Origin of the sequence: Sulfurospirillum arsenophilum NBRC 109478 (genome assembly GCF_000813345.1) — a bacterium.
Classification (GTDB): Bacteria; Campylobacterota; Campylobacteria; order Campylobacterales; family Sulfurospirillaceae; genus Sulfurospirillum; species Sulfurospirillum arsenophilum.
Genome location: NZ_BBQF01000001.1, coordinates 1 through 57,671 on the forward strand (window position 1 = coordinate 1; position 57,671 = coordinate 57,671).

Here is a 57,671-nt window from a genome sequence, read left to right on the forward strand (position 1 = left end):
GATGTGGGCGACTTGAATACTTTTTTTCTCCCTCTTAATTCGATTAATTTTTCGTTTACTCTCTTTCCATATAATAGGGAACTCAAAAATTGCATTCCAGCTTTTGAATTTGATAGAATGCATTTTGATTTTACGTATTTAAAAGGAGAAAATCACATGGGACTGTATGACAGAAACTACATACAACAAAATGCAAATGAGAATACCTATGAGCATACAAGGGTTAACGAGAGTTCATTGGGAGCGTTCATTAAACAAACTTACCAGCTATTTGCAGCTTCACTTCTTGCAGCAAGTGCTGGTGCTTATGTTGGAATTGGTATGGCAAGTGCCATTGCTTCTTGGTATTGGGGACTCGTTATTTTAGAGTTTGTCTGTTTATTTGGTCTTTTTGCAGCTAAAAAGAAAGCTGGACTCAATATGGTTCTTCTTTTTGGTTTTACTTTTTTAACAGGTTTAACACTCACTCCTCTTCTTTCAAGTATTCTTGGAATGAAAGGTGGGGCAAGTATTGTAGCAAATGCGTTTATTTTGACGACGGTTGCTTTTGGCGGACTTTCTGTATTTGCGATGAATACAAAAAGAGATTTTTCTGGTATGGGTAAAATGTTGTTTATTACACTCATTGTTATCGTGGTTGCAGGAATCATCAATATCTTTTTCCATAGCCCGATTTTACAATTAGCCATTGCGAGTATTAGCTCCATTTTGTTTAGTGCATTTATTCTTTATGATACACAAAACATTATCAAAGGTGCTTACGAGACTCCTATTGAAGCAGCTATTGCATTGTATTTAGATTTTTTAAATCTCTTTATTTCATTGCTTCAAATTCTTGGAATTTTTGGATCACGTGACGAATAAGCTCTAAATTAGGCATAAAAAAAAGGGGCGCAAGGAGATTTCTCCTTGCGCCCCTTTTTTCGTTTACATGTAAAGTTATTAACCTAAAGGCTCATTGACTTTAATGTCACACTTACCAGTCTTCTCACATTTGATATTTGCATCAAAATAGAGAATTTTACTCACGTCAATTTTTGCATCTTTGAGTTTCAAAAAGGCTTCCATAGAACGTCCACCTGCAGAGCAGTTAAAAATAACAACCTTCCCTTTAGGTAATTTTGCCGCTAAGTCTTTTGCATTCAATTTGCCAGCTTCAATATTAACAGCCCCTTTAATGTGACCATTTGCAAATTCCCCTGCCGTTCGAACATCTATAACTGCTACATTTACAGGGATTTTATCGCTAAGTATCAATGCTTTATACCACTCACCATCAACACTTCCTTCATCTTCGCCTAGTTTAACACCCTCTACAAAAGCATCTTTTTTAGGACTTGAAGCTACTTCTGATTTCTTTACACCACCCGCAGTTGTTTGAAGACCTGCTTCTTTCCACTCTGGGTATCCACCTGCGTAGACACTCATTTTCTGGTAACCAAACTCTTGCAATTTTTTTGCTAAATTATGCGATTTAGCACAACTATACCCCTCACAAAATGCCACAATAGGAGTCATTTTATCAGCAGGCAAACGACCTTTAAGTTTATCGACTTCTTCATCACTCATGTAGAGCGCACCCGGAATAGTTCCAGCCATATACTTAGCATACGGTCTTGCATCCATCAACACAGCACTATTGTTTTTGAAAATATTTTGTACAACAGGAAGACCAATTTCTGGATAGTTTTTGCTGATCCACTCTGGTTCACCCGCCTGGTAAAGTTTTACGTTCGTAAAGCCTTTACTTTTAAGATGGTCTGCAACAATAGGGCTTTTTTCACAGTCCCAACCACCGCAGAAAACGATAATCTCTTTATCTTTTGCCACCTTATCAAGCTGACCGATAAATTTATCAATTTGTGTATCAGGAATATTGATACTCGAAGGAATCGTACTGGCTAAATATTTTGGATTAGGGCGAGCATCAATTAAGAGTGCTTTTGCCCCCTCTCTCGTTCCATTGCCGATCGCCGCTTTAACATAGGCATAATCCACATTCTCTAATTTAAACTTTTCCATCAAGCTCTTAACATGCGCTGTTGGCTCTGTTAACACTTTAGCACTTGGTGTTGCACTTGCTTCTGGTTGTGTGGTACAACCACTCAGTAACAATCCAGCAACAACGATACTACTTGCAAAAACTTTTAATTTCATCTTTTCTCCTTTAGGGATTTTGATACTTTAATGATTACTTGATTCATCCAAATTAAAAACTTTATCCGCAATATAATACAAAAAGAGAGCAAGTCCGATGCCACCAAATCCTATTGCAAACTCAGCTGCGGAGGGGAAATACTCCACAAATGTTGGAGCTACTTGATATTCTGCACGTTTGAGCGTTGTCATAGGATAAAGCAATGTGTCATGCACTAAGTCATAACGCATAAAGAAAATACCCACCATACCTGTAATAGAGGCATAAACGGTTGCTTTAATCGCCTTTGCATTGCTCGCTAAAATAATGACAAACGGTATTAACATACCTAAAATCAACTCACCAAACCAAAAATTAGGGTGTTTGATTGCGTGTAAAATTGTTGCAGCACGCTCTGGCATATCACCATACAATGCTGTTAAAATTTTCCACGCTTCAAAGAAAATAAGAACGGCTAAAAGCATCCCCAAAACCTTCGAAAGCTTGACAAGCATTATAACAATTTTTTCAGGGAAGTTCATTTTGTACCTAAAGCCATACATTAAGAAAACCAAGTAACATCCTGTAATCATCGCGGAGAGGATAAAATAAACAGGATAAAAAACACCGTTTGCTGAAGGACGTGAGACCAAAAAGCCAAAAACGGCTCCAAGGTTAGAGTGTGCTGCAAGACCAACCAACAATCCACAAATACCAAAGATCTTTGAGAATGTATGATTAACCTTAATGGCTAGAAAGAAAAATTCCAAACAAATAAAGGTGAGATAAAGACCATACAACGTTCCCATCCACCAAATAGCAGAGCTAAGTCCTGGCGTTAAGACGTTGTAAATGAGCATAGTCATTGGATGGCCTATCTCTAAACCAATAACCGCGAAACCTGAACTGATCGTAATAATTGCGCCGGCAATGGCACGTTTACCGATTTGTTGAAACTCTGGGATTCCAAAAACATGACCGATAGAAGAGATAATACAAAGACCTGTGCTGGATACAACAAAGAAGACATACATCGCAATGAGTAAACCCCATGGATGTTGTCGTGTTACATTGTAAACATGGTGCCCGTGTAAGATATATGCAACCGCACCTGCCATAAAAGCTGCAAGAAGTGCAACGGTTGTAAATGCCATCACTACATTAAGGGGTGTTTTTTCAAAATTAAAGAGTTTTTTCAAAGAAAGTGTTTGCATTATAAACTCCTACAATATATAAAATAGTTTTGGTTTAGTACCCAAGTGTTCTTTCACTTGACGGTACTCTTTGTTAGCAAGCAATACAGAAATCTCGCTGTTTGGATCGTCCAAATCACCAAACACCCTCACTTTTGTTGGGCAGGTTGCTTGACATGCTGTGGTTGTTTCACCATTAGCCAGTCTTGTATCTGAACAGAAGGTACATTTATCGACCGTATTAGTTCGAGTATCCACATAACGTGCATCATACGGACAGGCGTTGATACAATAAGTACACAAGATACATTTCGTAGGATCAACCATCACCATACCGCCTTCACCATAATACGTTGCATTGGTAGGGCATACTTGCTGGCATGGGGCATTGTCACAATGTTGACATTGGCTAGGATGATAGGTTTGGGAAGCAATAGAGATGTTTGGGAACTGACCCTCCGCCTCTTTAACTCCCACCCAAATTCGGTAATGATCTTGAAGGAGCAAAACGCCATTTTCTTCTTTACATGCACTTTCACATGCTCTACAATTAATACAATTTTTGTAGTTTAGTGCCATTCCATAACGTGCCATGATTAAACCTTTCTAATTTCTACAATTGTGTCGTGAAGACAGGTTGATCCGTGCATCGGTTCAATGCCATCTTCAATAATAGCAGCGTCATTACCGCCATTGTTGTATCCAAGGCTCAGAGCTTTTGAGTAAACGCCAAAACCATGGACAAAGAAGAGTGTATCTGGTCCAATTTTCTCTGTTGGATACGCTTTAATCGTTGTTTTGCCTACCTTGCTAGAAACTTCGAGTTTATCGCCAAACTTAATGCCTAGTTTTTCGGCTACGCGTCTGTTGATCCATGCGTAGTTTTGAGGTACGAGGTTAAGGAGCATTCGGTTATTTGCTGTTCCTGATTGGGTAAATTGTGCATGACGCCCTGTGATAAATCTAAATTTACCTGCTGGAATTGCCATTTCATATTCACTTTTCCATACAGGCATAGCATCAATCCCTTTTTTAGCAAGCGCTGGAACGGAACACTCTATTTTGCCTGATGGCGTTGAGAACTTGTTATTTTTCACCGAATAAGCACGTTTCGTTTCAGGATAGTACTCATAGTCATTCACACCCATTTTTTTGAAATACTCATTCATATTGGGGTAAAAAACGCCTTTTTCTTTGAGAATTTCTGATGCACCTTCATACTTAGCAACTGCTTGAGTATTGAGCTCTTCTTGATCGTGTGCAAATGGTTTAGTAAGATCAAAATCTGCATAGACTTTTTCTTCACCATCCTCTTCGATTGTGCTCTGAACATCTTCATCGTATTTTTTAGTGATTTCAAAAAGTGGTTTGGTGAGCTTAGCGCTGAGTCCACGCATAATTTCCATAATAGGCTTACTCTCAAACATAGGGTCAATCACTTTATTACGTTGTGCGATAGAAGGCTCAATACCACCAAAAGAGACTACTGGATCGGTTCGCTCCAAGTAAGTACACTCTGGCAAAATAACATCACTGAGCATTACGGTATCACTTGGCATCGTATCAATGGTGACGACAAGATCCAATTTTTTCAAAAATGCCGCCGTTTTTGCATTATTTGGCATATTTTGCATAGGATTATGTTTGTAGTTAAATAGGGCGCGAATCGGATAGGGACTTCTGTTTTCTAAAACCATATTTCGAAATGCAACCCATGAGCCAGAACCACCCACAACCGCTGCTTCATCTTTTTCAATACGAGGTTTTGCTTGCGCGTACATCGGTGCAACAGCATCATGTTCAACAAGTGGCAAGCTTTTACCAAAGCAGATACCACCTTTAACATCAACACCCCCGCCAAGTGCTGAAAAAAGCGCTTGAGCACGGCGTAATTGGAAGTCATTTTTAGACCACGTGGTACGTCTTCCTTGGTAATAGATCGCTTGAGGAGCATTTGCCATAAAATCACGAGATACTTGATAAATATCGGCTGCTTTAATGCCGGTGATTTTCTCTGCCCATTCAGGAGTATAGTTACTATTTAAAATGTGGTTTTTGTAATCCTCAAAACCATTAAAGTAATTTGTAACAAAGGCTTTATTGTAGCGCTCTTCTTTGATCGCAACATAGGTGAGTGCTAAAACAAAGGCTAAGTCTGTTCCTACATTGATCGCAAGCCATTTATCACTTTTGGCAGCCGTATTGGTAAAACGAGGATCAACAGTAATCAGCTTTGCACCTCTTCCATTGGTGCGCTTAAACATATCCATGGTATCGGGGGTGACAATTGCTTCAGCACGGTTTGCTCCTGCCATAATGACGTATTTGGCATTGTCCAAATCCGCTTGACCGTAACCACCAATCGTAAGTGTATACCCTGAAACGGTTGTTGCTAAACAGAGACTTGCATGGTTTAAGAAGTGGGAAGAGCCAAACATGGTGAAAAAACTTTTAAAGGTATGTTCTGCCATGCCCTCCCCCGCACAAAACGCTACAGTTGAGCGATTGTCTTTCTCTTCTTCCAAGATTTTGGTGAGTTTTTCATTAATATACGCATAAGCTTCGTCCCAACTGACACGCTTAAACTTACCACTACCTTTTTCGCCATCACGAATCAACGGATATTTAAGACGATCGGGATCATAGACCGCTTGTATACCAGAATTACCACGAGGACAGAGCATATTGCGTGATTTTGGAAAAAGTGGATTTGGATCAAGTTTTTCAATAACACCATTGCGTACATGCGCAATCGCTGCGCATTTATTAACACACATCTCACAGAGTGTTGCTATTTTCTTATTATCTTCATTGCCAACTTTTTTGGCTGGTGTTGTAACGCTCGCTATAACGGAAGAGGAACTAAGGCTCACTCCGCCTGCTATTGACATCGCTACACTCCCTTGAAGAAATCTCCTTCTTGAGATCTCTACTTTCATCGCGTCTCCTTGTAATCTTTTGCCTTTAAGGTTCGTACGTTCAAACGAGGTTTAAAAGTACGTCTTGTTCTATCCATTGTAAAGGTTAAATCTTAGAAAAAACTTACAAAAGGTAAAAAAAAATATACAAATATGAGAGGCCATGAATTAAATCCCTAGAAATAGGCGATTTATCAATACAAAAAAGATGTTGTTTTTGTAAAAAAAGTGATAAAAAAGGTAAATTATAATGAACTTTTTTGAGGGAATTTATAAATTTTGACTCAAAATAGTTCTAAAAACAGATCATTTATTTTAAGTTTTAAAGCCTATTTTGAGAGAATTTATAAATTTTAGTTATATTTTATTAACCTTTTGAAACATCTTTGACACTCCCCACACAAAAAGGACTTCAAATTCAAGGTAATCGTGCGGATAATTTTGGATGATCGCCTTCGTTTGTGCGATACTCAAACGTTTTTCTCCACCACTGACGCCACTTTTTTTAATATAACGAAATTTAGAGAGATTGTCTTCAAAAAAGAGACGAAATATTTTGGTTTCATGTTTACATGTAAAATAGTTTTCAAACAGTTTTATTAATGCTGTAGCATTCGGTAAAAAGGTAGATTGTCCACTCATAGCATAGATCGTTTCAAATGTTTTGTCGGTAAAAATAGCAAAGGCGCCCTCTTTACATGTAAGCGCCAGCTGAGAAATTAATGCTTCAATGTCCCGTGCCCATTGCAAAGCGGAAGAGGAGATGAGAAGGTCGTACGGTGGGTTTAATGTTTCAAACAATGTAGGCTCTTCAAAATCCTCGCAGATAATTTCCACATCTTTACATGTAGGATGTAATTCACACATTTTAAGAGCATTATCAACCCCTGTAAAATGTTCTATCTCCCATGTAATATTTTTAAAAACAGCTCCACTTCCACACCCTAAATCTAAGATTTTTTTAGGCTGTGAGTCAATTCGAGAAATCAAATAATGTGCAACTTCACGTTGCAAGGAAGTATAGTCATCGTAACTATGTGCATTTTTGGAAAATTCATTAATATGTTTTGCGATCATGTGTATTAGGATGTCCACTTTTTTTCCAAAAAGTATACTCTGCTCTGACTAAAAAATCACTGTTTAACCTTTGCCTATGATGTTTAATCAGAAAAGACAATCATAATTTAAGAGTTTTTTTCATAAAATATCTAATAATACTCATAATAAGGGGTCAAAAATGTCTAAATGGGGGCGTTTAGGAATTTTGATGTGTCTTATTTTAAGCACACAACTATGGGCATCCATCGGAAAAGTCTCGCTTTTAAAAGGCGAAGCCATCGCAAATCGTGATAATCAAACCATTGCGCTTGCCAATGGCACAACGCTTGAAGAACATGATCTTATTTCAACACGAGCTAACAGCCAAATTCAACTTACGTTTGAAGATAAAACAGTCATCACGCTAGGCAGTGAGAGTATTTTAGACATCAATCAATATCTCAATGATGCTCAAGAACCTAAGGCAAAATTTAAATTTAACCAAGGGACATTCAAAAGCATTACAGGCAATATTGGTAAAAAAGCACCTGAAAACTTTAACTTAGAAACTAAAACGGCTACGATTGGTATTCGAGGAACAACCGTTTTAGGGCAGACAAATATGCCACCTCAAAATGGACGTGAACAACCCGATATCATAGGATGCTCCTCTGGTAAAATTGTCGTTGTAACCCCTATGGGCTCAGTTGAAATAGGCGCTGGATTCGCGACAACAGTCACACCAAATCAAGCACCTACCGCACCTCAACCTCTTAGCACAACACCATTAACAACTACAAGTTCTACACAATCTTCGCAAAATGGCAACGTTATACTCGCCTCTTCCGTAACATCAACAAACAATAACGTTAATGAAGTTGCAAATAATACCTTGCAAGAGTCAACACAAAATAGTGTCACAAACACGGCAAATACCGCAAAAAATCAATCTATTTTTTATCCTAGCATTGGATTAACAGGTGGCATTTTGGATTATGAACCATTTAAAAGTTCTATTAGTTATTACATACAAGGTATAGATTCTACTTTAACGTTTGGTTTAAATTATCGACCGTACAACATTGATCCAGACACAGGAGAATATGCACATGCACATTCCTATACAACATTACTTCTTGAAAATATTCCACTCATGGATACAAATGGTTGGGCTGATTTAAATACTATCAATAACACTGTAACAGGCTTTAAATATCTGACAAAAACATTAAATAGCTCAAATAATCCCGTAACACTCTCACTCAATAACAGTGATATAACATTATCAAGTTATAGTTTGTTACAAGATGCAAATGAAGAACTCTTTATTGCTTCTTTGAATAATAATGACATTGGATATACCCAAAAATTCATTATTGGGCAACAGTCTTCGTCTATCCCAGATTCAACCATTCTTTATTACGCAGATCCATTTGATTCTATTTCACCAACCATTTATCCTGAATTAACAGGATCTAACAATGCTTTAGCAATTAACACAACCAACCGTAATGCACTTGGTTTTTCAGTAGATGGAAGCACTAATAAAATTATTATTACCATTGGAAGTCTTGATAGCCATAACAGCCTATCACTCAAAGATTATTCACTTACAACTTCAAACGACGCAGATTATATTCGTAACTGGAGTTATACGAGTTTATCGGGAGCTGTTTATGGTAGCACCAATCAAGCAATTGGCGTCAATGGCATAAAAACTACCTATAATTTTGATGGTGACTATATCTCTAGTTATGGAACGACAACAGGTATAGCCGTACAAACGACATCTTCTACACCCACAGCATCGCAAAGATATAATGCTGTACAAACGTTAGATGGATTGATTACAAATGCCTTAGGCAATAGTGATTTAACCATTCAGTTAAATAAAAACACAGGTGTGGTGAGTGTTGCATCCTCTTTATTATCGATTGATGGGACGGGCGCATCTAGTAAATCAGCATACATTCATGATGACTACTTTGCTGCTATAACCCTAGATACCTATGATCATACAACACCCGCACTCACAAGCTATCTTATTGCGATTCCAATGGAAACACAAGATGATTATGTTTCATGGGGATATTGGGGTAAAAGCACTCTTAATAATACTAATCAAATAGAAACAGACACTTCACCTTTTAGCACATGGGTTGCCGGCGTCAAAACAGATACTAGTGTCATACAAAATCTTGTAACAAACTCTGCATCGTATACTTACAATGGTGCTGTTATTGGTGCAGCTCGTGAAGGTGGCACGTGGGGATCTATCAAAAATGATGGTAGCAATCTGATTAATCTTTCAATCAACTTTGCCAACGTAAATCCTATAACAGGCACTATCGCCTTTAATACCAGTAACAATGGTTCATGGAGCAGTACTGTTACTACCAGTGCTTTAACAGCTAGTACATCTAGCTTTGCAGCGAATCTTTCAAGTGCAAACTCTTACGGAAGCTTAAAGGGTAATTTCTACGGACCAACAGCGAACGCCGTTGCAGGTAGTTTTAGCCTGTCAAAAATTTCTGATGATATAGCTTCCGGCTCATTTAAAGCAATCAAATAAGGGTTGGTAGAATGAAAAAAATTTTAATCATCTGTTGTATTATCTCTTCACTCTTAGCCAGTTCTTTAGAGACCTTTAAAAGTGACTACGATCAAGCACTCAAACTCTATAATAGTGGTGATTTTCAAAATGCTTCTATTCAATTTTATGCGCTAAGCGAAGTTGCTCCCGAAAATGTCGAAGTCAATTTTTATCTTGGACGCTCTTCCCTAGAGCTTAAACACTATGACGATGCTGTGAGTGCCTTTGATCGTGTGCTTATTCTCAATCCATCGCATGTCCGAACCAAATTAGAATTGGCACGTCTCTATTTTGAAATTCAACAATACGATACTGCACAATCGCTTCTTGATGGTGTTTTACAAGAGCAATTGCCATTGACAGTTCAAGAAAATGTCGTCGCTCTTAAAAGTGCTATCGATCAGCAAAGAGCAAAACACACCTTTGGTGGTGCACTCATTTTAGCATGGGATTACGATACCAATATTGGCAATGATGTGGGCAGAGGTGTGACTCAAAACGTGCTCAGCATCATTGATCTTCCTGGCAATAACCAACGTAAAAGTGCTGGACTTGCTCAAACATTGGTTTTAAACCACAGTTACGATATGGGAGAAAAGGGAGGTTTTGCTTGGGATACTGCTTTTATCGCCTACAATAAAAATCTTACCCAATACTCCGATAAAGATTTGATGTTCTTTTCTCTTTCGACGGGTCCAAGCTATACGTATGATATCTATAAACTTTCGCTTCAAGCAGGTTATGACAAAGTACGTTTAGAATCCGATGACTACATGAATATAACCCACTTTTCACTCAATCTCAAGGCTATTTTAACCCCTGAGTTAATGCTAGAAACTGACATCACTCAAAAGCGTAACCTTCATACGCAAAGTAGCAATACGACCGATTCCGATGCAACACTTTATACGATGGGTGTACGTTATGCACTCAACCCTCAAGATCCTTGGATTATTGCTGCATATATCTCGTACAAAGATGAAAACGAACGTGATAAAGCCGCTGCACAATATGGCGTCTCACTGGATGAGTGGAGTTACCGTTTAGAGCTTTCAAAAGAGATTTTTAAAGATTTTAGAGCTACTATTGGCTACACCTATAAAGACACTAATTACAAAGAGTTTGATGCACTTTTCAATCTCAAACGAAGCGATACAGAGGATTACTATTCAACTTCACTTTCGTACATGCTTACGAAACAATCTTCCGTTATGTTAAGCTACGCCTACAGCGATCATGCTTCGAACAATGCACTTTATACCTATAAAAAAAATGTTACGGCACTTTCGTACATTTACTCCTTTTAACCTATGCGAAAAAGCTTAACACAGCTCCTTTTTTCTCTGATTATCATGGGAAGCTCTATCGTGGGTTATCTCTATTACAGCTCTTTTTGGCAACCTTTTGAGTACAAGATCAAAGATATCATGCTCCAAAGCAGAGGCGAGATTAAAGGTGATGAAAATATTGTCATCATCGATATTGATGAGAAGAGCCTCAAAGCACTGGGGCAATGGCCATGGAGCAGAGATAAAATCGCTAAATTATTGCAAAATCTCTCGGATCTTGGTGTTGCGATTATAGGGCTTGATGTCGTTTTTGCCGAAGCTGATAGTAGCTCTCCGCAAAAAGTTTTAAAGCAACTAGGACTCCCCCACCAAGGAGTACCTGATTTTGATGCTATTTTTGCACAAACCATCAGTGAGACGCCAACGATTGTCGGCTATGTTTTTGCGCTTACGCCTGATGCCATAGAGCCTGAAGGAAATCCTAAATCTGCTGCCATCATCGTAGAGCAAAACCGCCCTCCTCACTCCTCATTGATCAAACCGTATCGTGCTATTCTCAACATTCCACAAATTCAAAAGCAAGCGTATTCGAGCGGTTATTTCAATACTATTCCCGATAGCGATGGTATTGTACGCAGTATTCCTCTGATTATGGAGTATGATGGTATTCTTTATCCTTCTTTGAGCCTTGAGATGGTGCGCATCGCACTGAATGAAAAAAAGATCAACATTGTTTACGATGAGAATGGGCTAAGACAGATCGAAATTGGAGAACATATCATCCCCACCGACTTTTTTGGTCGCTTGATGGTCAATTACCGTGGACGTCAACATAGCTATGACTATATCTCAGCCATTGATGTTTACACTAATCGCGTCAATCCTTTACATGTAAAAGATAAAATCGCTCTTGTAGGCACCTCTGCCGCGGGTTTGCTTGATCTTAGAAGTACCCCTTTTGAGAGTGTCTATGCCGGTGTGGAAGTGCATGCCAATGCTATTGATAACATCTTGCACCAAGAGTACCTTGCGAAACCCATTTGGACACGCGGTGTTGATCTTCTTAGCATCGTAGCCCTCTGTGCCATTACCCTTGTTATCTTACTCCTTCCAAGTGCCTTTTTTAGTTTTAGTGCCCTTGTAACACTCAACCTTATGGTGATTCTTGCACACTATTACAGCATGATTTACCAAGGAACTTTATTTAACACCATTTTGCCACTTGTCGCAATCAATCTTCTCTTTATCGTAGGACAAGCTATCAACTATTTTCTTGAAATTAGGCAAAAAGAGCTCATCAAACACAAATTTGCGAGCAAAGTAAGCCCCGCGGTTATGAACAATATTCTTGCAAGTGAAGATGATGTTTTGCAAGGAATAGAGAAAGAGATTACCATCTTTTTTTCCGATGTACGAAATTTTACCGCCATCTCCGAAGCTGCAGGTGATGCAAAATCGCTGATTCATCTTATGAACGCCTATATGGATCCGATGAGTCAAATCATTATTCGCTCAGGCGGTACAGTCGATAAATTTATCGGCGATGCCATTATGGCATATTGGAATGCCCCTATTAGCATGGAAGATCATGCGGATAAAGCTGTTTCTGCCGCCCTTGAACAACTACACCACCTCAAATCGTTAAATGCCGAACTCAAAGCCAACCCTGAATTTTCCAAAGTCGTTGCTATGGCAGAGGCAAAAGGCATGCCTATCATTGACATTGGCATTGGTATTAACACCGGTGTTGCCATTGTAGGTGAGATGGGAACCAGTAGCCGTAGTGACTATACCGTCATTGGCGATCCTATCAATCTTGGATCGCGCCTTGAATCATTGTGCAAATACTACAACTCACACCTTACCATCTCTAACTTTACCAAAGCCAAACTAGAAGGTGCTTATATCTTTCGCTTTTTGGATTTAGTGACGGTTAAGGGTAAAAGTGAGCCTATTGAAGTCTGGCAAATCCATGATTTTGATGCCCCTCAAAAAGAGCCACTCTATTCAGTGAGTTATGAAATGCTTCAAGAAGAACTGAGACTCCATCATGAGGCTATTACACTCTATAAAGAGGCACGTTTTGAAGAAGCACTTGCTTGTTTTGAAGCGTTGCAACAAAGAGAGACAAAAACCAATCACGCAATTTATACTATTTATTGTGAGCGTTGTTCACACTATATCACGTTTCCACCGAGTGCATTTAAGGGTGTTTTTGTGCACACTACCAAAGGATAAGCATGAGTTATATTCGTATTTTAGGCGCCCAAGGAAGCAGAGCTAAAGAGTCCTTTACCACCTGTATTCAAGTCACCAAAAACACGCTCATAGATGCGGGTAATATTATGCATGCCCTTGGCGATGAAGCTTTACATGTAAACCGTATTTTTTTCTCTCATGCACACCTAGATCATATCATCGATACTGCGTTTATGATTGACAATTTTTTTGCCAAACGTACAACATCACTCACACTTTACGGACTTCCAGCGACAATTGAAGCCTTACAAAAACATCTTTTCAATGATGTGGTATGGCCCAATTTTAGTAAACTCTTCCTTATCAATAGTACAACACCCGCCATCACCTATGTTACCCTTGAGCCCAATCAAAGTTATGCGATTGAAGAAGGCATAACACTTACCCCTTTCTTAGCCAATCATACCGTGCCCTGCTGTGGTTACATCATTGAGCAAAATAAAAGTGCCCTCCTCTTCTCGGCAGATACCTTTCGCAATGAAGCGCTTTGGAATCTACTGAATGAAAAACCTGAAATCAAAGCACTGATCATCGATGTCTCGTTTCCTAATCATTTTAAGAAAATTGCAACGGAGAGTAAGCATCTAACACCGCATTTTCTAGCAGAAGAGATGCAACAACTCAAGCGAAATGATCTGCATATTTATATCAACCATCTTAAACCTTTTTATGCGGAGCAGATTAAGAATGAACTTCATGCTATTGGTATTACGAAAGAAGCTATTTTGCACGATGGCGAAAGTATAAACCTTGCGACGGGGTATTTAGAGCCAAGCATCCCTCGCAGCATCGATGAGCGCGTTCAAAAGCTCACCGAGATTGGAACAGCCCTCTCTGCAAATGAAAACCTTGATGCTCTTTTGGAGATGATCGTTACCGAAGCTAAAAATCTCACGGGTGCGGATGGTGGAACACTCTATCTGCTTGAAAAAGATGAACTTCGTTTTCAGGTCATTCAAACCGACTCATTAAGCATCAAAATGGGAGGAACCAGTGGCAAAATCACATGGCCACCACTTCCACTTTACCTCGAAGATGACACTCCCAATAAAAAGATGGTAGCCGCAACGTGTGCGTTAGAAGATCGCTTAGTGAATATTCCCGATGTCTATGAAGCTGTAGGATTTTCATTTGAGGGAACGAAGAAATTCGATCAAGGCACAGGTTATCGCTCAAAATCCATGCTGGTTATTCCTATGAAAAATCATGAACATGAGATTATTGGTGTGTTGCAACTTCTCAACAAAATAGATGAACATACCCATGAAGTGAGTGCTTTTAATGATGAAGATGAAAAGATCACACTCTCGCTTGCATCACAAGCAGCGATTGCTATTACCAATACGTCACTTATTCAAGGACTTGAAAATCTTTTAGAATCTTTCCTCAAAAGTATTATTTTTGCTATCAGTAAAAAATCACCTTATACGGCTGGGCATATTGAGCGCATGGTCAAACTAAGCGTCATGATCGCTGAAGCAATCAATCAAGACACCTCTTTATATGCCGATAAACACTTTAGTGCTGAAGAGATCAAACAGATCAACTTTGCTGCACTCATGCATGACATTGGTAAACTTGCAACGCCTGAACAAGTCGTCGATAAAGCCACTAAATTAGAAGCCATATTTGATCGTATTCATATGATTGAATGCCGCATCAAAACAGTTGAAAAAGCTTTACATGTAAAACTGTTGGAAGATAAAATAGCTCTTTTAGAAGGCAAGCAACAAGGTGACATTCACGCTTTAGAAGCAAGCTACCATCAACAGATAGAAACTCTACGTGAAGCGTTTGTATTGATTCAATCCAGCAATAAAGGCGACTCCTTTCTAAACGATGATAATGCTTCCAAAATCCAAGCGCTTGCAAAACAGTCATGGCTCATTGGAGATGAAACGTATAGGATTCTCACAGAAAATGAAGCGTATCATCTGAGCACCCAAAAAGGAACTCTCACTCAAGAAGAGCGTACCATTATCAACGATCATGCAAAACTTAGTGTCGACATTTTAAACCGCCTTCCCTTCCCTAAAAAATACCAACAAATTCCTCAAATTTCAGGCAATCACCATGAAAAAATCAATGGAAAAGGTTATCCGCAAGGACTGAAGGGCGATGAAATCAGCTTTGAAGCACGTATCTTAGCTATTGCTGACATCTTTGAAGCCTTGACAGCCAGCGATAGGCCATATAAAGCAGGCATGCCTCTTTCGACAGCCATGAAAATACTTTACTTTATGGCAAAAGATGATGAGTTAGATTCTAAGCTTGTGAAATTCTTTTATGATTCTGGGCTGTATTTACAGTATGCCAAAGAGGCACTCCCCGAACAGAGTATAGACACTGTCACGGTGGATTTTAGTACACTCTAGGTTGTGCTGTTTTTTACCTCATTTTAAAGTAATTTTTTCATGTTTAACGATTCTTTAACACGTTTTGGATATAATCCTTAGTTCTACATTATTTTGAAAACAAAGGACATCCCTTATGACCACCGTTTTATTGGTTTTACAATTTGTATTAACCGCTATTTTAACTGTTTCTGTACTTCTACAAAAAAGCTCATCTATCGGCCTTGGTGCTTACAGTGGAAGCAATGAATCCCTTTTTGGTGCAAAAGGACCAGCGGGTTTTATGGCAAAATTTACTTTTATCATTGCAACACTTTTCATTGTAAATACACTCGCTTTGGGTTATTTTTACAACCAAACTAAAAAAGTATCGATTGCTGAAGATATCAAAATCGAAAAAAGCGTTGTACCAAGTGTTCCAGCTCCACTGACAACTGCTCCAGCAGCTCCTGAAGCTCCAGCATCTAAATAATCCGTTATGAAATCTTTTTGGCTTGTGTTGTGTTTGAGTGTGATGGTATGGGCAGACGCCCATATCTTCATCTACCATCGTTTTAACGATTCCAGATATCCCACTACCAACACAACGCTCGAAGAGCTTCGAAAAGAGTTTGACTACTTTAAGAAAAATGGCTACGAAGTCATTCCTCTTGAAAAACTTGTCACTGCCCTTCACAACAAAGAAACCATCCCCGATAATTGGATTGTACTCACCATTGATGATAATTACAAAAGTTTTTATGAACATGGTTTAGCACTTTTTAAAGAGTACAACTATCCATTCACAATGTTTGTCTATGTTGGAGCAACGGAGCAAAAGTATGGCGATTTTATGAGTTGGGAACAGCTTAAAGAGATAGCCAAATATGGCTCTTTAGAGTTTCATTCACTGAATCATCCGCATATGACTGAACTGAGTGATGAAGCACTTAAAAAAGATTTTGATGAAGGCTTGAGCTTATTTGAAAAGCGTCTTGGTATCAAACCTCGTTATTTTTCATACCCTTTTGGTGAATTTAGTCCTCGTGTCAAAGCAATGGCAACTCGCTATGGTTTTGAAGCCATTTTAAACCAAACAATGGGCGCAGTAGCCAGCTTTAGTGATCCTATGGACCTAGACCGTTCAGCCCTTGTCGGTAAAAGTGACTTAGGTGGATTTTTAAAGTATAAAGCCCTTGAAGCTACGTGGATAGAACCTACTGTTTTACTGAATGATGGCAAACTGACCTCTTTACATGTAAAAGTGCAAACAAGTGCTTCCAAAGGTGGTATTTACATCAGCGAACATGGTTATTCCGAGGTGAGCTTAAGTGATGGCGTTTTTGAAGCTCAAATCAATAAAATATTGACCAAAGATCGCACACGGATTATCGTCTCCGTGGGCAACAAAATTTCAACGAAACTACTTGTAAAGGATAAATATGGAACTCAGTAAAATCTATGCTGAACAAAAAGAGCATATGGAAAAATGTATTGCGGCACTTAAACGTGACTTTATGACCATTCGTAGTGGTAAAGTCTCAACTACCATTTTAGACAACATTCATGTTGATTACTACGGAACACCAACAGGACTTAGCCAAGTAGCGACTGTTTTAGCAACCGATGCAACAACGATTACGATTTCTCCGTGGGAGAAAAAGATGCTCAGAGAAATCGAAAAAGCGATTATGCAAGCAAACATCGGTGTCAATCCAAATAACGATGGTGAAACCATTAAGCTTTTCTTCCCTCCAATGACAACTGACCAACGCAAAGAGGGTGCAAAACAGGCTAAAACAATGGGTGATAAAGCCAAAATTGCAATTCGCAATGTCCGTAAAGACTCGAATGACCAAGTAAAAAAACTCGAAAAAGATAAACTTATCACGGAAGATGGTTCTAAAAAAGGACAAGATGAAGTGCAAAAAATCACCGATGCAACGGTTTCTAAAGTCGATGAGCTCGTGAGAGAAAAAGAATCCGAACTCCTAAAAATTTAAGGACACCTATGCAAGTTGAAAAAATTTATAAAGACGCCAACGCCCTTTTAGAGGGACACTTTTTACTCAGCAGTGGAAAACACTCACGTTACTATCTTCAAAGTGCAAAAGTCTTGGAAGATCCAAAAGTTGCGGAGCAATTAGCGGTTGAGTTGGCAAAAATGATTAATGCTTCACATCTTGAGATTGATACCATCTGCTCACCAGCACTTGGTGGCGTTTTAGCGGGTTATGAGCTTGCACGCGCCCTTGGAAAACGTTTTATCTTTGCAGAGCGAGTGAATGGTGAAATGACCATTCGTAGAGGCTTTGAAGTGAAAAAAGGTGAGAAAATCCTTGTTTGTGAAGACATCATCACCACCGGTGGATCTGCCCTAGAAGCTGCAAGAATTGCAGAAACTATGGGCGGTGTCATTGTTGGATTTGCAGCACTTGCGAACCGCGGTTTTTGCAAGCGTGTGGGAAGCGATCTTGTGGGTAAGCCTACCTGTAAACTTCCAAACGATGCGCCCTTTTTCGCTCTGGCTGATTTTGAATTTGACATTTACGAACCAAGTGAGTGTCCTTTGTGTAAAGAGGGAAGCGTGGCAATTAAACCAGGCAGCAGAGGAAACTAAGCGTTTATGCGATGGCGAACTGCTAAAAAAGCACTTCATCCAAAGGAGAGCAAAGCCTCTTTGCTTCCTTACACCATCGCACCTTTTTCCAGACGTCTAAAAGCCTTTGTGATTGACTCTTTTATGCTTCTAATGCCTATTCTCTATATTGTCTTTTACCTCATTTATGGCTCACGCGAAGGATTTGCAGACCATATGTTTCAAGGCTGGCTCCTTATTCTTATTCCTTATGGCATTATCACCCTTGTTTTTCTCAAACGAAATGGGCAAACCCCTGGCTATAAAGCGTATGATCTGACACTCATTGATCTTAAAACAGAGCAAAGTGCTTCTTTGTCACAACTTCTTGTACGCTATGTTTTAATGCTTTTGACCGCCATCACACTTATAGGACTTTTTGCGCCACTGATGCGTAAAGATAAGCTTTCGCTTTATGATCTTGGAAGTCGCAGTGCTCCTATTTGCAAGTGAGCATCCATGATCTTTTTTAAAATCTCAGGTTTTTTCTTTTTTTACTTTGTCGTCACAGGTGTTTATGTTATCTTTATGCCTAAAATTTTACAGATGTTAGGCTACAGCGCACCTCAAATTGGTGCCATCTTTGCACTAGCTCCTTTGATGCGCTTTTTTGTACCCTTTTTCTTTCTTAAACATTTTGAGCTGACACAAAAGGTCTTTTATACAGCCCTAGGTGGCGCACTGATCGCCATTATGCTCTTTTACCCGACCATTCATCATTTTTATCTTTTTATGTTGCCAAATATGCTTTTGGGCGCATGCCTTGGAATGATATTGCCCTATATTGAAACCTTTGCGATGGAACATCTGCAAAAAGAGCGTTTTGGACGATCACGTCTGTTTGGCTCTATTGGTTTTATGCTGATAGGCATTGTTTTAGCACGCCACCTAGAAGACTACACCAATGGCTTGCATTATCTGCTCTTAGCGATTAGTTTAACCGCTTTTTTTGCCTACTGGCTCACACAAAATAATGCGCACTTCACAACCGCAACTGTCAATACTACAGAGCCTTTTAACTTTTTACATGTAAAGTATTTGTGGCTTAGTCTTTTTCTCATGCAAGTAAGCTTCGGAGGATTTTATAACTTTTTTACCATTTATGAGACAGCGCATGGTATTAGTCTTGAAGTCACAAGTTATTTATGGGCTTTCGGTGTTATTTGTGAGATTGTTTTATTCTATTTTCAAGCGCCATTGTTGAAACGCTTTAGCCTTTTATCACTCGTGAAATTGGGTGTTTTTGCAACCGCTGTTCGCTGGTTTTTGCTCTTTTTATTCCCATCATCACTCTTTATTTCTTATGCTTCGCAGTCTTTACATGCTTTTAGTTTTGCACTGCATCACACCGCAGCACTTAGCCTTTTGTACACACTTTATGCACATAAAAAACTAGCAGCACAATTTTACTATGGTTTTTCATTTGGACTAGGGGGTTTCGTAGGAGCATTGCTTGCAGGTTATTTTTACGGTGAGTATCTTTACATGTATGCGAGTTTCATTGCATTGCTCTCGCTTGGAAGCTTAATGCTTTTCAAGGTGAAAGAATAAAATTTTTAATATAAATCGTCTCCACCTGATACCCAAATGTGCTTTCTATCATATCGCTTAGCTCTTCTTTGAGGCGATCTTTTCCACTAACGGTTTCTAGCCCGTTGGCATCCATCGTGTTAAGGTATTGTAAAACGGCATTTCGAACACTATCCATATTGCCTTGAATCGCCTTTTTGCTTGTTTTACTTTTCATGACTAAGGCAATGTCTGCTTTTAATATCTTGTATTTTTGAGATTTTATATTGATATAAATGGTATCAAGATTTACCTCTTTAGCATCCGTGCTAACATTCGTAGCGCGTTTTACTGTTGTCGTCTCGTATGATGGCTGAGCGTTATCCTCTTTGAGCATATAATTGATCGTAATAAAACCAATGATAATTAACAAGGCAATAAAGCCTAAAGAGATTTTGAGTAGTTTTTCATTAAACATTTAATGTTTGCTCCATAGTTTTTCATTGAGTTTAAATTCATTGACGATGCCAATAATCATCGACAAGCGTTCAAAATAGTCTTTGATAGAGTCAAAATCTAATAGCGAACGTAATAATATCGGCTCAAAGAGCGGTTTGGTGTAATGCAAGGCTAAAAACATACTAGAATCGACAAATGATAGGTAAAGTGGTTTATCTATTTTTGTGCGAAATTGGACAATTTTTTCCATCAATGCGTGTGAGAGAATATAGCGACTCTCGATCTGATCACTTCCATACACTACAAAAAGTTTTTCAAATTCCACGTGATCTAGTTTAATAAGCTCGCCTCGTTGCCTATTCATTCCCTGCATCCATGAGCCCAAAATACCAAAAGAGTGTTCAGCAATATCAGGAAGAACCACGACTTTTGAATGAAATGTTTTATTAAAATCTGCTCTAAAAAAGAGTCCTTGAAAAATGTCTTGCCACACTTCTTTATCATCTTTATCATGCACTTTTTTCTCTACATGTAAATCACAAAAACGTACATTCACGCTATCAATAGAACCACTCACAAGGTCTTGACCAAAGAATCGATCATAAGGTTCAAGAAAAAGCTCACTGTGTTGGTACTCGTGCTCATCAATGGAGCCTGTTTTGGTGTAAATCAAAGAAGGGTCTATGAAATGGATGATCTTTCCTATCACATGATCTTTAAAAAGCGAAGTATAGCCTACCTTCACATAGTGATAGATGACCGCAAAAATAATCAGTCCAGCTATTCCAAGAATGAGAGAGGTATGCAGTGGACTTAAATAAGCATTATGAATGAGTATAAAACTAAGTAACGTGATGCTACAAAAAAGAACAATCACTGTCTTTTTAAGCGTACCAAGAGCCTTTAGGCGCTTCTCTTCCAAAATTTTAAGTGTTGGATACATTGACTCATTGTAATAATCCAGAAAGAATGCAAGAGTTGGTTTCAAGGTTTACCTATTTTTGAAAAAGGTTTTTCACATCAACATTTTGACGCTCACTTGCAGGTACACTGAAGACCTCTTTGCGCCCTAATTTCATCACTTTTGCCATAAAGTTTGTCGGAAACATCTCTATAGCATTATTATAATCTGTCACACTTTGATTGTAAGCCCGACGTGCTGCCGATATTTGCTCTTCTAATTCACCCAATGTACCTTGAAGATGTAAAAAATTTTCATTGGCCTTAAGCGTTGGATAGTTCTCTACCGAAACCATTAAATTGCCGAGCATTGAAGTAATTTGTTTATCAAGTGCTATTGTCTCACGATTATCAAGTGTACTTGTAACCGCTTTGGAACGAAGTTCGGTCATTTTTTCAAGCGTGATCTGCTCATGCACCATATACTCTTGAACACTGGCAATAAGATTTGGAAGAAGATCGTAACGTTTTTTGAGGATAGCATCAAGTCCTGCAAAGATATTTTCGACTTGATTTTTTTTGGAGATAAGTGTGTTATACATAAACACAATGATAAGAAAAATGACACCTGCAACAATTAAAAACGTTTCCATTGTAAACCTCCTTTATTGTTCAGACATTATACGATTTTGCCAACAGAATGTTGGCAAAATCTTTACATGTAAAAACTTCTTAGCGGCTCATACGTTTACGTTGATTTGGATCTAAGTATTTTTTACGAATACGAATTCCGATTGGTGTTACTTCAACCAACTCATCGTTTTCAATCCACTCAAGCGCAAGCTCAAGGTTCATTTTGCGTGGTGGAACGAGTTTAATCGCTTCATCAGCACCACTACTTCTGACGTTACTTTGTGGCTTACCTTTAATCGGGTTAACATCCAAGTCATTTGGACGTGAATGCTCACCAATAATCATACCCGCGTAAACTTTAACTTGTACATCAATGAAAAGTGTACCTCTCTCTTGTAAACTAAAGAGTGAGTAACCCATTGCTGTACCACTTTCCATAGAGATAAGCGCACCATTTTTACGGTGTTCAACTTCGCCACTTAACGGTCTAAAATCTAAGAATGAGTGGTTCATAACACCCTCACCTTTAGTGTCTGTCAAAAATTGTCCACGGAAGCCGATCAAACCACGAGCAGGAATTTCAAACTCAATACGTGTTTGACCATCACCTGTTGGGTTCATCGCTTTCATTTCAGCTTTTTTACGACCTAATTTTTCAATAACCGTTCCGGTAAATTCATCAGGTACATCAACAACTAAGTGCTCATATGGCTCCATTTTGACGCCATTCTCTTCTTTGATAATAACTTCAGGACGCGCAAGTGAAAACTCAAAGCCTTCTCTTCTCATATTTTCAGCCAAAATCGTGATTTGAAGCTCACCACGTCCGCTTACTTTAAATTTACCTTCGCCTGCATTCTCATATCGCATCGCGATATTTGTTTTCATCTCAGACTCTAAACGCTCATTGATTTTGTTTGATGTGACGTATTTGCCGTCAAGTCCTGCAAAAGGAGAATCATTAACACCAAAAACAACAGAAAGAGTTGGCTCTTCGATATGCAATGGATCAAGTGGCATTGGATTATTTGGATCAACAATACTATCACCCACGTCAAGTGTTTCAAAACCAGCAATCGCAACGATGTCGCCACTTTCTGCTTCCGTAATATCAATTCTATCGAGTCCATGGAAACCAATCAATTTGGAAACACGTCCGCGTAATTGCTCACCATCAGCTTTTGCTAGCATTACAGTCTCGTTCTTTTTAATTCTTCCGTTAAAGATACGTGCAATACCAATTTTTCCTACATAGTTGTCATAATCAAGTGTGAAAACTTGGAGTTGTAGTGGATTCTCTGCTGAACCAGTAGGAGCGGGAACATGCTTAATAATAGTCTCAAATAAAGGCTCAAGATTTTTACTTTCATCGCTCATATTGTATTTAGCAAAACCATCACGTGCAGCAGCATAAATGATAGGGAATTCAAGTTGCGCTTCATTAGCACCAAGTGCTACTAAAAGGTCAAATACCTCATCGACAACACGCTCAGCATCAGCTGCTGGTTTGTCGATTTTATTGACAACAACGATTGGGCAAAGACCAAGACTAAGTGCTTTTTTAACAACAAACTTGGTTTGTGGCATAACGCCTTCTTGTGCATCAACAAGAAGTAAAACACCATCAACCATTTTTAAAACACGCTCAACCTCACCACCGAAGTCAGCATGGCCTGGAGTATCGATAATGTTAATTTTTGTGTCTTTGTAACGAATAGCTGTATTTTTAGAAAGAATAGTAATACCACGCTCTTTTTCAAGATCGTTACTATCCATTGCTCTTTCTTCTACTTTTTGGTGTGCTGTATATGTTCCTGATTGTTTCAACAGCTCATCGACTAAGGTTGTTTTCCCATGATCAACGTGCGCGATCACGGCAATATTTCTAAAATCTTGCAAAAAATTCTCCTCGAAAATAACTTTTACATCTCATATAAAACGTACGGGATTGGTGTAGTTTGATGAAGTAATATGCTTCATTATACCACGTTCTTACTAAAATTAAAATATCCTTACATGTAAAACGATTGAGAGCTGCTTAAATCAAAATTGGAATGAGTATTGCTTGTTAAAAGAGTGGAATTATCTCTAAAATTAACACTAAGGCAACGGCAATGCAAGATATTCTCTCTTTTGTTCAGGTTACAAGTCCTAAAACTCTTGCGCCTTCTACACCTAACACGATGAACAACCAGAGTAGTGATGGCTCTTTTTCAGAGAGTTTCTTTTCTATTATTCTTGGACAATTTGCAGAAGAAAGTGTGCAAACACCTCTAATCGAACTTAATCAAGAGCTTCCAACAACACCAAACCTTGAGCTTAATACAGCGGATCAAGAAGCTAAAAGTGTCGATGAGCACCTCTTAGATGATCTTCTTAGTGTGGTAAATGCTCTTCAACAAAATTCACAAACAACCGTTTTTCCTACACTTAACCCTTCTTCTACATTAGAAAAAATTCTTGGAAGCGAAACAGCACGCCAAGATTTTGCAAATGTTAAAAACGTAAGCGATTTGATGGATTTATCGAAAAAATATAATCTTGGATTAGAAAAGCTTTCGATCTCTCAAGAGAGTTTAGAGAGCCTTCAAACAAAATTTCCAAAACTTACCCAAAACAATTTTTTTGATGACCTACAAACAGCACTCAATACGGCACAAAGTACCCAAAATAGTGAAACACCCAAAGCGGAGACCACCAATATTATGAGCCTTTTAGGTAAAGAGCCTCCCAAAACAGAAACAACGCCTGTTTCATCCATATTGAGTACCCTTATAAATAAGCCATCCGAACAGAATATTCCAGTAGATGATACTACACCATTGAATACACCCGTTGTTCAAGAACCTGTTATAGTAAATGAAAAGCAACAAAATGTTTTGGCTCAGGCGCTTCAAACACCTCAAGAAGAGAGTGTTCAAGCGACAACCATACCTGTTGAAACAACCACACAAAAAGTAATTGTTAAAAACAACGAAGTAAAAAAAGCGACACCAACAACACCAACAACAGACGTCATCCCTCAAGAAGAAACTGTACAGATAGCTTCAACACGTACGAATGACATTAAAAAAGAACCTCTAGTAAAAACAGAAGAAAATGATACGCCCGATACACTCTTAAAACCTCTTAAATCAGAGAAAACCATCAGCGATACCGAAGAAGTAGTGCCCGTGCAAAAAATTGTCAAAAACGAAGAAAATGAAACAACACAAAGCTCATCTGAAGAGAGTCAACCTATAACAGATGTTAAAAATGACATCAAAACAACCAAACAAGACACAACGGTTAAAAATACACCCGTAAAAGAGAGTTTAAATCAATTTGCAAGTGATCTTAAAGAAAAGATTGAAACGTATAAACCTCCTATTATGAAAGTAGAGCTCTCATTGAGTCCTAAAAATTTGGGAGAAGTTGATGTTACCTTGTTAACACGAGGCAACAATTTACATGTAAACATCTCATCCAACACCAGTACAATGTCACTCTTTACTCAAAATCAAAATGACGTTAAAAATGCCCTGATTAATATGGGATTTAGCAATTTGGAGATGAATTTTAGCGATCAGAACAATAAAGAACAACCACAACAAAACAATCAAAAACAAAACAATGGTAACTTTGAAGAGTTTAATGAAGAAGAGACCGCTCTTTTAGAGATCGTCATTCCTCAATATGTATAGATTATAAAAAAGGATACATTATGGCAACAGTAAATACAAAAGGTTATGAAAGCCTTATCACCCCAGGTGCAACAAGTTCAACGACAACAACAGCTGCAGCAGCAACAGGAAGTTCAGATACATTAGGAAAAGATGACTTTTTAAAGCTTCTGCTTACAGAGCTCCAGCACCAAGACCCTACTAGTCCTATGGATTCAGATAAAATTTTAACCCAAACCTCTCAGCTTGCTACGTTAGAGTCTGCAACTAAAACAAACACTGCGTTAGACAATTTGTCAACACAACTCAAAGAGAGTGTCAGCTCCAACGCAACAAACTTAATCGGTAAAATGGGAAGTTTAGGCTATAACGCTATTACACTTGCCGATAGTAAATCAACCTATGAAGTTTATTTTCCAACAGAAATTAAAAGCGGAACACTCACCATCACAGATAAAGATAAAAATGTTGTACAAACTATCGATCTTAAAGATGCGGTAGGGAAGAGTGGTGTTATCTCTTTTACTTGGGATGGTAAGGATAAAAATGGTGCACAGCTTAAAGATGGTTACTATAGTGTTACCGCAGCGTATCTAGATAAAAATAATGATCAAAAAACAACACAATTTGGCGTTTACCCTGTCGAATCCATTCGCTATGAAAATGGAGCTTCCTATGTCAAACTTGGCTCCACTTATTATCCAATAAGTGATGTTGTCGAGTATTACCAACCATAAAGGAAACTCCCATGAATAGCTCTTTTTATAATGGTGTTTCTGGTATCAAATCACAACAATTTGCGATGGATGTCCAAGCCAATAATATTGCAAATGCTAATACCAATGGGTACAAATACAGTAGCCCAGAAATTTCATCTCTTTTCTCAACAGCATTAACAGGTGCTTATGCTTCTTATGCTAACGATAGAGGGCTTGGAGCCCAAAGCCAAACTACGGCTCTTAATATGGGACAAGGTGTTCTTGAAAATACTGACAGCCCTTTTGATCTTGCTATTCAAGGCGAGGGTTGGTTTGGTGTCAAAGGGCAAAATGCAGCCAAAACATATTACACACGGGCAGGCTCTTTTTCACTGGATGGGAAAGGCTCTTTAGTCAATGCTGATGGTTATTACCTTATGGCAACATCGGGTAATAATATGACACCTGCATCGCTTGATGCTGCAACGCTTGCTAAATTTGGAACGTATTACAAATCAACTTCCACCAGCCCTGTCACACCTTATGCCATTACACCGATGACCGATATTCCGCTAGGAACTGTTGGAGGGCAAACAAAAGTAACATTGCCTGACATTCTTTATTATCCACCTGTTGCAACATCCAAAGTTTCTTACGGTGCTAATCTTGACCCTAAAATTACTACGGGCGCCGTTGTTGTTCCTCTTAACGCAGCCGATTACACGGCAACCGTAACTCCATCGGTGCTAGCAAGCTTAAGTGGAACCATCAGCAATACAACTGCCCTTCTAAATCCACAAGCTGGAGACGCTGTTACCATTACCCTCACAGACATTGATGGAAAAACACAAAATATTTCAACAACACTGGATGCCTCTCTTAACTGGAGTATTTTAAATACAGACATTAGTGGTTTAAACACCACCTCCAACGTAACCGCAAGCGTGTCAGTTTCCTACCCAACCGTTGTTGCACCGCTTAATGCGGCTGATTATGTCTCAACCGTGACTCCAACGCCGTTAGGAAAAGCAAGTTTAAGTGGAACAGTTAGCAATACACCTGCCCTTCAAAATCCTAAAGCAGGCGACCAAGTTACCATTACCCTCACAGACATTGATGGCAAAACTCAAACTATTTTAACAACACTAGATTCCTCTCTTAACTGGAGTATTACAAATGCAGATGTGAGTAGCTTAAATATCACTTCTAATTTTACCGCAAGTGTATCGGTGACCTCCCCTGCAGCTACTATACCTCTTAATGCGGCTGATTACACCGCAGCAGTAACACCAACTGCTTTAGGGAAAGTGAGCTTAAATGGAACTGTTAGCAATACAACGGCCCTTCAAAATCCCAAAGAAGGTGACACCGTTACGATTACATTTACCGATATCAATGGAAAAAAACAAAATATTTCAACAACGCTTGATGCCTCTCTTAACTGGAGTATCACAAATGCAGATGTCAGTAGCTTAAACACCAATTCTGATTTAACCACAAGTGTTTCGGTTACCTCCACACAAGAAGTTGTCAATACAGAGCATTATACTACGGGTATTATTGCCCCTGATGGAACAAAAGATATCATTGATATGACCTTTACCAAACAAGTACCTCAAGGTTCATCAGGCAGTACATGGAATGCGAATGTTAAGGTGCTAAGTTACCTTGAAGATTATGTTGTCGAAAATTATGATGCTACAAAAACATACGATCCTTTAGTATATAACGTTGATCTCACAAAAGGAACTGTTACAAAAATTTATGATCCTACAAAATATTATGTCGATACATCAGCCAATAAAGTCTATGACATTGTCGATGCCCAAACAGGGGTACTCACCTTTGGTGGAGCAGGACAACTTTTATCAAACTCACTCCCCGCGCTCTCCAACGGAGGAACACCTTTAGAGCTTAACCTTGGAACGGTTGGTGGTTATGATGGACTTATTTCGAGCACCACGATCAAAAAATCCAATGTTGTAACTTCCAATGGTACAGTCGAAGGCTTTTTAACAGGCTACGCAATGGATGGTAACGGTAACATTGTTGCAGGATTTAGTAATGGTAAAAGCTCTGCCATTGCCAAAGTTGCCATTTATCATTTTCAAAATGATCAAGGTCTTATGCAAGACTCTGCAACACTTTTTGAAAAGTCTGACAATAGCGGTGAACCCATTTTTTATACCGATAAAAACGGTAAGAGTTTTCTAGGTTCTACCATTTTTAGCAACAAGCTAGAAGGCAGTAACATTAACATGGCTACGGCGTTAACCGAGCTTATTATTGTTCAAAAAGCGTTCGATGCTAGTTCAAAAAGCATCACGACAAGTGATGAATTACTTCAAAATGCTATTAACATGAAAAGATAAACGAAAATCACATTTTCATGGAATAAAAATTGCTTTCATTTTGATACAAATTTATAAAAATAAAAAGTAACTTTAAAAGGATACGCTATGATGAGATCACTTTGGGCCGGCGTTACCGGATTGCAGGCACACCAGATCGCAATGGACGTTGAAGGTAATAACATCGCAAACGTTAATACCACAGGCTTTAAATACTCTCGTGCAAATTTTTCGGATCTATTAAGTCAAACCGCCAAAATTGCGACAGCGCCCCAAGGTGAACTCGGTGGTAAAAATGCCATGCAAATTGGACTTGGAACACAAATCAGCACAGTTACAAAAATCTTTAAACAAGGCTCCATCGAAACCACTGACAAAACCACCGACCTTGCGATTCAAGGCGATGGATTTTTCGTTGTCTCTCCTGATGGCGGAAGTACCTACAAATACACGAGAAGTGGCGACTTTACCTTTGATGCCGATGGTAACTTTGTTGATACCAATGGATACATTGCTCAAGGATGGGTTAGAGATAAAATAACTAACAATATTGATTCTACTTCACCGATAGGAAATATTACCATTCCTCCAGGACTCACTACACCTGCAAATGATACAAGCTTCATTTCTGTTAAAGCAAACTTAGATTCAGGCATTAGTGTAGGTACAAAAATATCACCTGCCTATCAACTTGATCAATACAGCGGCTGGTACGATAAAAATACCGATGGCGTTAGAGACACCGCGGCTGGAACTGGCGCTTCTGAAGTACACAATGAAAATGATGCATTTGATAACTATTACAACACCAGTGACAAACTTGTTGAACGTGGTTTAGATATGGGTGCTCTCTTTAATTCAACAGGCGATGCCTTTAGCTTGCGTAATGGTCAAGGCGTATGGGTAAGTTATGCCGAAGCAAAATGGACTTCTGCTTCTGTTACAACTTTTGGTCAATTAGATATTACTTTAAATGGTACAACTATTTCTGGACCTGTTACTAGCATTGGCGATATTATTAATGCAATTAGTGATAAATCAAGTGTTACAGGGATTACAGCAAAACTTACTGGTACCGATCAAATAACATTAATTAATACCAATAGAAATGGTACTGAAGAGAGTATGAAGAACATTAAGTTGACCGTTAATGCAGGTAATGCTGTAAATGGTTTGGCTAATACCGTTGTTAATACAGCCTATCAGTATGCTTACAGTAGTTCATTTAGTGCTACTACTCCTAATTATAATGATAATACAGTAAGACAATTTACAACAACTGAAGATTTACGTAATTTTATGCAAACAGATGCACGATTAAACGTCAACTATCAAGCAAGTACAGTTGCTACGATAGGTGCGTGGACTGGAGCAACCGCTTTAGCCAATAAAAATGATGGTGTAGCTGTCATTATGAATAATCAAGGACAATTCCAGATAAACAACCCTGTGGGTGATGCTGTTAATACAGATGATGGTGATATTTTTGCAGGGACAACTTTATCAGCAGCAAGAAGCATCCCTGCAGGTATTGCTTTTGTAGCTGGTGATTTTATCAATAATTCAGGTGCTGCGATTACTATTCTTGCAGCAGATAATAGTACTGGTGCCAATATTACTATCCCTGTTGGTGGCACGTTAGTAACACCTTTTACTTTACTTAATCCAGTTACACTCCCTATTGGAACTACATTTGTCAATAATATTAATATCGATACCGTTGATCAAAAACAAGATATGTATCTCTCTATTACTGGACTTACAAATGCTAGTACAGGAATAGGCGTAAATACAAAATTTAATTCTGCAATGGAAGGTCTTGGAGGAGCAATTACTACAGGTACTTCTTATAGAACTTCTCAAGGTATTTATGCAGCCAGTCATGCTTCAAGTATTGATGTGTATGACTCACTGGGTTCAAAACATACGGTACGCTTTGAGTTTACTAAAACAGGTTTTACAGATAGCGGTGGAACAGAGTGGTCTGTTCAAGTTAGTGTTCCTTCCCCTGGTAAAATCAACTCGGCTGGATCAACAAAACAGCCTGAAAATATTATTACAGGAACCATTAGTTTTAACTCTGATGGTTCATTATCAACATTTTCACCAACAAATATAACATACACTGCAAATAACGGTTCAACACCTAACCAAAATATTGAGCTTAATTTTGGTACGAGTACTCAATTCGATGGTATGACCAGTTTTGATAAAGACTCTAACACTTCAGGTATTAGCCAAGATGGTTATGCAGGTGGTGACCTTAATGGTCTTAGTGTTGATGAAACAGGAACGATCATCGGTAGCTTTACGAATGGGCGAAGTTTTGGGTTAGCTCAAATTGCTATGTCAACGTTTACCAACAACCAAGGTCTAGAGAGTGATGGTGGTAACTGTTTTATTCAAACCTCAAACTCAGGTGATCCTATCGTTGGACAGGCAAGTTCGGGTGGTAAAGGTAGTATTCAGGCAAGCTCCCTTGAGATGAGTAACGTTGACCTTTCACGCTCCTTAACACAGTTGATTGTTATCCAAAGGGGTTATCAAGCGAACTCAAAAACGATCACAACCGCCGATGAAATGTTAAACACTCTTCTACAACTCAAATAACAATTTTTTAGCTTACATGTAATACAATGAGTCCCAAAAAAACTTGGGACTCAACACATGAAAATCACACTCAACCACTACACACCCCTACTCATTTGTGCCGATGCTATTCGTACATGCTGGCAAAGTTTTGACAAAAGTGACGAAGGTGGCGAAAAAGATAAAGAACTCATCGATCGTGTTGGCAATAAATTTAAACATGCATCAACCTTAGAGCATCTTGTCTATAACTTTTACATCGAAGGAGTTTCCCGTGCTCTGCTTCAAGAGCTTGCACGTCACCGTATGGCTTCACTTTCGGTTAAATCAACACGCTACACTCTTAAAGAGTTAAAGAACGAAGAGAGCTTTACATGTAAAGATTTTGAGCGTGCTTCAAAGTACTTGGTTTTAACAGATATTGAGATGGTGGATGAAATGAGCATCAAGGCACTTGAAAACCTTCGTTTAGTGCTTGTGGAAGGCATTAGCAACGATAAGGCGAAATACTGCCTTCCTGAGAGCTACAAGACCGAACTCACATGGACGATCAACGCTAGAAGTCTTCAAAACTTTTTATCTCTGCGCAGTGATAAAAGTGCGCTTTGGGAAATTCAAAATCTAGCCCACACACTTTACGATGCACTACCAGAAGATCATAAATATCTTTTTAATATCAAAGAACCTGTTTAACTTACTTTAACCCTTTGGGCATGCGTGATGGCTATGGCAATAGCGTCGGTAATGTCCAGAGGTTTTATCTCTTGTTTTATGCCCAAAATTTTCTTCACCATAAAGGCTACTTGCTCTTTAGTCGCTTTACCATTACCTGTTACGGCTTTTTTAACTTGAAGAGCGGTATATTCACTAAAATTACCAATCATTTGTAAAATTTTTAAACTGAGCGCACCTCGAAACTGTGCTAGTTTTATCACCGTTTGAGGATTATATGCGTAAAAAATATCTTCGATAGCTACTTCATCAATGGAATGCTGTTTAAAGATGGTATCAAGTCCTTCAACCAACTCCATAATTTGATGTTGAAGTATCTTTTCTTTAATTTTTATAAGCCCTGCTTCAATCAAAATAACACTGTTTTTTTCTTTTTTTAAAATAGAATATCCACAGTTACGCGTTCCTGGATCAATACCTAAAATAACCAATTTTTTGTCCTTTATTCACAGGGTTGTTCACAGGGTGAATAACTTTTTTCACATTATACCTATACACGCTTTAACATATAACTAATAATAGTTTAGATAAAATAAAACAAACTTATTCACATGATATTCACAGGGTGAAGACTTTTTTAAGGAGTGTGTTTGTTAGCAGATAATGTCATAGAACTTTTAAAAGAGGAGATCTCTTCACAAGAATATGATCGCTATATTAAACAACTAAAATTTCACGAAAAAGCCTCTAATTCGGATCAAATGGTCTTTCTTGCCCCTAATATTTTAATCGCTAATTGGGTTAGAACCAAATACGCCGATAAAATTGCCCATCTCTTTGAACTTAAAACGGGTAAAAAACCTGAAGTGAAAATTGTCCTTAAAGAGCATCTTAAAACCACAAAAGCGAAATCAACACCTGTTGAGATGATCGATGCTATTAAAAGCACTAAAAACACTATTTTAAACCCATCGTATACGTTTAACAGCTTTGTTGTAGGAAGCTCAAATCAATACGCTTACACGGCTGCTAAATCCATTGCAGAAAAACCAGGTGTTATGTACAATCCTGTCTTTATTTATGGTCCTACGGGACTTGGAAAAACACACCTTATTCACGCTATTGGTAATTACGCTCAAGGTAAAGGTAAAATCGTTATTTATGCGACGATTGAGCAGTTTATGAATGACTTTACCTATAATCTTCGCAACCAGTCTATGGACAGATTTAGAGAAAAATACCGTAACTGCGATGTTTTGCTTATTGATGATACTCAATTTTTATCTAATAAAATTCAAACACAAGAAGAGTTCTTTCATACATTCAATGAACTTCACTCTGCAGGTAAACAGATTGTTTTAACGTCTGATAAACCACCAAAGATGATTAATGGGCTTGAAGATCGCTTAAAAAGTCGCTTTGAATGGGGTTTAATTGCAGATATTGGCTTACCAGAATTAGAAACAAAAATTGCCATTATTAAAAAGAAGTGTGAACTTGATGGTATTAATCTTAACAGCGATATTGTCAATTATATTGCTGCCAATATGGGCGATAACATCCGTGAAATCGAAAGTGCTATTATCAACCTCAATGCGTATGCATCGCTGATGCGTCAAGAAATTACCCTTGATTTTGCTAAAAATGTTATGCGTGAACAGATTAAAGAGCGTCGTGAAAATATTAGCCTTGAAGATATTATTCAAATTATTGCCAAAGATTTGAATATTAAACCAAGTGAAATCAAATCAACGAAACGTAGTAAAAATATCGTAGAAGCAAGGCGTATTGGTATCTATTTGGCACGAACACTCACACCAAACTCAATGCCATCTTTAGCAACTTATTTTGGAATGAAAGATCATACAGCCGTTTCACACAATATTAAAAAAATTAACGAACTTATTGAAACCAATGAATCTTTTAAACTCAAGGTTGAAGATCTTAAAAATAAAATTTTAACGAAGCAAATGTAAAAAGTTTTGATAACAAGTGTGATGAGATGTGAAAAACTCACAACAAATCTTTCACGCAAATAATCCCTAGTTTGAGGTATAATATTGATGTTTTCACAAATTCATCCCATTCTACTACTTCATCTATCTTTAAATTAAATAATAAAAAGGAGACTCAATGAAAGTTTCGATTAAAAAAAGCATTTTAGAAAACATGTTATTGAACATTCAACCCTATTTAGAAAAAAAAGATTTAAGTCAAATTACATCACATGTTTTACTCATAACCGAAGAGAGTCAATTTATACTCAAAGCAACCGATTATGAAATTGGTCTTAGTTACCATACACCAGAGATCAAAATCATTACAGAAGGTAATGCAACCGCTAATGGAAAAAAACTTTTGGATATTATCAAAGGTTTAAAAGATGACGAAGTTGTTTTGGAAACGATCAATGATTACCTCTATATCAAACAGAATAGCTCCAAATTTAAACTTCCAATGTTAAGCCCTAGTGATTTCCCACCTTTCCCTCAAATTGACGCTAAGCCTAAATTTGACATCAATAGCAATACCCTTGTTCGTTCTATCAAAAAAATAGCTCCTGCCATTGATAGTAACAATCCAAAATTTGAACTTAATGGCTCTTTGATTGATATTAAAGATAACACAATCAATCTTGTAGCAACCGATACTAAACGTTTGGCTATTATGCAGATTGAACAACCAACTGAACATAACTTCTCGCTTATTATTCCTAAAAAAGCAATTAGCGAAATTCAAAAACTCTTTTTTGATAATATAGAAATTTTTTACGATGAAAATACACTGATTGCAAGTTCAGCTCATTTTACATTTTATACCAAACTTATCAACGGAAAATTCCCTGATTACCAACGCATCATTCCTAAAAATAAAAACTACAGAATTTTACTGAATCGTGAATCTATGGTTGATGCTATTAAACAAATTTCAATCATCTCTCCTGAAATTAAAATCACCTTTAAACCTGAAAAAATTGTTTTTGAAAGTTTAAACGATGATAACATTGAAGCAAAAACAGAAATTGATTTTAAAACAGGACTTGATAGTGATATCTACCTTGCAGTTAACAGTCGTTATATTTTAGATTTTTTATCTAACATCGAAAATAGTAACTTTACCTTAGGTTTCAATGACAGTGGTCTTCCTTTCACATTAGAAAGTGATAATTTTACAACCATTGTTATGCCAATTATGATCTAAGAAACCAAATACAAAAAAGATAATTAAGAAGTGGAGAAAATATGAGTACTTACGGTGCAGACAATATTAAAGTTCTAAAAGGCCTTGAAGCAGTTCGAAAACGTCCTGGTATGTATATCGGTGATACCAACATCAATGGTCTTCATCATCTTATTTATGAAGTGGTTGACAACTCTATTGATGAGGCAATGGCAGGCTATTGTGATTTGATTAAAGTTGAACTGACTCGTGAGGGCTCATGTATTGTTGTTGATAATGGTCGTGGTATTCCTGTTGGTTGGCATGAGGGTGAAAACATGTCAGCAGCAACGGTTGTTTTAACAGTACTTCATGCGGGTGGAAAGTTTGATAAAGATACCTATAAAGTGAGTGGAGGTTTACACGGTGTTGGTGTTTCAGTTGTAAATGCACTTTCATCCAAATTGGTTGCTACGATCAAACGAGAAGGCAATGAACATCGCCAAGAGTTTGCTTGTGGTATTCCACAAACACCACTTGATGTTGTCAAGACAACCAATCGTACAGGTACAATGATTGAATTTTGGCCTGATGGAAGCATTTTTGAAACCGTAGAGTTTCAATTTGAAATTTTAGCAACACGTTTTAAAGAACTTGCCTATCTTAATCCAAAAATTACCATTGAACTGAAAGATCAAAGAGATGGACGTGCTGAAGTTTACCATTTTGAAGGTGGTATCAAACAGTTTGTTTTAGATCTTAATAAGAAAGAAAAAGTAGCTGAAGCTGTTCATTACACTGCAAGTGTTGAAGATGTTGAAGTTGATGTTGCAATGATGTATAACTCAACCTACAATGAAATTCTCTATTCGTTTGTTAATAATATTAAAACGATTGATGGTGGAACCCATGAAAGTGGTTTTAGGGCTGGTTTAACACGTGCCATTACTAGTTATATTAGTCTTAATGCAGGCGTAAGAGAAAAAGACGTCAAAATTACGGGTGATGATGTTCGTGAGGGTTTGATCGCGATTGTCAGTGTTAAAGTTCCTGAACCTCAATTTGAAGGTCAAACTAAAGGAAAACTCGGAAGTTCTTACGTTAAACCAATTGTTCAAAAATTGGTTTATGAGCAACTCGTTAAATATTTTGAAGAAAACCCAATTGAAGCTAAAGCGATTATGAATAAAGCGCTTGCAGCAGCAAGAGGTCGTGAAGCAGCAAAAAACGCAAGAGATTTAACCAGACGTAAAGATGCAATGAGCATTGGAACACTACCTGGAAAATTGGCGGATTGCCAAAGTAAAGACCCTTCTATTTGTGAACTCTACCTTGTAGAGGGCGATAGTGCGGGTGGTTCAGCCAAACAAGGAAGGGATCGTGTTTTCCAAGCAATTTTGCCACTTAAAGGTAAAATTCTTAACGTCGAAAAAAGCCGTTTAGATAAAATTTTGAAATCTGATGAGATCAAAAATATGATTACTGCTCTTGGATGCGGTATTGGCGATGAATTTAATGAAGAGAAACTTCGCTATCACAAGCTTATCATCATGACCGATGCGGACGTTGATGGTAGTCATATTCAAACCCTACTTTTAACATTCCTTTTCCGTTTCTTACGCCCTGTTGTTGACAATGGTTATATTTATTTGGCTCAACCACCATTGTATCGTTATAAAAAAGGTAAAAAAGAGATTTATCTTAAAGATGATGCTGAAATGAATGCCTTTTTAATTGAATCAGGTATGGATAGCATTGCCATTGAAGGTGTTGGTACACCTGATTTAGTGGATTTCTTTAAAATTATTTCTGCCTATAGAGGCATTTTAAAAGAGCTCGAAAAACGCTTCTCAATGATTGAAGTGGTGCGTTATTTGATTGAAAATCCAGATTTAATTGCATTACCATCTGCAGAACTTTTCAAAGAGATTGAAAAATTTGTAACAGCCCTTGGTTACAATATTCTGAACCACTATGTCAATGATGAGAGTATTCATCTCTTTATTCAAACTAAAGATGGTTTGGAAGAGTTACTCTTAGATGAGACGTTCTATACAAATCCACTTTACGAAGAGGCACGTTATATTTACACTAAAATACAAGAACGTGACTTTGATGTTTTTGATGGTAAAGATCCCGTAGAAGTTTTGGATGAAATCGAAAAAAGTGCTAAAAAAGGTGCTTACATTCAACGTTACAAAGGTCTTGGTGAAATGAACCCAGAACAACTTTGGGAAACCACGATGAATCCTGAAAACAGACGCCTTTTGCAAGTTAAAGTTGATGATGCAGAAGCTGCCAGTGACACCTTTACCCTCTTTATGGGCGATGAAGTTGAACCTCGCCGTCAGTATATTCAAGATCATGCCAAAGATGTAAAACACTTGGACGTTTAATGCTCTATTCTGAGATTAAGGAGAGAGAAAATCGATTTATCATTGCTCTGAAAATCGCTTTTCCCCTCCTTCTTCTTATAGGCATTTTTTTTCATTCATCCCAGCTTTTTTCATTAACCTCCATTGATTTCATTCTTCTTACGGTATTAATTCCAGTTTATGTTTACTATACGGTTTACCTTATTTACCATGGTTTTCAAACAACACTGATTGATCCTATCACCAAGACATTTACCAGAGCTGAAATTATTTCTAAAATTAAGAAGATAAAAGATCGAGAAAATACGAACATTATTTTTTTACATGTAAACAATTTGAGCGATATCAATGAGCGCTATGGAATTAATAATGGTGACTTGGTATTAATCAGATTTATTCAAAAACTTGAGTTTTTTTTGCGTGAACACCATTTTAAAAACAGCGCTATTGGAAGATACAGTAGTGATGGTTTTTTGTTTTATCTAAAACATCCAAGTCGTGAACTTCGTCATCTGATAACCATTTTTACAAAAAGTGTTCAAAATGTTGGCATTGCAAATATTGAAGTTAAAGTGGATTTTTCACTTTTAAGTGCAGTATATGATAGCAATACCAACAACCTGATAGAGAGGCTTTTAATGCTTATTGAAGAGCAAAAAAAGAGTCAGGAAACGACGCCTAACATTAAAATTGATCAGTTTACATCTATCATTCATGAAATAATAGATCATGATAAACTCGTTTTCAAATACCAACCCTCTTTGTCACTTAAAACAGGGCAAATTGAAATGTTAGAGGTTTTAACACGTATGGAGTCACAAACCTATGGATCGCTCTGTAAACAGCAAATACAACGCATTGTAAACCATACAGGTTATGAAAAAGTTTTTGATGAAAAGGTTTTTGAACTTTTAGTAAAAGAGATAAAACCTTTAATGAAAAAAGAGATGCTCTTTAGTGTCGAAATTTCACCCGTAACTTTGCGAAATCTTAGTTTTAAACGGTACCTTATAAACCTTTTTGAGCAAGAAAAAATTGATCCACACCAGTTTATTCTTGAAATTACAGAACAGAAAAGCCATGAAAATATACATCGTTTTAAAGAAATTATCGAGAGTTATCAAGAGGCTGGTTTTAAAATAGCACTAGGAAATTTTGGAGGCAATAATTGTGGTTTTGAGTACCTCAAACATCTGCCAATTGATCTTGTAAAATTCGATATAGAATTTACCAAAAAAATCGATGATGCTAAGTATCAAAAGCTTCTTTTGCACTACATCCAGCTCATCCAAACGCTTCACATTCAAAGTATGGTAAAATTCGTGGATAAAGAGGTACATTTCAAAAAAATGAAAGAGATTAAACCTGATTTTATACAAGGGTTTTGTATTTCAAAACCAAAAAATTTAGAACAAATAGTAGGAGATATTTTATGAAATACGGTGAACAAATTATTAAAGAATTTGATGTTGAAAAAGACTTAGAAATTTGGCCAAATCAACACAAAAAGAATTATGTGATTAAGCTTACATTACCAGAGTTTTGTTGTCTATGCCCACGCAGTGGCTACCCTGATTTTGCAACGATTTATATTGACTATATTCCTAATGAATTTGTGGTTGAGCTGAAAGCGATCAAACTTTACATCAACAGTTTTATGAACCGCAATGTTAGTCACGAAAACAGTGCGAATGAAATTTATGACCTTCTAGATTCTAAGCTCAAGCCAAAATGGCTCAAAGTCGTTGCTGATTTTAATCCAAGAGGGAATGTACACACAGTGATCGAAATCGACTCGAAACAAGTGCGAAACGAGAGTTCATGTTAAACCCTAAACTTGTAGAGCAGTTCTTTGGAGCTGCTTCTATTCAGCGCTGGAATGATTATCCGCGCATGGTAGAATTGGTGGAGCTTGATAAACAAGCGCATAAGTTCATTATTGCCTATTTTATTGCAAAAATGGAACCAAAAGAGAGCATTGATATGCGCTCTTTAATTGAAGCGGGTATTTTTGAATTTTTACGTCGTGTGGTTGTCACCGACATTCGTCCCGATGTCTTTCGTAAAGCACTTCAAAAAAAAGAAAAAGAGATCAATACATGGGTTTTAGAGCAACTTTATGACTCACTGAGTGACATTGAAGAGGGTGCTTTTTATGAGCGTTTTAAAACCTACCTGAGTGATAGTACTATGTACAAAAAAGAGCGTTTCATCCTCAAAGCAGCTTCGTACATGGCAACACGTTGGGAATTTTCCATTGTCTATCAAACCAGCCAATTTTTAAATAATATTGATCGTGTTAAAGATGCTGTTGAAGAGGAAATTGAGGATTATTACGAGCTCATTAGTGTTCGCAAAATGGCAATGAATAAAAAAATCTCTAAAATTGTTGATTTAAGTGGACGACTTCGTTTTCAAAAGCGTTGGGCACAAACGCCTCGTATCCCTGAAACTTCAGTATTGGGGCATATGCTTATCGTTGCCATTTTGGGTTATTTCTACTCTCTTTCCTCTAAAGCGTGTAATCAAAGACTGGTCAATAACTTTTTTTGCGCACTTTTCCATGATTTTCCAGAAGCGCTTACTCGTGACATCATCTCTCCCGTTAAGTACTCTGTTAGTGGATTGGATGATATTATTAGCGAGTTTGAGATCAAAATGATTGAAGAAGAGATACTCCCATACCTTCCCGAGGGACTTATTAAAGAGTTTAAATACCTTCTTGGACTTTATGGCGACAATCAAAAAGATGAGTTTATGAACCGTATCAATGAACATGAAATCACAATGGTTGAGGATGTTTCGGTTTACAATGAAGAAAAATTTAATGCGATTGATGGAAAAGCACTGAAAAATTGCGATAATCTAGCAGCATTTATCGAAGCGACACTTTCTATATCGCATGGTGTGAAGTCCAAAGAGCTTATACAAGGCAAAGAGCATATTCGTGGTAAGCTGAAAGAAAAAGGGAAAATAGGAAATGTTGATTTTTATAAATTAGCGTTGGAAATTGAAAAGTATTTGGGAGTTTAGGGCGTAATGTAAAAACCCTCTCCCAGATGACTGCGGCACACACCTAAAAAAAGCGCTCTGCTGTGTTCCCACCCTGAAGCGTTACTCTTAAAAGACATTGCACAGGTCTAGAAGAAGGCGAAGCGTATTTTATCCAAAAATTCTTAAAAAATAGACTAGAGGTTATTAAAGGCTAAAAATGGTTGATCCAAAGATTGAAGAGAGTTGGAAAAATGTTTTACGAGAGGAGTTTCAAAAGCCTTATTTTGAAACATTGAAGCACTTTTTGGTTAAAGAGAAAAAAAGTCATACGGTTTATCCAAGTGGTGCCAATATCTTCGCGGCGTTTGATAACACGCCATTTGAGAACGTTGAAGTGGTCATTTTAGGGCAAGATCCCTATCATGGAGCCAATCAGGCACACGGACTCTCATTTTCGGTACAAGATGGCATACAGCATCCGCCGTCTCTTCAAAATATCTTTAAAGAGTTGCGTGACGATCTTGGCTGTGTCATTCCTCAAAGTGGCAATCTAACGGCATGGGCAAAACAAGGGGTCTTTTTACTCAACACGGTTTTAACCGTACGTGCCAGTGAAGCTAATTCACACCGCGGACAGGGTTGGGAAACCTTCACGGACGCCGTTATTAAGCTTTTAAGCACTCAAAAAGAGCATTTGGTTTTCATCCTTTGGGGAAGTCCCGCAGGTGCAAAAGCAAGCCTCATTGATGGTAAAAAGCACCTCATTTTACGTGCTCCTCATCCCTCCCCTCTCTCTTCGTACCGTGGATTTTTTGGCTCTAAGCCTTTTTCAAAGAGTAACGAATATCTTACATGTAACGGTAAAAAGCCTATTGAGTGGTGTTTGGCTTGAATGTAAAACAGGCTATTTATGCGTGGTATCAAAAAAATGGTCGTCACGATCTCCCCTGGCGACAAACTGAGGAAGCTTATCACATTTACCTCAGCGAAATCATGCTTCAACAAACGCAAGTTAAGACTGTGTTGGAGCGTTTTTATTTTCCTTTTTTAGAGCGTTTTCCAACCCTAAAAAGTGTGGCTGAAGCGCCTCTTGATGCTGTTTTAAAAATGTGGGAAGGCTTGGGTTACTACACCAGAGCAAAAAACCTTCATCACACTGCCATTACATGTAACGGAATTTTACCTCGTCATCCCGAAGAACTTGGAGGATTAAAAGGCATTGGAAAAAGCACGGCACACGCTATTTGTACGTTTGCTCATCATGAAGCACTTCCCATCTTAGATGCCAATGTCAAACGTGTTTTGTGCCGCTACTTTGCACTAAGCGTAAAGGATGAAAAAGTGCTTTGGGAAAAGGCATGGGAACTTTTACATGTAAAACATCCCTACGAGCACAATCAGGCAATGATGGACATCGGCGCAATGATCTGTACGCCTAAAAATCCAAACTGTTTGGAGTGCCCGCTAAGCTTTACATGTAAAGGTAAAGAGGCGCCTGAAAATTATCCATTACCCGTTAAAAAGGTTAAAGTGCCTACGAAACAACGGGTCGCTTTAGTCATTCTCAAAGAGGGAAAATTAGGACTTATTCAACGCAAAGAGCGGTTACTTCATGGGCTTTGGGGCTTTATGCAAGTCGATGTACGACCTGGTAATGCAGAAAGTTTAGGGAAAGTCACTCACACCTATAGCCATTTTAAACTTGAGCTTGAAGCGGTTATATGTAAAGATTTACATGTAAACGTAGATGGTTATTTCACGGATGATCAAATTGCAAAGCTTGCGCTTTCCACCGTCGATAAAAAAATATTACGACTGCCTGCCATGATGGGGAATATATCCCCTACTTCCTAGCAGTAAAAGCACAGCTCCTAGAAGACTTACTACCATCATAACGCTCGTTATTGGGAAAAGTGTACCATCGTGCAAGGAACTTGCAACAAAGCCCATAAGTGCGCCCACACTGTATTGTAAAACCCCGATGATGGCATTGGCCGAAGCACTGATGGTTGGAAAAAATTCCAGTGTCAATGAAACAGAGTTTGAAAAAATAAAGCCAAGCATTCCAATGTAGAGTCCAATCAAGGGGAAAAGTACATAGACATTGCTATTTTGAAATAGAAAGAGCAAAATACCAAAAATAGCTTGCGCGCTCACACCAAAACGAAGTAATGCTAGCGGTTCTTTCTTTTTAACGACCCATGCATTGAGGCGTCCAAAAAACATCATCATCAAGACATTAGCACCAAAAAAGAGTGCAAATTTACTAGGAGTGACGTTAAAGTGCTCCATGTAGATGAATGAAGAAGAGGTAATAAATGTGTACATACCAGAGGTGCAGAGAATCTGAGAGATAATAAAAAGCATTGCAAGTTTATTGGTTAATACCGTTTTATAGTTTTGAATAGGCGTGATTTTAGTCCGTTCTTGTTTAACAGCGGGAAAGCGAAAGAGATAAAAAGCTAACGCAAAAAGAGTGTAAAACCCTAAAAATAAAAAGATCATTTCCCATTCAAAAAACTTCAAAACAAAAGAACCAAGTGTTGGCGCAATCAGCGGTGCCATGAGCATTACCATGGCGATAAGTGAAAAGATGCGTGCACTCTCTTTCCCACTAAACATATCTTTAACAGTGGCTGAGACATTGACCGTAGCGATGCCTCCCCCAAAAGATTGAAGTGCACGAAGAATCCAAAAAGCTTCTATTTGATGCGTGATAGAGATGAGAAAACTGCTTAGCCCAAAAAGTATCAATCCTATAATCACCATCGGACGTCTACCGTACGCATCCGAGATGGGACCGCCAAAGAGTTGTCCCATCGCCATGCCAAAAAAGTAGAGACTGAGGCTGAATTCGACATTGGGAATAGAGGTTTGAAGGTCCGTCGCAATCGCTGGGAATGAAGGTAAATACATATCAATCGCCAGAGGGGTAATTGCCGATAAGGACGCGAGCGTTAAAACAATTTGACGCTCTGTAAGGGACTTAGACATAAATTGAGATTCTTTCGTGGAGAATTTTAATGTAATTATAGGTTAATAGTTTAAATCCTCTGTTAATAGATAGGGAAATTTTGACAGATAATCAGAATTAAATTTTTTTCAAGACGATACATTAATATATTTTTAAGGGCATTAAACCTACAATTTATCAATTTGTGATATGTGATAAAATATCACAAATATAGCGACAAACCTTTTTCTAAACTGCCATGTTGACAATCTAAGTGTCACATAACAGAGGTCGTTCATAATGATACGTTTTACTTTTCCGTCACGCTAGCACTGAATTTTAGTTGAAAATTTATCCAAATGGAGGTTTGATGATGTCGAAAAAATTGATTTTGATGCTGATTCCAGTTTTGGTTTTATGTGTGGTCTGGTTTTCTCCAGTTCCTAATGGTTTGACTCCTGTGGCGTGGCACTATATGGCAGTTTTTTTAGCTGTCATTGTTGGTCTTGTCATTGAGCCTGTTCCTGCGGCTTTGGTGGGATTAATAGGTGTTTCAATTATGGCTTTATCTGGGCTTGCTGGCAAAACACCCACAGCCAATGTCCAATGGGCACTTTCAGGTTTTTCAAATTCGACCATTTGGCTGATTTTTGCAGCATTCATGTTTGCGATGGGCTACCAAAAAACAGGGTTAGGGAAGAGAATATCGCTTATCATGATTCGCTACATGGGTAAAAGTTCCCTTGGTCTTGGCTATGCGGTAGCGTTTGCTGACCTTGTATTGGCACCTTTTATGCCTTCAAACACGGCAAGAGGTGGTGGAACAATTTTTCCTATCGCGATTAATATCCCTATTATTTTCAATTCGACGCCTGAGCATGAGCCTCGTAAAATGGGTGCTTATATCACATGGATAGCGATGAGCGCAACTTGTGTGACCAGTTCAATGTTTTTAACGGCACTTGCTCCAAATCTTCTTGCTATTGATCTCATTGCAAAAGGAGCAAATATTTCCATAACATGGGGAGCATGGGCAAAAATTATGGTACCACTTATGTTGCCACTTTTTCTCGTAACACCGCTTTTAGTTTATTGGATTTATCCACCCACTCAAAAACAATCTCCCGAAGCACCTGCGTGGGCAAAAGATGAGCTGAAGAAAATGGGTCGCATCTCCTTTAAAGAGATATTGATGGCATCATTTGCTTTTCTTGCACTCATCTTGTGGATTTTTGGAAAAGAACTTAATGTTGATGCAACGATGGCAGCTATGACGATTACAGCGTTAATGGTTTTAACCAATGTTGTCTCTTGGGAAGATGTTATTGGTAATAAGTCTGCATGGAATATTTTAGTTTGGTTTTCAACTCTTGTGGCGTTGGCTTCAGGGCTCAAAGATGTAGGTATCTTAGCATGGATGGGTAAAGGTACTGAAGTCTATCTTTCAGGACTAAGCCCAACAATGTTGATGATCTCAATGATAGTACTGTTCTTTTTGTTGCACTACTTTTTTGCCAGTTTAACCGCACACACTACGGCTTTATTGCCTATCTTTATTGTGATTGCGGCAAAACTTATTGCACCTGAGCAGTTGATGACCTTTATGATTTTACTGACCAGTACAATTGGTTTGATGGGAATTATCACCCCTTATGGAACAGGCCCTTCGCCTATTTGGTATGGTGCTGGTTATATTTCACAAGGAAAATGGTGGGCATTAGGTGCTATTTTTGCGGCAATTTTTATGGCCGTACTTTTAGTAGGTGTATTGGTTTTTCTCTAAATATTATTTACATGTAAAAGGATAAAACGATGTTTGTACTCGATAAAAAAGAGATGATGATTCAAACTTTGGGAAAATTTGTGGATTTGGTTTCCAAAGAACTCCCAGATGATGTGATGGCAAAGCTTAAAGAGCTTCGAGTTGGGGAAGAGCAACCTTTGGCAAAAGCCATTTATGATGTCATGTTTGAAAATATGGACAAGGCTAAAAAACTCAGTCGTCCAACGTGCCAAGATACGGGAGTCATCCAATATTTTGTCCGCGCAGGGGCTAAATTTCCCTATTTGGGACAATTGCGAGAGGTTTTAAGAGAAGCTACGATTCTTGCCACCAAAAGTGCTCCACTACGCTTGAATGCTGTTGAAGTCTTTGATGAAGTCAACACAGGAACCAATGTTGGTACGGATATTCCTTACATTACGTGGGATATCGTTGATGACAGTACCAATGTTGAGATAGAAGTTTATCAAGCGGGTGGTGGATGTTCCCTCCCTGGTCGTTCCATTGTTTTACCTCCACTTGCGGGTTATGAAGGGGCGATGCAATTTGTTTTTGATACCGTTGTTAACTGGGGTATTAATGCGTGTCCTCCCCTCATTGTAGGCATCGGCATTGGAACCTGTTCTAATTCATCAGCCTTACTTTCTAAAAAAGCGATGCTTCGACCGGTTGGTTCGTCCAATCCACATCCAAAAGCGGCTGAGATGGAAAGAACCATTGAAAAAGGTCTCAATGACATCGGTCTTGGACCACAAGGAATTTCTGGAAAAAACAGCGTTATGGCTGTGCATGTCGAGGGCATGGCACATCACCCTTCTGTTTTGGGTGTGGGCGTGACGATAGGTTGCTGGGCAAATCGCCATGGCATTATTCGTTTTGATGAAAACATGAATTATGAAATTATTTCGCATAAAGGAGTTACCCTATGAAAAAGATTTTAACAACCCCTATTTCTGATGAAGCTATTAAAGATCTTAAAGTAGGCGACATCGTTTATTTAAGCGGAACACTCGTTACCTGTAGAGACGAAGGGCATAGGCGCATTATTGCTGAGGGAATCATGCCTAAATTGCCGATGGATCGCATTGCTATTTTTCATGCAGGACCTATTGTGAAAGATGTTGATGGAGGGTGGGAGATGGTTTCTATTGGACCAACTACGAGTATGCGCATGGAGCGTTATGAAAAAGAGTTTTTAGCCAAAACGGGTGTTAAGCTAGTCATTGGTAAAGGTGGAATGGGTACTAAAACAGCAGAAGGATGCAAAGAGAGTACGGCGGTTCATGCCGTTTTCCCTGGAGGTTGTGGCGTGGTAGCAGCAGAACAAGTGGAAAAAATAGAAGGTAAAGAGTGGCCCGAGTTTGGTATGCCTGAGGCTTTTTGGATACTTAAAGTTAAAGAGTTTGGACCGTTAATTATTTCTATCGATGCTGAGGGAAATAACCTCTTTGAAGCCAATAAAGTTACATTTCACGAGCGAAAAGAAGTTGCGCTTAAAGAGACAGCCAGTCAGATCGTTTCAATGATTGCTAAAAGTTAGTAGAAATTGGAAAGAGGCGCTTTTAAACGCCTCTTGAGTGATTAATTTTTGTAATTGGCGAGCGTACTGTTCATACTATAGATGATGTGTTGACGCATAGTCTCACACGCACCCTCATAATCTTTTTTGGTGAGTTGTTCAACAATTTTATTGTGGTCATTCAATGAGATACCTGCATACTCTTGAGCTGTCACCAAACGATTCATTGACAAGCCGTTCCAGAGCAAGGAGAGGAATGATTTGAGTTTATCACTATCTGCAGCTTCCCAGATGGTCATGTGAAATGCTTGATTCGCAATATTATACGCTTCGGTATCGCCACTCTCTTTTGCACGTTTACCTTGTTCATTGACTTTTTGAATCACTTTGAGTGTTTCATCGTCCATATGAAGACAGGCACGTCTAAGAGCTTCTGTTTCAAGTAAAATACGCATTTCATAGTGATCTTTAATGGCCTCTTCAGAGATACCTTTCACAATGGCACAACGGTTTTGGCGAAGTTCTATAAGTCCTTCATTCGCAAGGATTTGAAATGCCTCACGAACCGGTGTACGAGACATACCAACTTGCTCGCCGATACTATCAAGGGTGATAGATTGACCTTTACTGATACCGCCTGAGAGGATTGATGAGCGTAGAATAGATGCGACTTGTTCACGCGCAGGTAGCATTTGTATTTTTTTAAGATTGATCATAAGATGCTCTTTAATATACTAATTTTATTTAGTATAGCATTACAATGCTATCTTTTCAAGAAAGTGGTTAATTATAGTGGTATCAAAGCATTTGAAGGTGTTACAAGTTTTCTTTACATGTAAAAATTTGCTATTAACATAAATATTTTAATTTTTAATGGTTTAAGTTTCACCGTTATACAATGAGTCTATCAATGAAGCTATACCTGAAAAAAAGGAGTGATGTTATGCTACGAAATATGATGATGTTCGTGATGGCTTTATTCATCCTCAGTGGTTGTACAAGCAAGGATGAAGAGAAAAAAATAGCCCATGAACTAGAGACTCAAAACATTGATGTTGGGCTCAAAAATGCTATCAAAAATGAAGTTTTAAAGAGCATCAATGATCCTAAATCTTATCAAGAAATTTCATGGAAAAAGATGCAAAGCGGTGATCGTGTATCAGAGCGTATTAACAAAAAAGTTGTTTTTATAGCGCACTCGTTTAAAGGGAAAAATATTTACGGTGGAGTGATTGCGAAGGAGCATATCTATTTTATTGGAGAAGAAAAGCCTAGCCTTATCATTGATTTTGATGTCAAAGTGGCTTTTGAAGAGTTCCTTGCCAATAAAAGTATTGGGACTTTGTTTGGAACAACCGTATGGAATTTTGAAAAATTACAGGCTGATTATAAAATAAGCTCTTTGGATCCTAGTGCAAAAGAGAATGTCAAAGATTTTATCTACTCAATTAAGCGTTTTAGCAAAGCAGATCAGGAGTTTTTAGCAGATTCTATTTCAAATGCCAACAACCCTCTTTCCATCGCTAAAAATGTTGCACTTTTTTTAACCATGAGATTGTTTCCTGAATTGATTGAAGAGTTGTTGTTCAATGAAATTTCCTACAACGGTAAGTATAAATAATTCTTTGTACTACGAAAACCTAAAAAGGAATTTATGATGAAAAAAAGTTTATATCTCTTATGTATTCTAACACTCAGTGTACAATTATCGTACGCGGATGATCTTATGGATGGATTGTCTGCGTATGAGAGAAGTGACTATGGTAGTGCCGTTTCGTCTTTTCAAAGCTCATGTGAGAGCGGTAATGCTGAAGCGTGTTATAACCTTGCCAATATGTACGATACAGGGCTTGGTGTGTATAAAGATGATCAAAAAGCCGTTACACTTTTTACCAAGTCATGTGATGGTGGTTTTTCAGATGCTTGTTATAATCTTGGTATGATGTACGACAAAGGCGAAGGGGTGAAACAAGACTCCATAAAAGCATTTGTGTTGTATACCAAAACATGTGACACAGGACATACCAGAGGATGTTATAATCTTGGTCTTCTGTTTTATAAAGGTCAAGGCGTACAAAAAGATTTTATCAAAGCAGCTGAACTTTTCCAAAAAACATGCGATGAAGGCTATGAAAAAAGTTGTTACAATCTAGGTGTTATGTACCGCGATGGCCAAGGTGTCATGCAAAGTAAACAAACAGCACTTGAACTTTTCAAAAAAGCGTGTGAGCAAAATCTCTCAATAGCATGTAAAAATTATGGAAAACTTAGAAGCGAGATGCAGTAAAACGCAGGAAAAAAGTTAAGAAAATGGCGGGCAGAGGGGGATTCGAACCCCCGGTGAGTTGCCCCACGGCCGCGTTCCAGGCGACTGGATTAAACCACTCTCCCATCTGCCCATTTTTGATAGGATTGGAAGTATAACGATTTTGTGCTTATTTGGGGATTAATGGCATCCATTGAGTCGATGCCATTAATTTTACGTTTGAAGTATTATGCGTTACGAATGTTTTTGAATGCTTCAATCAACTTTTCAAAACCAATTTTACTCGATTTTTCAACAGCACGAAATGTTTCAATACCCTCTTTCGAGTCTGCACGTATAGCAAATGCTTCAATGGCTTTTTTCAAACCATCGTGAACGCTAATATGATGGTTGTTTACCTCTTGAACGATTGTCGTATTAAGTTTAGTGCTGATGCTTCCAAACCATTTACCAAAGCGGCATGAAGTATGCGCTAAAATATCAACTTTTTTCTGTGAAAGAGCGGCATTGTATCCTTGGAGTTTGAGTAAAATATGGTCTATTTTACCGTTACTGACAGAAATTTCATTGGTGACATTGTCACATTTGTTGGTGATGTTTTGTGAATTTGCAAGCATCGTTATAATTTCTCCATTAAACTCTTTTAAGATTTTCATAGAGGCACGTGACTCACTTTGGAATGTCTCACTGGTATCGGCCATGGAGTTTGTATTTTGTTTGAGAATGCTAATGTTGGACTCGACTTCCAATGTTGCTTTTTGAGTACGCTCGGCTAGTTTTCTCACCTCATCTGCAACAACAGCAAAGCCTCGCCCATGTTCTCCTGCTCGAGCTGCTTCGATGGCGGCATTGAGTGCAAGAAGATTGGTTTGGTCTGAAATATCTTTGATAAGATTGATAATGTCGCTGATAGCTGAAACACTGCTTGAGAGGTTTTCAACATCATGGGTGAATTTTTGTGTGAGTTCTTGCACTTTTTCGAGAGACTGAGCAATGTCTTTCGTTTGTACTTCGATATTTTCTCCGCCTGTGAGCGAAGCATTGTTGAGTGTGTTGATCTCATTGAGCATCGTCAAACTCTCTTCGATGGTGTTTTGGAGAAAGTTCATACCATCTTCATAGCTTCCAAGAAGGATTGTTAAAAGTTCATCTTTTGTTTGATTGATAGGTTCTGAAGTATTATGTTCTTCCAAGGTTTGTTGCTTTGATTGTTCAAGTCGTGTGACTTCATCTTTTATTTTTTGAAGTTCGTTTTGAAGTGCCTGATTTTCAGTTTCTAATTCTGCTATACGTCGTCCGCCAAACATGTTTTCTCCTTTGGTTTAAATACAATGAAGTATAACCAATAAGAGTGACTTTTGCGTTACATTTTAGGAATGGATATCAAAAAATTAATAGTAGCCTACACAAATATCGTTGGAAAGACTAATCTTTTTCTCAAAAGGGGAAGGCCCAAAATACTTACATTTTTCGATGTAGATGTGGTAGTTGTAGTCTAGCTTCAAATCATCGTAAAACTTCTTGAGATTGACCAATTTGACATCGCATACATCAATGATGTCCAAGACTTTGTAGATGCAAGAGTTATTGTGCTCTATGAGGTGCGAAGGGGCTAGACCTGTATATTTACAAAAGGCTTGAGACTGTACCATGCCTGTGAGGTCAGTGCATTGTTTAATGATCTCTTTGTACTTGGGAATGATGCTGTCTTTGCGTAAGAAAACGACGCGTGCATCATCAAATTTTGCAGCTTCGACACTTTTCCAGTAACGGTACGCATTGGAAGAGATGTTTGCTTTCATACTGAACTCCTTATTGAGCACATAACTGTTAAGCCAGTGATTGTGCGTCAGGATGTTCATCTGCATGTTACATTATCTTCATACCCAGTTGGGCTAGAACGATGACCAGTACCAAACCAAGTGGGTAAACCGCAGCATACGCGATGGAAGGGTAATCCGTTTTGGTCATGTTATTTGCCATGGTTAATGAAGGTGTCGAGGTCATAGCTCCTGAGAGCAAACCCAGAATATCTAAGAAATTCATCTTCAAAATTTTTCTACATGTAAAGGTAATAATTCCCAACGAAACGATGAGCGCACCAAGCGCGAGTACAATGGGTAAGACACCATTGTTTTCCAATGACTCGACAAGGTATTTACCTGCATTGGTTCCAAGGGTTGCTATAAAGATGAGTTGGCCAAGGGTCTTTAAAAGCGTGGTCGAATGCGGTGAAAGGTTCCATACGATGGGTCCAACACGTCCTAAACGTCCAAGGACTAACGCGGTAATCAAAATACCACCGACAAAGCTTAGTTTGATGTCGCCGACACCGGGAATATAAAAAGGAATACTTCCTAGCAAGATACCAAAAACAACACCTAATGATATAGGTAAAAAGTCTGCCGCTGGGTATTTTAAAAGGTCATTACCGATGAGTTTGGTCACTTTTTCAGTGTATGTTTCAGGTGCGACTACATAGAGTTTATCACCAAGGCGTAACGTCAAATCAGGATATGCAGGAATGTCGATACCCGCACGTCGTACTTTGGTAATGACAGCACGGAGTGACTTGAGTTCTTTTATCATACCGATTTTTTTACCGACAATTTCTTTCGAAGTTGTCAGAAGTCGTAAGACTGCCATATTGTCTTGAAATTCATGTTCTTCACCGATCTCTTGGCCTAAAACAATGCTAAGGTTAGCCAGTTGCTCATCGGTTCCTGCGACTCTGATAACATCGCCATAACTGAGAGAAACATCTTCGGTGGTATGGTCAACATGCCCATCAGAAGTCATACGCTCTATGACGGTAGAGGTCATACTCTCTATTTTTGATTTTTTGATTTCGGTGTTTCTGAAGTTTTCATTAGTAATGCGAAAATTTCGGGTATGAATGTCAGGAAAACGTACTTTTTGGCTTGATTCATACTCTTCCACTTCTTTTTGCAAATCGACACGAAAAAGTACAGGTAGTACGCGTATAAAAAGGACGGTTGCTACAATGCCAAAAGGGTATACAAGACCAAAGATGACGGAAGTGGTTGGTGTATGTTTAATCTCTAGGGCCGCTGCGAGTGCTGGAACGCTGGTAAGTGCTCCTGTAAAAATTCCATCGATGATAGTTTTTGGCATATCAAAAAAGTAGCCAAATCCAAAGATGATGACAAAAAGCAGAAGTAAAAGGGCTGTTGCTATGAGATTGAGCTTAAGACCTTCATGTTTGATGGTATCAAAGAAACCAGGACCTGATTGAAGACCAACAGCATAGATAAAAATAGCGAGTCCAAAGTATTGAAATGCATCAGAGATAACCATGCCATAATGTCCAGCAATGAGTGCTACGATAAGCATAGCCGTTACATCCAGTGAAAAGCCTCTGACTTTAATATTGCCTAAGATGTAGCCAACAGAAATGATGGCGAAGAGGTAAAAAATTTCGTTATTAATCATAAAAAATCGTGCCTTAAAAGAATTAGTCCAATTATACCTTAATTTGGTTGTTACTTTTAAGGCACGAGTGACTAAAAATCTTTCTCGATTTTAAATGCATCAAAGATGATATCGATGGCAGACATGCGTGCGCCGTGGTTTGTAGCATCTAAAATGTCACCATCCTCATAACCAAGATCACGCAAGGCTTGTACATCTGAAGCGTTTACATCATGAGGTGTGCGTACCGCTTTGAGAACAAACAGAAGCATCGCTTTTTCTTTTGCATCTAACTTAGTATCATTAGGATTGGCACGCATTGCTTCAACATCTTTTGGGGTCCATCCCATCATATTGATAAGAATAGAAGCGTTATAATCGACACAATAGCTACAGCTGTTTTTATCGGAAATGAGCATACGAATAGAGGCAAGCAAAGGCATTGAAAGGCTTTTTTGTTTGACCATGTAGTATTCGATGAAACTCATTTGCTGTTTGATGAGCTCAGGACTTGCACTAAAAATCTGCGCTGAGTTACTCACACGTCCACGCATCGCTTCTATTTTTCCATAAAGCTCTGCAAGCTCACCGGTGGCGTTTTCTGGTTTGATGGTATTGATTAATGGCATGATTTTTCCTTTGAAAGTAATGGTATCCATTCATTAAGCGTTAAAACGCGACTAAATCCAAATGCCTGAGCCACTAAAAAAGCTCGGTGTAATTCTTCGGCACTTACCTCACCTGCTTCATTAGAAAAAGCCAATGTACCATTTGCATCGCTTAAAAACTCGACGTTAAATCCAAGTTGTGAAGCGTCCCTTGCTGTAGCATCGCAACAATTTTGGGTCATGTACCCTATGATAGTAACAGTATCGACACCAAGATTTCTCAGTCTCCAGTTTAGGTCAGTTCCTATGAATGAACTCGCATGATTCTTTTCGATGATAAGATCAGGTTTTATGTTCTTAATCTCATCGTGCAATTCCCACAGATGGCTTCCTCGAACAAATGCTCCGGCATTTTCTTTGAGACTGGTATGTTGCACAAAGACAGTGAGAACGCCCTCTTTTTGAGCTTCAGCAATAGCCACTTTGATTTTCTCAAAACTATGGGGCGGGTAGCTAATAGGCAAAGCGCCCCCATCAAAATACTCATTTTGAACATCCACAACGATAAGAGCTCGTTTCATAAAACCTCCTTGACTGTTTGGTCAAGTGGCATTTTAACAAAACTTGACCGTTTAGTCAAGTTGGATAGAATTATGCTATAATCAAACCAATCAATAAAGGAAAAAGAGATGGAAACCACACGCGATAAGCTTATTCATGCAGCATTTGACGAGATCTTTTCGCACGGCTATCAAGGTGCATCACTTGTCGATATTTTAGCCAAAGCAGGCGTACATAAAGGTTCTATGTACCACTTCTTTGCCAATAAAAAAGAGATGGCACTCGCCTCTATCGAAGAGACGATACTGCAAAAAAACGCTGAAAAATACCGCTATGTCGAAACTTATACCAGTGGCTTTCTTGAAGAATTTTACACACGATTACGTGACACTTCCGTGCGAGACTTTAAACGTGGATGTCCTATCGCCAATATCGTTCAAGAGATGTCCAACATTGATGAAGATTTTAATACTTTGATGAAATCAATTTATGGAGCTTTTCGCGCCAAGATCAAAGCCATTTTAGACAAAGCGATTGAGGTTAAAGAGATGAAACTATGCGATACGACGAAATTGGCACTCTTCATTACCTCAACGGTTGAAGGCGCTATACTTGCGGCAAAAGCGAGTGGTAATGCGCAGGATTATAGTGATGTCATTGAAGAGTTGATAGAGCATATTGAGGGGAAACGGTAACCTTATATGATTTACCTGATGCGGCATTTTAAAGTGAAAGACACATCAAAAACGTGGATGAATAGTGTCCAATTTGAACAATGGGTCAAAGATTATGATACTTTTGATCTTGATTATACACAAGTGGATTTTCCTCAAGTAGAAATGGTTTATGTCTCATCTCACACAAGAGCACTAAAAACGGCAGATTTTATTCACTGTAGGTACCAAATAAGTGATTTAGTGAGAGAAGTTGATGCAAAAGTGTTTATTAAAACTTCTTTGACTCTTCCTAAATGGCTTTGGTTAGTTGTTACTAGAATACAGTGGTATTTTAATATATCTGAAGGTGAAAATAGAATTGATACTGTTTACCGAATAAATCAATTTTTAGAAACATGTGATTTAACCAAAGATATGTGTATTATAACGCATGGCTTTGTGATGAAAACCATCATTAAAGCCTTACAAAATCGTGGATTTTATGGAAAACAAGAGATTACTCCTCAAAATGGAAAACTCTATACATTTTCAAACTTAGCAACCATGGAGTAGTTTTAACTTCGCCATTACTCTACACTTTCACATAAACGTTTTAAAGAGGGGATATGAAAGAGATAACCAAAGAGGACTATATTCACAGTGTGTATAAGGTCATCTTTTACGTTGAAGCCAACTATGCGCAGGAGCTGAGTCTTGAAGAGTTAGCCAAAGTGGCGGGGTTTTCGAAGTATCATTTTCATAGGATTTTTAAGGCAGTGAGCGGTGAGAACATTGGAGATTACATACGTCGCATCAGGCTTCAAGGAACGACGTGGAAGCTTAAAATTGAGCCGAAAATCACTCAAATTGCCCTTGATAGTGGCTACGAAACCAATGCCTCTTTTACCAAAGCGTTTAAAAAACATTTTGGGATGAGTCCGAGGGCTTTTTCGGATCAACTCAAAGCGAAACAAGGAGTTGTGATGGTAGCGCCAAAAGTGGTTAATGTTGAGCCGATAACGGTTTTGTATGTGCGAAAAACGGGTTTGTATGCGACCTCAGCGTGTGAAGCGTGGAATCTGTTGATGCCTTTTGCGTATGAGCAGAAGATGAAGTTTCATAAAAAAATTATGGACAAAGAGACGATGCACTTTGGCATCGGGCATGACAATCCGAACCTTATAGAACCAGACCTACTTCGCTACGATGCGTGCATTAGCTGTGATGATGCGAGTATTGAACCAAAAGGTGAGGTTTTTCGTAAGGTGATGGAGGGTGGAAAGTTTGCGGTGTTCTTGCATAAAGGTGCGTATGAAAATCTCAAATCTACTTATGATGAGATAGGTCAGTGGATGGTGCAAAGTGGCGTTAAACTACGCGATAAGCCTCTTTTTGAGAAGTATCTCAACCGTGATCCAAGGCGCACGAAACCTGAGAATTTGCGTACCGAAATTTACGTGCCTATCGCGTAGTTATTTAAGCTTTACGCCCTGTCAATAAAAAGATGGGGTAGTCCCCGTAAGGCTTTTTAGCCACACTGACAATTTCAATATTCACATCTTCAAAGCCTGCTTTTTTTGCAAGTGTGGCAAACTCTTCTTGGTCAAAACCAAAGTGAAAAACGCCCATATCTTCGCTATGAAAGGTTCCATCTTCTTTGTCTAAATCTGCGAGTGCAATGCTTCCTCCACTGTTGAGTAAACGGTGAAATTTTTGAAAAAGTGCTAGTGTGTCCTCAACGTGATGAATGGTCATTGAGGAGATGATACCATCAAATGTTTCATCAAGTTCAGCAGATGAAAGGTCAAGCTCTAACATCGTAAGTTCGCAAGGAAGAGAGTTTTTCTTGGATCGAAGTTGTTCATTCATCGAAGGTGAAACATCAACGGTAGTGATTTTTTTGACATGTGGAGCAATTTGGGTGGTCAAAAGCCCTGTTCCTGAGCCAAAATCCATCAGATGCGTTGTTGTTTTAGTGTAGGTGAGTTTCTCTAAAATCGCATCGGCGATGTTGGTGACATTGTCAACACGTGCGGGCTCTTTTTCATACACTTTTGATTTTTCAGAAAAATAGTCTTTGGATGGTTGCATGCATGACCTTTGTGATGGATGAGAGAGTATAGCACACGCATTTTTCCAAAAAAATTAACTCAAAAAACTAGCGCATATATTTTAACCAATCACAAACGAAGTGTACCCGACAACCCGACTGTCATCTTTAGTACGTGAAAAACTGGTTCTATAGTCTAAAAAGTGTGCACTTAAATCGTAATGAAGCGCACTTTGTACCATGGCTGTAACGCCTGTCATACCGCATGCTTCGCAACCATGTGTCAGTGCATGGAGATCACGGTTTTTAATGGCTTCTATGCAGTGATTGTCGAGTTTATTGGCTTCTTCTTCTGTGTGAAAATGGCTGAGATCGGTGCTGATGACAAGAAGAGTTTTTTCATCTTTAAGCACTTCGTCTATCACGGATGAGAGTTCATCATGCATGATGTCGCCATAGACGATTTCGACAATCTTAGCGTGTTTAAAGTAGTGGTGAATAAAAGGCATCTGCACTTCCGTCGAATGCTCTTCGTGTGCGGAAGGATGAAAGTCTATACATGGAAACTTTTTTTGAAGATCATGGCTATAGCGTAAGTCTATTTCCAGTTCGCCACAGGGTGTATGATACGCTTCAAAAAGGGCTACAGAAGCGCCGGAAACATAGATACGATGGCTAGGACCAATGACAACGACACGTTCAATGTCAGAGCGTTTTAAAGCCGTGTAGTGGTAGGCAAGATTGGCGGTGTAACCACTGTAAATGTAGCCTGCATGCGGTACGATGAGTGCTCGGGGTATCACATCGAGCTTCAACTCTGGCATCTCTTTATCAAAATGGGCAATGTAATGTTTAATCTCACTGCACATATCAGGGTAAAACATCCCTGCAACGGCAGACTTACGATATTTATTCATCAAAAACTCCTGCGAGTTTGGTTTTGCATTTTGGACAGCATCCTTCTTCCAGATGGTTTTCCATCACTTCAAAGCGTTTTCGTTCTATCAAAATAGCATTACATGTAACGCACCTCGTTGGGTTTTCAAGTCCGACATTGCCAATGTAAATGTGTTTTAGCCCTGCGCTTTGACCTATGGATTCAGCACGCTTTAGTGTTTCGATCGAGGTCGCTGGAAGCCCTTGCTCGTGGTAATCAGGATGAAAGGCGCTAATATGCCACGGTGTTTGCGCTCCCAGCTCTTTTGCGATAAAGGAAGCGATGGCATTTAACTCAACATCTGAGTCATTTTTGGTAGGAACGATGAGTGTCGTTACCTCGATCCAGATGCCATTACGTTTAAAGTGTTTGAGGTTTTCCAAAATGGCTTCAAGCCCACCACCGAGCTCTTTTTTGTAGTAGTCGTGGTTGAAGGATTTGAGATCAACATTCGCTGCATCGATGATGCCAATCATATCGTCAATGACTTCAGAGGATTCAAAACCG

The 57,671-nt window shown here is 38.5% G+C and carries 52 protein-coding genes, 1 tRNA gene and 1 other RNA gene (1 of these 54 running past the window's edge); 32 read left to right on the plus strand and 22 right to left on the minus strand.

Going from position 1 to position 57,671, the window contains the following annotated elements; genetic code table 11:
* Nucleotides 1-156 precede the first annotated feature (156 nt).
* Nucleotides 157-864 carry a Bax inhibitor-1/YccA family protein gene (locus tag SAR02S_RS00005; protein WP_041957194.1) on the plus strand — a complete coding sequence of 236 codons (708 nt, stop codon included), beginning with the start codon at nucleotides 157-159 and terminating at the stop codon, nucleotides 862-864.
* A gap of 78 nt (nucleotides 865-942) precedes the next feature.
* Here SAR02S_RS00005 and SAR02S_RS00010 read toward each other — a convergent pair whose 3' ends face one another.
* From SAR02S_RS00010 to SAR02S_RS00030, 5 genes are all read right to left on the minus strand, one after another.
* The gene (locus tag SAR02S_RS00010; protein ID WP_041955716.1) at nucleotides 943-2,157 is read right to left on the minus strand and encodes a rhodanese-like domain-containing protein; all 1,215 of its coding nucleotides are present in this window, start codon (nucleotides 2,155-2,157) and stop codon (nucleotides 943-945) included.
* A gap of 27 nt (nucleotides 2,158-2,184) precedes the next feature.
* The gene (nrfD, locus tag SAR02S_RS00015; RefSeq protein ID WP_041955718.1) at nucleotides 2,185-3,351 is read right to left on the minus strand and encodes an NrfD/PsrC family molybdoenzyme membrane anchor subunit; all 1,167 of its coding nucleotides are present in this window, start codon (nucleotides 3,349-3,351) and stop codon (nucleotides 2,185-2,187) included.
* A 9-nt stretch (nucleotides 3,352-3,360) separates the two neighbouring features.
* Nucleotides 3,361-3,924: a 4Fe-4S dicluster domain-containing protein gene (locus SAR02S_RS00020; RefSeq protein ID WP_041955720.1), complete on the minus strand. Its 564-nt coding sequence runs from the start codon at nucleotides 3,922-3,924 to the stop codon at nucleotides 3,361-3,363.
* A 2-nt stretch (nucleotides 3,925-3,926) separates the two neighbouring features.
* Nucleotides 3,927-6,269, minus strand: coding sequence for a molybdopterin-containing oxidoreductase family protein (locus SAR02S_RS00025; RefSeq protein WP_041955722.1), 2,343 nt, complete (start codon nucleotides 6,267-6,269; stop codon nucleotides 3,927-3,929).
* 336 nt (nucleotides 6,270-6,605) lie between these two features.
* On the minus strand, nucleotides 6,606-7,343 hold the full coding sequence (locus tag SAR02S_RS00030) for a methyltransferase domain-containing protein (RefSeq protein ID WP_232293958.1): 738 nt from the start codon (nucleotides 7,341-7,343) through the stop codon (nucleotides 6,606-6,608).
* A 142-nt stretch (nucleotides 7,344-7,485) separates the two neighbouring features.
* On the opposite strand from SAR02S_RS00030, the gene SAR02S_RS13125 reads away from it, so the two are divergent.
* From SAR02S_RS13125 to SAR02S_RS00080, 10 genes are all read left to right on the plus strand, one after another.
* Nucleotides 7,486-9,858, plus strand: a complete 2,373-nt coding sequence (locus SAR02S_RS13125; protein ID WP_052433485.1) for a FecR family protein — start codon at nucleotides 7,486-7,488, stop codon at nucleotides 9,856-9,858.
* A gap of 11 nt (nucleotides 9,859-9,869) precedes the next feature.
* Complete coding sequence (locus tag SAR02S_RS00040; protein WP_041955725.1) at nucleotides 9,870-11,186, plus strand: surface lipoprotein assembly modifier; 1,317 nt, start codon at nucleotides 9,870-9,872, stop codon at nucleotides 11,184-11,186.
* A 60-nt stretch (nucleotides 11,187-11,246) separates the two neighbouring features.
* Entirely contained in the window at nucleotides 11,247-13,406 is a 2,160-nt protein-coding gene (locus SAR02S_RS00045) for a CHASE2 domain-containing protein (protein WP_232293959.1), read from the plus strand.
* 2 nt (nucleotides 13,407-13,408) lie between these two features.
* Nucleotides 13,409-15,802, plus strand: a complete 2,394-nt coding sequence (locus tag SAR02S_RS00050) for an HD domain-containing phosphohydrolase (protein WP_041955728.1) — start codon at nucleotides 13,409-13,411, stop codon at nucleotides 15,800-15,802.
* A gap of 115 nt (nucleotides 15,803-15,917) precedes the next feature.
* Nucleotides 15,918-16,253 (plus strand): preprotein translocase subunit SecG, encoded by a 336-nt coding sequence (gene secG, locus SAR02S_RS00055; protein ID WP_041955730.1) that lies wholly within the window; start codon nucleotides 15,918-15,920, stop codon nucleotides 16,251-16,253.
* Between the two features lie 6 nt (nucleotides 16,254-16,259).
* The gene (locus SAR02S_RS00060) at nucleotides 16,260-17,216 is read left to right on the plus strand and encodes a polysaccharide deacetylase family protein (protein ID WP_041955732.1); all 957 of its coding nucleotides are present in this window, start codon (nucleotides 16,260-16,262) and stop codon (nucleotides 17,214-17,216) included.
* A complete protein-coding gene (frr, locus tag SAR02S_RS00065) occupies nucleotides 17,203-17,763 on the plus strand; it encodes a ribosome recycling factor (protein ID WP_041955734.1) in 561 nt (186 codons plus the stop codon). Before SAR02S_RS00060 ends, frr begins: the two co-directional genes overlap by 14 nt.
* Before the next feature lie 8 nt (nucleotides 17,764-17,771).
* Entirely contained in the window at nucleotides 17,772-18,380 is a 609-nt protein-coding gene (pyrE, locus tag SAR02S_RS00070) for an orotate phosphoribosyltransferase (protein WP_041955736.1), read from the plus strand.
* Nucleotides 18,381-18,386: 6 nt separating this feature from the next.
* Nucleotides 18,387-18,851, plus strand: a complete 465-nt coding sequence (locus SAR02S_RS00075; protein WP_041955738.1) for an RDD family protein — start codon at nucleotides 18,387-18,389, stop codon at nucleotides 18,849-18,851.
* Nucleotides 18,852-18,857: 6 nt separating this feature from the next.
* Entirely contained in the window at nucleotides 18,858-19,949 is a 1,092-nt protein-coding gene (locus SAR02S_RS00080) for an MFS transporter (RefSeq protein WP_041955739.1), read from the plus strand.
* Here the strand turns inward: SAR02S_RS00080 and SAR02S_RS00085 are convergent.
* The 4 genes from SAR02S_RS00085 to typA form a co-directional block, all read right to left on the minus strand.
* A complete protein-coding gene (locus SAR02S_RS00085; protein WP_041955741.1) occupies nucleotides 19,933-20,385 on the minus strand; it encodes a flagellar basal body-associated FliL family protein in 453 nt (150 codons plus the stop codon). The two genes, SAR02S_RS00080 and SAR02S_RS00085, sit on opposite strands and share 17 nt — an antisense overlap.
* Nucleotides 20,386-21,354 carry a DUF3137 domain-containing protein gene (locus SAR02S_RS00090; RefSeq protein WP_156961420.1) on the minus strand — a complete coding sequence of 323 codons (969 nt, stop codon included), beginning with the start codon at nucleotides 21,352-21,354 and terminating at the stop codon, nucleotides 20,386-20,388.
* Between the two features lie 7 nt (nucleotides 21,355-21,361).
* Nucleotides 21,362-21,919, minus strand: coding sequence for a LemA family protein (locus SAR02S_RS00095; protein WP_041955744.1), 558 nt, complete (start codon nucleotides 21,917-21,919; stop codon nucleotides 21,362-21,364).
* A 79-nt stretch (nucleotides 21,920-21,998) separates the two neighbouring features.
* A complete protein-coding gene (typA, locus tag SAR02S_RS00100; RefSeq protein WP_041955746.1) occupies nucleotides 21,999-23,798 on the minus strand; it encodes a translational GTPase TypA in 1,800 nt (599 codons plus the stop codon).
* A 215-nt stretch (nucleotides 23,799-24,013) separates the two neighbouring features.
* Between typA and fliK the strand changes: the two genes are divergently transcribed.
* The 5 genes from fliK (at nucleotide 24,014) to thyX (ending at nucleotide 31,892) form a co-directional block, all read left to right on the plus strand.
* Nucleotides 24,014-25,582: a flagellar hook-length control protein FliK gene (fliK, locus tag SAR02S_RS00105; protein WP_041955748.1), complete on the plus strand. Its 1,569-nt coding sequence runs from the start codon at nucleotides 24,014-24,016 to the stop codon at nucleotides 25,580-25,582.
* Nucleotides 25,583-25,602: 20 nt separating this feature from the next.
* On the plus strand, nucleotides 25,603-26,298 hold the full coding sequence (locus tag SAR02S_RS00110) for a flagellar hook capping FlgD N-terminal domain-containing protein (protein ID WP_041955750.1): 696 nt from the start codon (nucleotides 25,603-25,605) through the stop codon (nucleotides 26,296-26,298).
* Between the two features lie 11 nt (nucleotides 26,299-26,309).
* Nucleotides 26,310-28,631 carry a flagellar hook-basal body complex protein gene (locus SAR02S_RS13130; protein WP_052433486.1) on the plus strand — a complete coding sequence of 774 codons (2,322 nt, stop codon included), beginning with the start codon at nucleotides 26,310-26,312 and terminating at the stop codon, nucleotides 28,629-28,631.
* Nucleotides 28,632-28,718: 87 nt separating this feature from the next.
* Entirely contained in the window at nucleotides 28,719-31,220 is a 2,502-nt protein-coding gene (flgE, locus tag SAR02S_RS00120; protein ID WP_041955752.1) for a flagellar hook protein FlgE, read from the plus strand.
* Between the two features lie 57 nt (nucleotides 31,221-31,277).
* Nucleotides 31,278-31,892, plus strand: a complete 615-nt coding sequence (gene thyX / locus SAR02S_RS00125; RefSeq protein WP_041955753.1) for an FAD-dependent thymidylate synthase — start codon at nucleotides 31,278-31,280, stop codon at nucleotides 31,890-31,892.
* Here thyX and ruvC read toward each other — a convergent pair.
* Complete coding sequence (ruvC, locus tag SAR02S_RS00130; protein WP_041955756.1) at nucleotides 31,889-32,362, minus strand: crossover junction endodeoxyribonuclease RuvC; 474 nt, start codon at nucleotides 32,360-32,362, stop codon at nucleotides 31,889-31,891. The genes thyX and ruvC overlap by 4 nt on opposite strands.
* A 159-nt stretch (nucleotides 32,363-32,521) precedes the next feature.
* On the opposite strand from ruvC, the gene dnaA reads away from it, so the two are divergent.
* The 6 genes from dnaA to SAR02S_RS00160 all read left to right on the plus strand — a co-directional run bounded on the left by dnaA (nucleotide 32,522) and on the right by SAR02S_RS00160 (nucleotide 40,438).
* Nucleotides 32,522-33,847 carry a chromosomal replication initiator protein DnaA gene (gene dnaA, locus SAR02S_RS00135; RefSeq protein WP_041955759.1) on the plus strand — a complete coding sequence of 442 codons (1,326 nt, stop codon included), beginning with the start codon at nucleotides 32,522-32,524 and terminating at the stop codon, nucleotides 33,845-33,847.
* A gap of 157 nt (nucleotides 33,848-34,004) precedes the next feature.
* Nucleotides 34,005-35,072, plus strand: coding sequence for a DNA polymerase III subunit beta (gene dnaN, locus SAR02S_RS00140; RefSeq protein ID WP_041955761.1), 1,068 nt, complete (start codon nucleotides 34,005-34,007; stop codon nucleotides 35,070-35,072).
* A 41-nt stretch (nucleotides 35,073-35,113) separates the two neighbouring features.
* Nucleotides 35,114-37,426 (plus strand): DNA topoisomerase (ATP-hydrolyzing) subunit B, encoded by a 2,313-nt coding sequence (gene gyrB / locus SAR02S_RS00145; protein ID WP_041955763.1) that lies wholly within the window; start codon nucleotides 35,114-35,116, stop codon nucleotides 37,424-37,426.
* On the plus strand, nucleotides 37,426-38,841 hold the full coding sequence (locus tag SAR02S_RS00150) for an EAL domain-containing protein (protein WP_041955766.1): 1,416 nt from the start codon (nucleotides 37,426-37,428) through the stop codon (nucleotides 38,839-38,841). The genes gyrB and SAR02S_RS00150 overlap by 1 nt, the downstream gene beginning before the upstream one ends.
* Nucleotides 38,838-39,233: a preQ(1) synthase gene (gene queF / locus SAR02S_RS00155; protein ID WP_041955768.1), complete on the plus strand. Its 396-nt coding sequence runs from the start codon at nucleotides 38,838-38,840 to the stop codon at nucleotides 39,231-39,233. The genes SAR02S_RS00150 and queF overlap by 4 nt, the downstream gene beginning before the upstream one ends.
* The gene (locus SAR02S_RS00160) at nucleotides 39,227-40,438 is read left to right on the plus strand and encodes an HD domain-containing protein (RefSeq protein ID WP_041955770.1); all 1,212 of its coding nucleotides are present in this window, start codon (nucleotides 39,227-39,229) and stop codon (nucleotides 40,436-40,438) included. The genes queF and SAR02S_RS00160 overlap by 7 nt, the downstream gene beginning before the upstream one ends.
* 16 nt (nucleotides 40,439-40,454) lie before the next feature.
* Here the strand turns inward: SAR02S_RS00160 and ffs are convergent.
* Nucleotides 40,455-40,552: signal recognition particle sRNA small type (gene ffs / locus SAR02S_RS13325), an RNA gene on the minus strand.
* Nucleotides 40,553-40,616: 64 nt separating this feature from the next.
* Between ffs and SAR02S_RS00165 the strand changes: the two genes are divergently transcribed.
* Both SAR02S_RS00165 and mutY read left to right on the plus strand, forming a co-directional pair.
* A complete protein-coding gene (locus tag SAR02S_RS00165; protein WP_041955772.1) occupies nucleotides 40,617-41,291 on the plus strand; it encodes a uracil-DNA glycosylase in 675 nt (224 codons plus the stop codon).
* Complete coding sequence (gene mutY / locus SAR02S_RS00170) at nucleotides 41,279-42,253, plus strand: A/G-specific adenine glycosylase (protein ID WP_232293960.1); 975 nt, start codon at nucleotides 41,279-41,281, stop codon at nucleotides 42,251-42,253. The genes SAR02S_RS00165 and mutY overlap by 13 nt, the downstream gene beginning before the upstream one ends.
* On the opposite strand, the gene SAR02S_RS00175 is transcribed toward mutY, so the two are convergent.
* Complete coding sequence (locus SAR02S_RS00175; protein ID WP_041955776.1) at nucleotides 42,209-43,393, minus strand: multidrug effflux MFS transporter; 1,185 nt, start codon at nucleotides 43,391-43,393, stop codon at nucleotides 42,209-42,211. The genes mutY and SAR02S_RS00175 overlap by 45 nt on opposite strands.
* 332 nt (nucleotides 43,394-43,725) lie before the next feature.
* Here SAR02S_RS00175 and SAR02S_RS00180 point away from each other — a divergent pair, with 332 nt between their 5' ends.
* Genes SAR02S_RS00180 through ttdB form a run of 3 tightly spaced genes read left to right on the plus strand, consistent with a single transcriptional unit; the run spans nucleotide 43,726 to nucleotide 46,675 of the window.
* Complete coding sequence (locus tag SAR02S_RS00180; protein WP_041957200.1) at nucleotides 43,726-45,135, plus strand: anion permease; 1,410 nt, start codon at nucleotides 43,726-43,728, stop codon at nucleotides 45,133-45,135.
* A gap of 29 nt (nucleotides 45,136-45,164) precedes the next feature.
* Nucleotides 45,165-46,064 (plus strand): L(+)-tartrate dehydratase subunit alpha, encoded by a 900-nt coding sequence (gene ttdA / locus SAR02S_RS00185; RefSeq protein ID WP_041955778.1) that lies wholly within the window; start codon nucleotides 45,165-45,167, stop codon nucleotides 46,062-46,064.
* Nucleotides 46,061-46,675 (plus strand): L(+)-tartrate dehydratase subunit beta, encoded by a 615-nt coding sequence (gene ttdB, locus SAR02S_RS00190; protein ID WP_041955780.1) that lies wholly within the window; start codon nucleotides 46,061-46,063, stop codon nucleotides 46,673-46,675. Before ttdA ends, ttdB begins: the two co-directional genes overlap by 4 nt.
* A gap of 41 nt (nucleotides 46,676-46,716) precedes the next feature.
* Here the strand turns inward: ttdB and SAR02S_RS00195 are convergent, their stop codons facing one another.
* The gene (locus tag SAR02S_RS00195) at nucleotides 46,717-47,370 is read right to left on the minus strand and encodes a GntR family transcriptional regulator (RefSeq protein ID WP_041955782.1); all 654 of its coding nucleotides are present in this window, start codon (nucleotides 47,368-47,370) and stop codon (nucleotides 46,717-46,719) included.
* 227 nt (nucleotides 47,371-47,597) lie between these two features.
* Here SAR02S_RS00195 and SAR02S_RS00200 point away from each other — a divergent pair, with 227 nt between their 5' ends.
* Both SAR02S_RS00200 and SAR02S_RS00205 read left to right on the plus strand, forming a co-directional pair.
* Nucleotides 47,598-48,275, plus strand: coding sequence for a hypothetical protein (locus tag SAR02S_RS00200; RefSeq protein ID WP_052433487.1), 678 nt, complete (start codon nucleotides 47,598-47,600; stop codon nucleotides 48,273-48,275).
* 36 nt (nucleotides 48,276-48,311) lie between these two features.
* On the plus strand, nucleotides 48,312-48,941 hold the full coding sequence (locus SAR02S_RS00205) for a tetratricopeptide repeat protein (protein ID WP_041955785.1): 630 nt from the start codon (nucleotides 48,312-48,314) through the stop codon (nucleotides 48,939-48,941).
* A gap of 24 nt (nucleotides 48,942-48,965) precedes the next feature.
* On the opposite strand, the gene SAR02S_RS00210 is transcribed toward SAR02S_RS00205, so the two are convergent.
* The 6 genes from SAR02S_RS00210 to SAR02S_RS00235 form a co-directional block, all read right to left on the minus strand.
* Nucleotides 48,966-49,053, minus strand: a tRNA-Ser gene (locus SAR02S_RS00210).
* Nucleotides 49,054-49,147: 94 nt separating this feature from the next.
* Complete coding sequence (locus SAR02S_RS00215) at nucleotides 49,148-50,227, minus strand: methyl-accepting chemotaxis protein (protein ID WP_041955787.1); 1,080 nt, start codon at nucleotides 50,225-50,227, stop codon at nucleotides 49,148-49,150.
* 84 nt (nucleotides 50,228-50,311) lie between these two features.
* Nucleotides 50,312-50,788, minus strand: a complete 477-nt coding sequence (cheQ, locus tag SAR02S_RS00220; protein WP_041955789.1) for a cheVAW transcriptional regulator CheQ — start codon at nucleotides 50,786-50,788, stop codon at nucleotides 50,312-50,314.
* A gap of 1 nt (nucleotide 50,789) precedes the next feature.
* Nucleotides 50,790-52,373 (minus strand): aspartate:alanine exchanger family transporter, encoded by a 1,584-nt coding sequence (locus SAR02S_RS00225; RefSeq protein WP_041955791.1) that lies wholly within the window; start codon nucleotides 52,371-52,373, stop codon nucleotides 50,790-50,792.
* Nucleotides 52,374-52,444: 71 nt separating this feature from the next.
* Nucleotides 52,445-52,981 carry a carboxymuconolactone decarboxylase family protein gene (locus SAR02S_RS00230; protein WP_041955793.1) on the minus strand — a complete coding sequence of 179 codons (537 nt, stop codon included), beginning with the start codon at nucleotides 52,979-52,981 and terminating at the stop codon, nucleotides 52,445-52,447.
* Entirely contained in the window at nucleotides 52,972-53,541 is a 570-nt protein-coding gene (locus SAR02S_RS00235) for a cysteine hydrolase family protein (RefSeq protein WP_041955796.1), read from the minus strand. Before SAR02S_RS00235 ends, SAR02S_RS00230 begins: the two co-directional genes overlap by 10 nt.
* A 108-nt stretch (nucleotides 53,542-53,649) precedes the next feature.
* Between SAR02S_RS00235 and SAR02S_RS00240 the strand changes: the two genes are divergently transcribed.
* From SAR02S_RS00240 to SAR02S_RS00250, 3 genes are read left to right on the plus strand one after another with little or no spacing between them, the layout of a single operon-like run.
* Complete coding sequence (locus tag SAR02S_RS00240) at nucleotides 53,650-54,216, plus strand: TetR/AcrR family transcriptional regulator (protein ID WP_041955798.1); 567 nt, start codon at nucleotides 53,650-53,652, stop codon at nucleotides 54,214-54,216.
* A gap of 57 nt (nucleotides 54,217-54,273) precedes the next feature.
* Nucleotides 54,274-54,750, plus strand: coding sequence for a histidine phosphatase family protein (locus SAR02S_RS00245; protein ID WP_198133055.1), 477 nt, complete (start codon nucleotides 54,274-54,276; stop codon nucleotides 54,748-54,750).
* A 53-nt stretch (nucleotides 54,751-54,803) separates the two neighbouring features.
* Nucleotides 54,804-55,649 carry an AraC family transcriptional regulator gene (locus SAR02S_RS00250; RefSeq protein WP_041955803.1) on the plus strand — a complete coding sequence of 282 codons (846 nt, stop codon included), beginning with the start codon at nucleotides 54,804-54,806 and terminating at the stop codon, nucleotides 55,647-55,649.
* Between the two features lie 4 nt (nucleotides 55,650-55,653).
* Here the strand turns inward: SAR02S_RS00250 and SAR02S_RS00255 are convergent, their stop codons facing one another.
* The 3 genes from SAR02S_RS00255 to amrS form a co-directional block, all read right to left on the minus strand.
* Nucleotides 55,654-56,268 (minus strand): class I SAM-dependent DNA methyltransferase, encoded by a 615-nt coding sequence (locus SAR02S_RS00255; RefSeq protein ID WP_041955804.1) that lies wholly within the window; start codon nucleotides 56,266-56,268, stop codon nucleotides 55,654-55,656.
* An 81-nt stretch (nucleotides 56,269-56,349) separates the two neighbouring features.
* On the minus strand, nucleotides 56,350-57,144 hold the full coding sequence (amrB, locus tag SAR02S_RS00260; RefSeq protein WP_041955807.1) for an AmmeMemoRadiSam system protein B: 795 nt from the start codon (nucleotides 57,142-57,144) through the stop codon (nucleotides 56,350-56,352).
* Nucleotides 57,137-57,671: the 3' portion of an AmmeMemoRadiSam system radical SAM enzyme gene (amrS, locus tag SAR02S_RS00265; protein ID WP_041955811.1), read on the minus strand. It continues 455 nt past the right edge of the window; only the last 535 of its 990 coding nucleotides appear in the window; its start codon lies off the right edge, out of view; it ends in the stop codon at nucleotides 57,137-57,139. The genes amrB and amrS overlap by 8 nt, the downstream gene beginning before the upstream one ends.

Bases quoted from the DNA above. Each gene is read 5' to 3' on its own strand.
- SAR02S_RS00005 (WP_041957194.1), top strand. From the start codon at position 157: ATGGGACTGTATGACAGAAACTACATACAACAAAATGCAAATGAGAAT.
- SAR02S_RS00010 (WP_041955716.1), bottom strand. From the start codon at position 2,157: ATGAAATTAAAAGTTTTTGCAAGTAGTATCGTTGTTGCTGGATTGTTA.
- nrfD (WP_041955718.1), bottom strand. From the start codon at position 3,351: ATGCAAACACTTTCTTTGAAAAAACTCTTTAATTTTGAAAAAACACCC.
- SAR02S_RS00020 (WP_041955720.1), bottom strand. From the start codon at position 3,924: ATGGCACGTTATGGAATGGCACTAAACTACAAAAATTGTATTAATTGT.
- SAR02S_RS00025 (WP_041955722.1), bottom strand. From the start codon at position 6,269: ATGAAAGTAGAGATCTCAAGAAGGAGATTTCTTCAAGGGAGTGTAGCG.
- SAR02S_RS13125 (WP_052433485.1), top strand. From the start codon at position 7,486: ATGTCTAAATGGGGGCGTTTAGGAATTTTGATGTGTCTTATTTTAAGC.
- SAR02S_RS00040 (WP_041955725.1), top strand. From the start codon at position 9,870: ATGAAAAAAATTTTAATCATCTGTTGTATTATCTCTTCACTCTTAGCC.
- SAR02S_RS00050 (WP_041955728.1), top strand. From the start codon at position 13,409: ATGAGTTATATTCGTATTTTAGGCGCCCAAGGAAGCAGAGCTAAAGAG.
- secG (WP_041955730.1), top strand. From the start codon at position 15,918: ATGACCACCGTTTTATTGGTTTTACAATTTGTATTAACCGCTATTTTA.
- SAR02S_RS00060 (WP_041955732.1), top strand. From the start codon at position 16,260: ATGAAATCTTTTTGGCTTGTGTTGTGTTTGAGTGTGATGGTATGGGCA.
- frr (WP_041955734.1), top strand. From the start codon at position 17,203: ATGGAACTCAGTAAAATCTATGCTGAACAAAAAGAGCATATGGAAAAA.
- pyrE (WP_041955736.1), top strand. From the start codon at position 17,772: ATGCAAGTTGAAAAAATTTATAAAGACGCCAACGCCCTTTTAGAGGGA.
- SAR02S_RS00075 (WP_041955738.1), top strand. From the start codon at position 18,387: ATGCGATGGCGAACTGCTAAAAAAGCACTTCATCCAAAGGAGAGCAAA.
- SAR02S_RS00080 (WP_041955739.1), top strand. From the start codon at position 18,858: ATGATCTTTTTTAAAATCTCAGGTTTTTTCTTTTTTTACTTTGTCGTC.
- SAR02S_RS00085 (WP_041955741.1), bottom strand. From the start codon at position 20,385: ATGTTTAATGAAAAACTACTCAAAATCTCTTTAGGCTTTATTGCCTTG.
- SAR02S_RS00095 (WP_041955744.1), bottom strand. From the start codon at position 21,919: ATGGAAACGTTTTTAATTGTTGCAGGTGTCATTTTTCTTATCATTGTG.
- fliK (WP_041955748.1), top strand. From the start codon at position 24,014: ATGCAAGATATTCTCTCTTTTGTTCAGGTTACAAGTCCTAAAACTCTT.
- SAR02S_RS00110 (WP_041955750.1), top strand. From the start codon at position 25,603: ATGGCAACAGTAAATACAAAAGGTTATGAAAGCCTTATCACCCCAGGT.
- SAR02S_RS13130 (WP_052433486.1), top strand. From the start codon at position 26,310: ATGAATAGCTCTTTTTATAATGGTGTTTCTGGTATCAAATCACAACAA.
- flgE (WP_041955752.1), top strand. From the start codon at position 28,719: ATGATGAGATCACTTTGGGCCGGCGTTACCGGATTGCAGGCACACCAG.
- thyX (WP_041955753.1), top strand. From the start codon at position 31,278: ATGAAAATCACACTCAACCACTACACACCCCTACTCATTTGTGCCGAT.
- dnaN (WP_041955761.1), top strand. From the start codon at position 34,005: ATGAAAGTTTCGATTAAAAAAAGCATTTTAGAAAACATGTTATTGAAC.
- gyrB (WP_041955763.1), top strand. From the start codon at position 35,114: ATGAGTACTTACGGTGCAGACAATATTAAAGTTCTAAAAGGCCTTGAA.
- SAR02S_RS00150 (WP_041955766.1), top strand. From the start codon at position 37,426: ATGCTCTATTCTGAGATTAAGGAGAGAGAAAATCGATTTATCATTGCT.
- queF (WP_041955768.1), top strand. From the start codon at position 38,838: ATGAAATACGGTGAACAAATTATTAAAGAATTTGATGTTGAAAAAGAC.
- SAR02S_RS00160 (WP_041955770.1), top strand. From the start codon at position 39,227: ATGTTAAACCCTAAACTTGTAGAGCAGTTCTTTGGAGCTGCTTCTATT.
- SAR02S_RS00165 (WP_041955772.1), top strand. From the start codon at position 40,617: ATGGTTGATCCAAAGATTGAAGAGAGTTGGAAAAATGTTTTACGAGAG.
- SAR02S_RS00175 (WP_041955776.1), bottom strand. From the start codon at position 43,393: ATGTCTAAGTCCCTTACAGAGCGTCAAATTGTTTTAACGCTCGCGTCC.
- SAR02S_RS00180 (WP_041957200.1), top strand. From the start codon at position 43,726: ATGTCGAAAAAATTGATTTTGATGCTGATTCCAGTTTTGGTTTTATGT.
- ttdA (WP_041955778.1), top strand. From the start codon at position 45,165: ATGTTTGTACTCGATAAAAAAGAGATGATGATTCAAACTTTGGGAAAA.
- ttdB (WP_041955780.1), top strand. From the start codon at position 46,061: ATGAAAAAGATTTTAACAACCCCTATTTCTGATGAAGCTATTAAAGAT.
- SAR02S_RS00195 (WP_041955782.1), bottom strand. From the start codon at position 47,370: ATGATCAATCTTAAAAAAATACAAATGCTACCTGCGCGTGAACAAGTC.
- SAR02S_RS00200 (WP_052433487.1), top strand. From the start codon at position 47,598: ATGCTACGAAATATGATGATGTTCGTGATGGCTTTATTCATCCTCAGT.
- SAR02S_RS00205 (WP_041955785.1), top strand. From the start codon at position 48,312: ATGAAAAAAAGTTTATATCTCTTATGTATTCTAACACTCAGTGTACAA.
- SAR02S_RS00215 (WP_041955787.1), bottom strand. From the start codon at position 50,227: ATGTTTGGCGGACGACGTATAGCAGAATTAGAAACTGAAAATCAGGCA.
- cheQ (WP_041955789.1), bottom strand. From the start codon at position 50,788: ATGCAGATGAACATCCTGACGCACAATCACTGGCTTAACAGTTATGTG.
- SAR02S_RS00225 (WP_041955791.1), bottom strand. From the start codon at position 52,373: ATGATTAATAACGAAATTTTTTACCTCTTCGCCATCATTTCTGTTGGC.
- SAR02S_RS00230 (WP_041955793.1), bottom strand. From the start codon at position 52,981: ATGCCATTAATCAATACCATCAAACCAGAAAACGCCACCGGTGAGCTT.
- SAR02S_RS00235 (WP_041955796.1), bottom strand. From the start codon at position 53,541: ATGAAACGAGCTCTTATCGTTGTGGATGTTCAAAATGAGTATTTTGAT.
- SAR02S_RS00240 (WP_041955798.1), top strand. From the start codon at position 53,650: ATGGAAACCACACGCGATAAGCTTATTCATGCAGCATTTGACGAGATC.
- SAR02S_RS00245 (WP_198133055.1), top strand. From the start codon at position 54,274: ATGAATAGTGTCCAATTTGAACAATGGGTCAAAGATTATGATACTTTT.
- SAR02S_RS00250 (WP_041955803.1), top strand. From the start codon at position 54,804: ATGAAAGAGATAACCAAAGAGGACTATATTCACAGTGTGTATAAGGTC.
- SAR02S_RS00255 (WP_041955804.1), bottom strand. From the start codon at position 56,268: ATGCAACCATCCAAAGACTATTTTTCTGAAAAATCAAAAGTGTATGAA.
- amrB (WP_041955807.1), bottom strand. From the start codon at position 57,144: ATGAATAAATATCGTAAGTCTGCCGTTGCAGGGATGTTTTACCCTGAT.